Source organism: Janthinobacterium sp. SUN073 (assembly GCF_030397665.1).
Taxonomy (GTDB): Bacteria; Pseudomonadota; Gammaproteobacteria; order Burkholderiales; family Burkholderiaceae_D; genus Janthinobacterium.
This window is the reverse complement of sequence record NZ_JAPUBT010000011.1, coordinates 1-56479: the sequence shown is the minus strand read 5'-3', so window position 1 is coordinate 56479 and position 56479 is coordinate 1. Positions and strand designations below refer to the sequence as shown.

General features: G+C 58.1%; 55 protein-coding genes and 2 pseudogenes (1 of these 57 cut by a window edge). 16 read left to right on the top strand and 41 right to left on the bottom strand.

All coding sequences use genetic code 11. From position 1 onward, the window contains the following. The 22 genes from O0882_RS23640 to O0882_RS23535 all read right to left on the bottom strand — a co-directional run. Positions 1-79, bottom strand: the start of a protein-coding gene (locus O0882_RS23640) for a phage tail protein (RefSeq protein ID WP_289952039.1). Its footprint begins 2792 nt before the window's first position; 79 of the gene's 2871 nt are visible here — the first part of the coding sequence; its start codon is at positions 77-79; its stop codon lies beyond the left edge, outside the window. Continuing rightward, complete coding sequence (locus O0882_RS23635) at positions 80-193, bottom strand: GpE family phage tail protein (RefSeq protein WP_071650284.1); 114 nt, start codon at positions 191-193, stop codon at positions 80-82. Between the two features lie 8 nt (positions 194-201). After that, on the bottom strand, positions 202-510 hold the full coding sequence (locus O0882_RS23630; protein ID WP_289952036.1) for a phage tail assembly protein: 309 nt from the start codon (positions 508-510) through the stop codon (positions 202-204). Between the two features lie 40 nt (positions 511-550). Then, a complete protein-coding gene (locus O0882_RS23625; RefSeq protein ID WP_289952034.1) occupies positions 551-1060 on the bottom strand; it encodes a phage major tail tube protein in 510 nt (169 codons plus the stop codon). Positions 1061-1113: 53 nt separating this feature from the next. Next, positions 1114-2289 carry a phage tail sheath protein gene (locus O0882_RS23620; protein WP_289952033.1) on the bottom strand — a complete coding sequence of 392 codons (1176 nt, stop codon included), beginning with the start codon at positions 2287-2289 and terminating at the stop codon, positions 1114-1116. 34 nt (positions 2290-2323) lie between these two features. Continuing rightward, on the bottom strand, positions 2324-2845 hold the full coding sequence (locus O0882_RS23615; RefSeq protein ID WP_289952031.1) for a hypothetical protein: 522 nt from the start codon (positions 2843-2845) through the stop codon (positions 2324-2326). Position 2846: 1 nt separating this feature from the next. Then, positions 2847-4478: a phage tail protein gene (locus O0882_RS23610; RefSeq protein WP_289952029.1), complete on the bottom strand. Its 1632-nt coding sequence runs from the start codon at positions 4476-4478 to the stop codon at positions 2847-2849. Beyond that, complete coding sequence (locus tag O0882_RS23605; RefSeq protein ID WP_289952027.1) at positions 4475-5095, bottom strand: phage tail protein I; 621 nt, start codon at positions 5093-5095, stop codon at positions 4475-4477. Before O0882_RS23605 ends, O0882_RS23610 begins: the two co-directional genes overlap by 4 nt. Continuing rightward, positions 5088-5999 (bottom strand): baseplate J/gp47 family protein, encoded by a 912-nt coding sequence (locus tag O0882_RS23600; RefSeq protein ID WP_289952025.1) that lies wholly within the window; start codon positions 5997-5999, stop codon positions 5088-5090. Before O0882_RS23600 ends, O0882_RS23605 begins: the two co-directional genes overlap by 8 nt. Then, complete coding sequence (locus O0882_RS23595; protein ID WP_289952023.1) at positions 5996-6340, bottom strand: GPW/gp25 family protein; 345 nt, start codon at positions 6338-6340, stop codon at positions 5996-5998. Before O0882_RS23595 ends, O0882_RS23600 begins: the two co-directional genes overlap by 4 nt. Then, a complete protein-coding gene (locus O0882_RS23590) occupies positions 6337-6999 on the bottom strand; it encodes a phage baseplate assembly protein V (protein ID WP_289952021.1) in 663 nt (220 codons plus the stop codon). The genes O0882_RS23595 and O0882_RS23590 overlap by 4 nt, the downstream gene beginning before the upstream one ends. 174 nt (positions 7000-7173) lie before the next feature. Then, positions 7174-7902 (bottom strand): hypothetical protein, encoded by a 729-nt coding sequence (locus O0882_RS23585; protein ID WP_289952019.1) that lies wholly within the window; start codon positions 7900-7902, stop codon positions 7174-7176. 96 nt (positions 7903-7998) lie between these two features. After that, complete coding sequence (locus tag O0882_RS23580) at positions 7999-8466, bottom strand: phage virion morphogenesis protein (protein WP_289952018.1); 468 nt, start codon at positions 8464-8466, stop codon at positions 7999-8001. Continuing rightward, a complete protein-coding gene (locus tag O0882_RS23575; RefSeq protein WP_289952017.1) occupies positions 8463-8951 on the bottom strand; it encodes a phage tail protein in 489 nt (162 codons plus the stop codon). The genes O0882_RS23580 and O0882_RS23575 overlap by 4 nt, the downstream gene beginning before the upstream one ends. After that, positions 8935-9447 carry a lysis system i-spanin subunit Rz gene (locus O0882_RS23570; RefSeq protein ID WP_289952016.1) on the bottom strand — a complete coding sequence of 171 codons (513 nt, stop codon included), beginning with the start codon at positions 9445-9447 and terminating at the stop codon, positions 8935-8937. Before O0882_RS23570 ends, O0882_RS23575 begins: the two co-directional genes overlap by 17 nt. After that, complete coding sequence (locus O0882_RS23565; protein ID WP_289952013.1) at positions 9444-10004, bottom strand: glycosyl hydrolase 108 family protein; 561 nt, start codon at positions 10002-10004, stop codon at positions 9444-9446. Before O0882_RS23565 ends, O0882_RS23570 begins: the two co-directional genes overlap by 4 nt. After that, the gene (locus O0882_RS23560) at positions 10004-10375 is read right to left on the bottom strand and encodes a hypothetical protein (RefSeq protein WP_070224671.1); all 372 of its coding nucleotides are present in this window, start codon (positions 10373-10375) and stop codon (positions 10004-10006) included. The genes O0882_RS23565 and O0882_RS23560 overlap by 1 nt, the downstream gene beginning before the upstream one ends. 64 nt (positions 10376-10439) lie before the next feature. Next, complete coding sequence (locus O0882_RS23555; RefSeq protein WP_289952011.1) at positions 10440-10655, bottom strand: tail protein X; 216 nt, start codon at positions 10653-10655, stop codon at positions 10440-10442. Next, positions 10655-11161, bottom strand: coding sequence for a head completion/stabilization protein (locus O0882_RS23550; RefSeq protein WP_289952009.1), 507 nt, complete (start codon positions 11159-11161; stop codon positions 10655-10657). The genes O0882_RS23555 and O0882_RS23550 overlap by 1 nt, the downstream gene beginning before the upstream one ends. Before the next feature lie 102 nt (positions 11162-11263). Continuing rightward, the gene (gpM, locus tag O0882_RS23545; RefSeq protein WP_289952005.1) at positions 11264-11980 is read right to left on the bottom strand and encodes a phage terminase small subunit; all 717 of its coding nucleotides are present in this window, start codon (positions 11978-11980) and stop codon (positions 11264-11266) included. A gap of 3 nt (positions 11981-11983) precedes the next feature. After that, complete coding sequence (locus tag O0882_RS23540; protein WP_289952003.1) at positions 11984-13000, bottom strand: phage major capsid protein, P2 family; 1017 nt, start codon at positions 12998-13000, stop codon at positions 11984-11986. A 45-nt stretch (positions 13001-13045) separates the two neighbouring features. Beyond that, entirely contained in the window at positions 13046-13837 is a 792-nt protein-coding gene (locus tag O0882_RS23535; RefSeq protein WP_289952001.1) for a GPO family capsid scaffolding protein, read from the bottom strand. A 136-nt stretch (positions 13838-13973) separates the two neighbouring features. On the opposite strand from O0882_RS23535, the gene O0882_RS23530 reads away from it, so the two are divergent. The 6 genes from O0882_RS23530 (at position 13974) to O0882_RS23505 (ending at position 18774) form a co-directional block, all read left to right on the top strand. Then, entirely contained in the window at positions 13974-15785 is a 1812-nt protein-coding gene (locus O0882_RS23530) for a terminase ATPase subunit family protein (RefSeq protein WP_289952000.1), read from the top strand. Next, positions 15782-16846: a phage portal protein gene (locus tag O0882_RS23525; protein ID WP_289951998.1), complete on the top strand. Its 1065-nt coding sequence runs from the start codon at positions 15782-15784 to the stop codon at positions 16844-16846. Before O0882_RS23530 ends, O0882_RS23525 begins: the two co-directional genes overlap by 4 nt. Then, a complete protein-coding gene (locus O0882_RS23520; protein ID WP_289951995.1) occupies positions 16843-17058 on the top strand; it encodes a hypothetical protein in 216 nt (71 codons plus the stop codon). Before O0882_RS23525 ends, O0882_RS23520 begins: the two co-directional genes overlap by 4 nt. A gap of 504 nt (positions 17059-17562) precedes the next feature. After that, complete coding sequence (locus O0882_RS23515; protein ID WP_289951993.1) at positions 17563-17901, top strand: hypothetical protein; 339 nt, start codon at positions 17563-17565, stop codon at positions 17899-17901. Between the two features lie 10 nt (positions 17902-17911). After that, positions 17912-18550: an SOS response-associated peptidase family protein gene (locus O0882_RS23510; RefSeq protein ID WP_289951991.1), complete on the top strand. Its 639-nt coding sequence runs from the start codon at positions 17912-17914 to the stop codon at positions 18548-18550. Positions 18551-18579: 29 nt separating this feature from the next. Beyond that, entirely contained in the window at positions 18580-18774 is a 195-nt protein-coding gene (locus O0882_RS23505) for a hypothetical protein (RefSeq protein WP_289951989.1), read from the top strand. Between the two features lie 167 nt (positions 18775-18941). On the opposite strand, the gene O0882_RS23500 is transcribed toward O0882_RS23505, so the two are convergent. After that, positions 18942-19223: a hypothetical protein gene (locus O0882_RS23500; protein ID WP_289951986.1), complete on the bottom strand. Its 282-nt coding sequence runs from the start codon at positions 19221-19223 to the stop codon at positions 18942-18944. Positions 19224-19434: 211 nt separating this feature from the next. Here O0882_RS23500 and O0882_RS23495 point away from each other — a divergent pair, with 211 nt between their 5' ends. After that, positions 19435-19719, top strand: a complete 285-nt coding sequence (locus O0882_RS23495) for a hypothetical protein (RefSeq protein WP_289951984.1) — start codon at positions 19435-19437, stop codon at positions 19717-19719. A 1-nt stretch (position 19720) separates the two neighbouring features. Here O0882_RS23495 and O0882_RS23490 read toward each other — a convergent pair whose 3' ends face one another. From O0882_RS23490 to O0882_RS23480, 3 genes are all read right to left on the bottom strand, one after another. Beyond that, positions 19721-19981 carry a hypothetical protein gene (locus O0882_RS23490; RefSeq protein ID WP_289951982.1) on the bottom strand — a complete coding sequence of 87 codons (261 nt, stop codon included), beginning with the start codon at positions 19979-19981 and terminating at the stop codon, positions 19721-19723. 392 nt (positions 19982-20373) lie between these two features. Continuing rightward, positions 20374-20907: an AAA family ATPase gene (locus O0882_RS23485; RefSeq protein ID WP_289951980.1), complete on the bottom strand. Its 534-nt coding sequence runs from the start codon at positions 20905-20907 to the stop codon at positions 20374-20376. Positions 20908-21364: 457 nt separating this feature from the next. After that, positions 21365-23143 carry an ATP-binding protein gene (locus O0882_RS23480; RefSeq protein ID WP_289951979.1) on the bottom strand — a complete coding sequence of 593 codons (1779 nt, stop codon included), beginning with the start codon at positions 23141-23143 and terminating at the stop codon, positions 21365-21367. A 190-nt stretch (positions 23144-23333) separates the two neighbouring features. Between O0882_RS23480 and O0882_RS23475 the strand changes: the two genes are divergently transcribed. The 4 genes from O0882_RS23475 to O0882_RS23460 all read left to right on the top strand — a co-directional run bounded on the left by O0882_RS23475 (position 23334) and on the right by O0882_RS23460 (position 27922). Then, complete coding sequence (locus tag O0882_RS23475) at positions 23334-23747, top strand: hypothetical protein (RefSeq protein WP_289951977.1); 414 nt, start codon at positions 23334-23336, stop codon at positions 23745-23747. 608 nt (positions 23748-24355) lie between these two features. Continuing rightward, positions 24356-24913 (top strand): hypothetical protein, encoded by a 558-nt coding sequence (locus tag O0882_RS23470; RefSeq protein WP_289951975.1) that lies wholly within the window; start codon positions 24356-24358, stop codon positions 24911-24913. A gap of 3 nt (positions 24914-24916) precedes the next feature. Next, positions 24917-26773 (top strand): ParA family protein, encoded by a 1857-nt coding sequence (locus O0882_RS23465; protein ID WP_289951972.1) that lies wholly within the window; start codon positions 24917-24919, stop codon positions 26771-26773. 312 nt (positions 26774-27085) lie between these two features. Continuing rightward, positions 27086-27922, top strand: coding sequence for an IS5 family transposase (locus O0882_RS23460; protein ID WP_289952247.1), 837 nt, complete (start codon positions 27086-27088; stop codon positions 27920-27922). A gap of 253 nt (positions 27923-28175) precedes the next feature. Here O0882_RS23460 and O0882_RS23455 read toward each other — a convergent pair whose 3' ends face one another. Continuing rightward, positions 28176-28445, bottom strand: a complete 270-nt coding sequence (locus O0882_RS23455; protein WP_289951971.1) for a hypothetical protein — start codon at positions 28443-28445, stop codon at positions 28176-28178. Between the two features lie 73 nt (positions 28446-28518). Here O0882_RS23455 and O0882_RS23450 point away from each other — a divergent pair, with 73 nt between their 5' ends. Beyond that, positions 28519-28698 carry a hypothetical protein gene (locus O0882_RS23450; RefSeq protein ID WP_289951970.1) on the top strand — a complete coding sequence of 60 codons (180 nt, stop codon included), beginning with the start codon at positions 28519-28521 and terminating at the stop codon, positions 28696-28698. A 15-nt stretch (positions 28699-28713) separates the two neighbouring features. Here O0882_RS23450 and O0882_RS23445 read toward each other — a convergent pair whose 3' ends face one another. The 14 genes from O0882_RS23445 to O0882_RS23380 are packed head-to-tail and all read right to left on the bottom strand — an operon-like array spanning position 28714 to position 49902. Then, a complete protein-coding gene (locus tag O0882_RS23445) occupies positions 28714-32082 on the bottom strand; it encodes a DNA-binding protein (protein WP_289951969.1) in 3369 nt (1122 codons plus the stop codon). Continuing rightward, the gene (locus O0882_RS23440) at positions 32075-34621 is read right to left on the bottom strand and encodes a chromosome partitioning protein ParA (protein WP_289951968.1); all 2547 of its coding nucleotides are present in this window, start codon (positions 34619-34621) and stop codon (positions 32075-32077) included. Before O0882_RS23440 ends, O0882_RS23445 begins: the two co-directional genes overlap by 8 nt. A gap of 3 nt (positions 34622-34624) precedes the next feature. Then, complete coding sequence (locus O0882_RS23435) at positions 34625-36580, bottom strand: hypothetical protein (protein WP_289951967.1); 1956 nt, start codon at positions 36578-36580, stop codon at positions 34625-34627. After that, a complete protein-coding gene (locus O0882_RS23430; RefSeq protein WP_289951966.1) occupies positions 36574-40017 on the bottom strand; it encodes an ATP-binding protein in 3444 nt (1147 codons plus the stop codon). Before O0882_RS23430 ends, O0882_RS23435 begins: the two co-directional genes overlap by 7 nt. Further along, positions 40014-41360 carry a serine/threonine protein kinase gene (locus tag O0882_RS23425; protein WP_289951965.1) on the bottom strand — a complete coding sequence of 449 codons (1347 nt, stop codon included), beginning with the start codon at positions 41358-41360 and terminating at the stop codon, positions 40014-40016. Before O0882_RS23425 ends, O0882_RS23430 begins: the two co-directional genes overlap by 4 nt. Then, positions 41353-42069 carry a PP2C family serine/threonine-protein phosphatase gene (locus tag O0882_RS23420; protein WP_289951964.1) on the bottom strand — a complete coding sequence of 239 codons (717 nt, stop codon included), beginning with the start codon at positions 42067-42069 and terminating at the stop codon, positions 41353-41355. Before O0882_RS23420 ends, O0882_RS23425 begins: the two co-directional genes overlap by 8 nt. Then, positions 42066-42536, bottom strand: coding sequence for a VWA domain-containing protein (locus tag O0882_RS23415; protein ID WP_289951963.1), 471 nt, complete (start codon positions 42534-42536; stop codon positions 42066-42068). The genes O0882_RS23420 and O0882_RS23415 overlap by 4 nt, the downstream gene beginning before the upstream one ends. Beyond that, the gene (locus O0882_RS23410; RefSeq protein WP_289951961.1) at positions 42533-44296 is read right to left on the bottom strand and encodes a DUF1887 family CARF protein; all 1764 of its coding nucleotides are present in this window, start codon (positions 44294-44296) and stop codon (positions 42533-42535) included. Before O0882_RS23410 ends, O0882_RS23415 begins: the two co-directional genes overlap by 4 nt. Continuing rightward, entirely contained in the window at positions 44293-47016 is a 2724-nt protein-coding gene (locus tag O0882_RS23405; protein WP_289951960.1) for an FtsK/SpoIIIE domain-containing protein, read from the bottom strand. Before O0882_RS23405 ends, O0882_RS23410 begins: the two co-directional genes overlap by 4 nt. Next, positions 47013-47243 (bottom strand): hypothetical protein, encoded by a 231-nt coding sequence (locus tag O0882_RS23400; RefSeq protein WP_289951959.1) that lies wholly within the window; start codon positions 47241-47243, stop codon positions 47013-47015. The genes O0882_RS23405 and O0882_RS23400 overlap by 4 nt, the downstream gene beginning before the upstream one ends. Then, positions 47236-47577: a hypothetical protein gene (locus O0882_RS23395; RefSeq protein WP_289951958.1), complete on the bottom strand. Its 342-nt coding sequence runs from the start codon at positions 47575-47577 to the stop codon at positions 47236-47238. Before O0882_RS23395 ends, O0882_RS23400 begins: the two co-directional genes overlap by 8 nt. Then, a complete protein-coding gene (locus tag O0882_RS23390; RefSeq protein WP_289951957.1) occupies positions 47574-48884 on the bottom strand; it encodes a hypothetical protein in 1311 nt (436 codons plus the stop codon). Before O0882_RS23390 ends, O0882_RS23395 begins: the two co-directional genes overlap by 4 nt. Before the next feature lie 14 nt (positions 48885-48898). Continuing rightward, complete coding sequence (locus O0882_RS23385) at positions 48899-49168, bottom strand: WXG100 family type VII secretion target (protein ID WP_176375033.1); 270 nt, start codon at positions 49166-49168, stop codon at positions 48899-48901. Beyond that, on the bottom strand, positions 49168-49902 hold the full coding sequence (locus tag O0882_RS23380; protein WP_289951951.1) for a VWA domain-containing protein: 735 nt from the start codon (positions 49900-49902) through the stop codon (positions 49168-49170). The genes O0882_RS23385 and O0882_RS23380 overlap by 1 nt, the downstream gene beginning before the upstream one ends. An 829-nt stretch (positions 49903-50731) precedes the next feature. Here O0882_RS23380 and O0882_RS23375 point away from each other — a divergent pair. The 4 genes and pseudogenes from O0882_RS23375 to O0882_RS23360 form a co-directional block, all read left to right on the top strand. Next, positions 50732-52063 (top strand): hypothetical protein, encoded by a 1332-nt coding sequence (locus O0882_RS23375; RefSeq protein ID WP_289951950.1) that lies wholly within the window; start codon positions 50732-50734, stop codon positions 52061-52063. 3 nt (positions 52064-52066) lie between these two features. After that, positions 52067-53866, top strand: a complete 1800-nt coding sequence (locus tag O0882_RS23370; RefSeq protein WP_289951948.1) for a hypothetical protein — start codon at positions 52067-52069, stop codon at positions 53864-53866. After that, a pseudogene (locus O0882_RS23365) lies at positions 53863-55641 on the top strand (SNF2-related protein); the annotation flags it as partial. The gene O0882_RS23370 and the pseudogene O0882_RS23365, both read left to right, overlap by 4 nt. A 247-nt stretch (positions 55642-55888) precedes the next feature. Continuing rightward, positions 55889-56032: pseudogene (locus tag O0882_RS23360) on the top strand (phosphinothricin acetyltransferase); the annotation flags it as partial. Positions 56033-56479: the final 447 nt, after the last annotated feature.

The window sequence follows — 56479 nt, the reverse complement described above, 5'->3', positions numbered from 1 at the left end:
CCATGATTTTTTTGAGCGGGCCGGTGATCTTGTCCAGCGCTGCAAACACTACCTGTAATTTCAGATCCCGACCAGCCATCTATTCCGCTCCGCTTCGCTGCCTGGCGCGTTCGCGCCAGGCCATCAGTTCATCAATCGTAAAGCCGTCCATCGCTGCCGGCGTCCAGTGAAACACGCCGGCAATGTCGGCCATGGCGTCTTCTACTTCGCCGGGGATACCGAAAGGCGATCTACTTTGCTCGCCAAAAAACCGGCAACCTCGACGCCCACGGCCAGCAGGTCGGCCGGGTCCATGTTGGCGATGTCGTGCGCGGTCAAGGTCGGTTCGGTGATGCGTGGCAGCACGATCTGCAGGGCCGACACGTTCAGGTTGGCCAGCTCGATCAGGGAAATGCCGCGCAGGGCGCCCGCCTTGGGCTTGCGTACGGTCAGCGAGGTGATGAGGGTATCGCCGCGCTTGATCGGGTCGTCCAGTTCGATGATGGCGCTGTTTTGGGTATCGTTGTGCATGCTGTGTTCCTTGTGGTGGGGTGGTCAGTAAAAAAGGGGATTACAGGCCGATGGCCTTGCGGATGGCGGCATTCGTGTCGCCGCCGCCGAAGTTCTCGGTGCCGCTCATGAAGTCCAGTTCGATGACGGTGGCGCCGTCGATCATCAGCTTGTAATAGCTACACGCCATGGTGTATTTGTGGGTGGTGTCGTCGCCCATCTTGGCTCCGCCCATATCGATTTCCTTGTAACGGCCGCGCACGACCACTTCCACGGCGGCGACGGTGCCGTCATCGTCTTCCTGGTAGGCGCCTGCAAAGCGCAGTTGCACGGCGCCGTGCGCATGCGCGCCGTACTGTTTCAGGGCTTCGGCGATCAGTCCGCCGCCGCTCCATTCCAGCGACAGCGCCTCGTTGCCGAAGTCCACGGACACGGGGCCGCTCATGCCGCCGGCGCGGTACTCTTCCATCTTGCGGCTGAGCTTGGGCAAGGTGACTTCGGGCACCATGCCCATGAACGAGACGCCATTCTGGAACAGGTTGAAGTTTTTCAGTTTGCGGGGCAGGCCCATAATTTCTCCAGTATTTCAATGCGCCCGCGCAGGCGCGGGCAGGGTGGTGGCGCTTAGGCGGCGATGCGCGAGGCAAAGTCGGCCAGGTAGCGGTCGGTAATGCGCTGCTGGAATTTCAGGTTTTCCAGCGGCGGCACGGGCGTGTAGTCGTAATCGATGGCCAGCTTGCCGTCTTTCAGTGCCGTCTTGTCGTTGTATTGCTCGTCATACCAGGCGCGGCCGTCGATGATGTAGCCCTGCAATTTCAGGTCGCGGAACTTGGCGTTGATGCTTTCCAGCAGGTCGCGCACCAAGGACGGATGCAGGGGCACGTCGACATAGGCGAAGTGGGCCTCGGCAATGGTGTCGGCCAGCACCTGGGCTGTGCGCGTGTAGCTTTCGAAATAGAAGAAGCCGCCCCGTTCCTCGCAGGTGCGCGAACCCCAGAAGCGGTAACCGCCCATGTTGATCAGGGTGGTCACTTCCTTGGCGTTGAGCACGCCGGCGTCGGTGGCGGGGTCTTGCAGGTCGAAAAACACGTCCTTGGTGATGCCGGTCGGGCCGTTGACGACCACGTTGGACAGGGTCTTATGCCAGCCCGTTTCCTCGTCGATCTTGGCGCGCAGGCCCATGGCGTAGGCGACGGCGGAAATGCTGGCCTCCTCGTCGGTGGCGGTATTCCAGTTCACGAAGTCGGGCCAGATCATCATGACTTCACGCTGGCCGAACTGGCCGCGATAGGCGGTGGCCGCCGTGACGGTGGCACAGCCATAGGCTGACGCATACACGAAGCCGCGCAGGCGCTGCGCGACGCTGGCCAGGGCATTGGTGACGGCCTGGGTATCGAGGCCTGGCGCGCCCAGGATGCGCGGTTTCACGCCCAGCTTGCTTTGCGCCGCCAGCAGCGCCTGGGCGCCCAGGTACTTGCCGTCCGGCGACACGCCACCCACGGCGTTGGTGGTGGTTTCCGCTTCCGTTTCGCCTTCGGTCACGCGCACCACGACCGTCAGTGGCTTGGTCTGCGCGGCGATGGCCTGCAGGCTGCGGTACAGGGTGCCCGTCTTGCCGGCCTTGCCCATGGCGGCCAGCACGTTGGTGACGAGCACGGGCGTGTCGAGCGGGAAGGCGGCCGGGTCGGCGTCGTCGGCCGTGGCGATCAGGCCCAGCACGGCCGTGGACACGGTCCGGATGGGGCGCGAACCCTCGTTGATTTCAATGACGCGCACGCCATGGTGGTAGTCGGTGGCCATCTTGTTCTCCTGGTAGGTGGTGAGTATCGGGGTATTACTGGGTGCTGGCGGCCGGCGCCAGCGCCAAGCCTGCGTCATCAAATGCGCGCCGTGCCTCATTCGGCAAGGCCTCGGCGATGCGCTGGAATTCGGCGTTGACGGCCGCCTGCAGGGCCTCGATGTCCTGCGCTGCGGCGACTGTCGGGCAGGTGGTGATGTCCAGCAGGCAGGTGCGCGCCGTGGCGATGGCTTGCGCGGTGGCCGTGTCGCCGCTGGCCATGGCGGCAAAGCCGATACCGGCCAGGCGGTTGAGGATGGCGTCGCGCGTCTGGCGCACGCTGGCCAGTGTCGGGGCGGCCAGCACGGCGAACGGTGGTGGCGGGGGCGCGGTGATTGTCCACTTGCCGCCGGATTTCTTGCGGATGGTCGCGCCGGCGGTGATCGCCTCGCGCAGCATGGCTTCGTCCTCGGGCGTCACTTCGACGGCATCGGCTGCCCAGGTGCCGGCACGTTCGTAGTCGGCACGCATGGCGGCCGGATAAAAACCACGGATGGCATTGGAATAGAAGATCGTCATATTATTTTCCGAAGGCGATGTAGCGGGTGGCTGGCGTGGAATCGGACGAGTACGCGGTAAAGCCCGTCCTGCTTGGCTTGCTGGTTCCCAGGCGATTGACTGCGTCGCTGTTGGCGCCGGTGAGACAAACGCCGAAGCACTCCACAGGGAAGACGATATCGAAAGCAATGAAATTTCCTCCGGGCGTCGCAGTGGCATCACCAAATTGCATGATGAAATTACCTGGCAATTTTTGGTGGCCGTTATTTGCAGCCAGCTTTGACGAAAAATCGGCATTGCGACCCATTTCGGCGGTCGCATCGATGACTTGCCAGACTTGACTGCTTGTCGCCATCACGGTGATGAACTGGCCTTGTTTGATGATGATTTTTTTCACGTCGCCAACGTCATAGCCAATGACCACGCCGGCTCCGGACGCAATCGTGCCTGGCGACTGGTTCAGGCCGAAGAGCTTGAAGTACTTGCCCGAATTGGCGGGAATGCCCAGCGAATCCGGGCTGGGAATGGTGAGGGTCAGTCCAGGGGCGGTAAAGTACAGGGCGGCGCCCATGTCGTCTGTCGTCAAGATGCGGTCGGCATTCACGCCAACGTATTTCACCATGCTCCCTTGCGCCTGCTGTACAAACTCGGCGCTGGCCAGCTGGCGCGACGCGTTGAACTTCGGCAGTGTTGCCACTTCTTTTTTACTGTATTGCGAATGCGGATCGGCAGCAGCCACGTGCTTGGCCAGTTGCTGGTCGCCATAGGCAGCGACGCTGCTGTCCTGCTGATCGACATACGCAGTCTTCGCCAGGAGCGGATGCGGGTCTGTAGCGACCTGGTGCTTGGCCAGTTGCTGATCGCCGTAGGCGCGGGCGCTGGCATCCTGCTGATCGACATAGGCGGCCTTCGCCAGTAGCGGGTGCGGGTCAGCAGTGGCCTGGTGCTTGGCCAGTTGCTCGTCGCCATAGGCGCGCGCGCTGGCATCCTGCTGATCGACATAGGCGGTCTTCGCCAGGAGCGGGTGCGGGTCGGCAGCAGCCTGGTGCTTGGCCAGTTGCTGATCGCCATAGGCGCGTGCGCTGGCGTCCTGCTGATCGACATAGGCGACCTTGGCCAGCAGCGGGTGCGGGTCGGGTGCGGCCAGGTGCTTGGCCAGTTTTTCATCGCTGTAGGCGCGGACAATGATGTCCTGGTCATCGACATATTTACGGGTGGCCAGAATGATGGACGGGTCAATCTTCAGCTCGATGGCGGCCGTGCTGGCGACGATCAGCACGATGCGCACCACTTGCGTGCGCCCGCTGCCTTCCATCATCAGGGGCTTGTAGCTGGGCGGGCAGTTGGCCACCGCGCACAGGTCGCCGGCTTCGTCGTAGATACCGATTTCGCGTATCCACCAGCCGCCCACGTCCTCGGGCAGCACCTGCTCGACGATGATCTGGCTGGTGTTGGCCGGGTCGACCGTCAGCTGATTTAGGCCGGCACGGCGCACTTCATGCACCAGCGCCTTTTGCGTGCGCGATGGCATGGGCAGATTGCCGTTGCCGTCGCCCACTGCCAGGCTTTTCAATTTCAGGGTTTGACCCAGGGCGATGGCGTTGGCCAGCTTGGCCTCGCCCATTTCGGTCAGGATGGCAAAGTATGTGCTCATGGATAGATGGTCAGGGTGTCGATGGTATGGGATGCGCCGGCCTGCAACAGCGTGCCGCGCACTTCGATGGTTTCCGCGATCCAGGGATACACGGTCATGGCGTCGCCGTGGTACGCACAAGCGCCCGCGTAGATGCTGCCGCGACTTTCCAGATAGATGGCCAGGCCCGTCATGTGGCGGCTGACGGGCTTGGCGTCGGCAATCAGGCGCTCCATTTCCTGAAACATGGCGTCCGTGATGCCCGAGTCCAGCACGCCCACGTCGAGGCGGAAAGTGCCCGGCACGCCGGGCGGGGTGGTTTGCCACCATTCGGTGATGCGGATCAAATAGCCCAGCGACTCCACCACGCGGCGCACGGCGGCAATCGTGCCCTTGTGCTTGTGGATGAAATAGGACGCCTTGATGGTGCCGCGCTTGATCGATTCGGGCCAGGCGTCGTCCCAGCGGTCGACGGAACAGGCCCAGGCCAGGAATGGCAGCAGATTGACGGGGCAGCGGTCGGCATTCCACAGCTCGCGCAGCGGCACGGGCACGTTGACCAGCTCGGCGCAAGCCACGGCAATGGCGCGCTCCAGCGCCGTGGTGTTGGGTGGCAGGGTTGGCACGGTCCTATTCATCGAGCACTATCACGTTCAGTTTGATGGCCGTGCAGCGCGCGGCCTGGGTGGCGTTCAGTTCGATGTCCGCCGCCGGACTGGTCAAGACGACCTTGCGCACGCCTTCGACGTGGACGGCGGCGCTGCAGGCGGAACGGTAGATGCTGTGACCCAGCGGGCGGCGCGGCTGCGACACGCGCACGGCGTTGGCGCGCGCGGCGTCCAGCAGAATCGGCACTTCCGGCCCGACGCCGATAAACAGGCTGGCCTCGATCTGGTAGTCGATGACCTGGGCGGCTTGCACCGTCAGGCGGTCGCCCAGGGGGCGCACTTCCTCGGCGTTGAGCGCGCCCGCCACGGTGGCAAGCAGCGCGGCGTCGGCGATGCCGGTGTCGTTGTTGGCCAGCACCGTGACGATGACGTGCGCCGGCGCCGGGCTGGTGGCGCTCGCATCCTTGACGCGGCCGTCGCTGCTGCGCGCGTGGAATTCGTAGGAGGCTTTCGGGCCGGCCACGGACAGGCCATCCGGCGCTTCCTGGATGCGCAGGCGGTAGGCGTCGTTGTCTTCCATGACGGCGGCCACGGGCGGCATGGCGTTGGGATTGGCGGGCGTGATGACCAAGCGCGCCACGTTGACGTTGGCGCCCAGTTGATCGAGGTCGCCATCGAGGGCGAACGCCAGCATGACGGCCTTGCCCGCCTCGTTGACGCGGTTGCGCAGGATGGTTTCCTGATACGCGTTTTCTTCCAGCAGCTTGGTGGCCGGTTCCGATTCCAGTTCCAGCAGGGCCGTGACGGCCGCACGTTCGGCTTCCGGCAGCAGGCTGACAAGGTGAGCTTTGCGTGTGGCCAGGATGGTTTCGAAGTCCAGCACCTCGACCACGCTGGGCGCGGGCAATTGGGTCAGGTCGATGGGCGTGCTCATACGGCACCGCCTTGCTTGACGGGTACGGACAGGGTGATGCCCTGGCCATTCGCCGTGCCATCGAGCAGCAGCGCGATGGCGCCGTCCGTGTCGCGTGTGAGCTGCACGCTGGCGAGCTGCAAACGCGGTTCCCAGCGGCGCAGGGCAAAGGCGGTGGCCGCGTAGATGCGCAACTGCGTCGCGCTGTTCAGGGGCTGGTCGATCAGCTCGGGCACTTCGGAGCCATAGCGGCGGCGCCGGATGCGCGAGCCGATGGGCGTCGTGATGATGTCGGTCACGGACTGGCGCAGGTGGCCCAGGCCCGTCAGGCTGCGCCCGGTGGCGGCGTGCATGCCCATCATGATTGCGGCCCGCCCGACTGGTCGCTGCCGGCTTTGACGCCGCCGTGCGGATGTTTGGCCAGGCTGATGGCGCCGGCCAGCACGTCTTCGCTGGCCTTGATCGTCCCTTGCACGGTCATGGCCACGCCGCCAGCGGCGCCGGCCTTGGCGTTCACACCGCCGTTCAGCGCGATGGCGCCGTTGACCGTTGCCGATTGCTCGACAAGCAGATTGCCCATGACGGTCAGGTCGCCCGTGCAAATGGTGCTGGGCGCGTTAGATGTCACCTTGTCGGCGGTGATGGTGGCCGTGCCGCCGGGCAGCGTGGCCGTCAGCGCATGGGTCGCATGGTCGTACTGCACCACGGCGCCGTCGGGGTAATGCGTGGTGTGGATGGTGTCGCTGGTTTCGGGCGCGTCAAATTCCTGTGAGTACAGCGCCGGTACGATGATGCCGCGCGTCAGGTCGCCGCCAGGGGAAAAGACGATCACCTGTTCGCCGATGGTGGGCGCCGACCAGGTGCGCGTGCTGCCGGCGCGCCGTGTAGCCCATTTCAGCCATTCGGTGGTGAGCGTCGGCCCAAGCCGCACGCGCGCCTTGGCCTCCTTGACCTCGGCGATGGTGCCCAGGCGGATCAGGTTTTGCAGCAAGCGAAGGAGGTCGGACAGGTCGGCGTTCATGCAGTGCATGTTGCCGAAGTCCGCGTGCGGATGCACGCGATGGCGGGTTGATAAAGAGGATAGCGACTACCATTGATATTTATGTCTTGATTTGGCTCAGTGCGTTCCTATCTAGTAAAAAAATAGAATTAATATGTATTTTTATGTTTATTGCGATTTATAATTGCACTGTTATTAACGTAGTGCATAATCGTAGTTTAGCCGTCTTATAAGAATGTCGGGCCCAGCGATAAGCAGGTCGGCAGCAATATCTATAGCGGCTAACTCCGCAAGGAAATTAGGTCTTTCTGGCCATTTTGACCATCCTTTTTCAAGATCGTCAATAAAAATATCTGGAGCGGAAAATCTTTTGAAATCTTCAGCTTGTTGACGCTTTAATCTGGCTGAATAAGGATTTATGTTTGGAATATATACATGTTTGGTGTAATCAAATTCCAAATCTTCCGTCATAATATTTTTCAATACGTTTACCGCTTTTCCTACAATTTGGGATAAAACTGCATCTGGTGAAGAATTGAACCATTCCGATTCGCTCCCAGTTGAGTGGTGCTGGATCGAGGTGGCACCTGTTATTTTTTGAAAGTAATGTTCGATATAACGGATTTCCCTATGTTGTTCGGCTGAAACGTGGAAAGCAGCGAAAAGAGTATAGTAGGGATTGGTTGTAGATTGCTGGACCCTACCCCAAAGAGATTTAGTTGTAAATCCAATTTTTGATTCATCCAAATGCCGGCAGTCGTATGCAATATAAATCCAACCATCTAAGTTGGGATTGGGACCACCATAATGGGAAGGCTTATTTTTATCTATGTATAATGACAATTTTATTCCTTTATTTCGGAAGTTGATATTTGCAAAAGTAAGACGCTTATTAAAATAGACGGATGAGAAAAATTCTAGCATGCTATTTTTTTCGCTAATTTTAGCATCTCGAAGAAGGCTCCACATCCTTTTACTAATTTGCAAATTGATGTCTGCTGAGGTTCTAATCACACACCATTAGGGTTGTCTCAGGTGTTGCAGTAAAGATTCACGGATCAGGGATCGATCCGGTTCACTTAACCCCAGCAGCGGCCTCTCAGGGTATTTGTAGAACGGCCCTTTTTTTGAAAGTCGGTCTTGCCGGCCAAACTGATGCACATGCGCCACGCGCGCCACCCAGCCAAAGAAGCCGACTGCAATCTGGTCGCCGGTCGCCTTTACTTTCAGATGCTTGGCGGTGCGGATCTTGGCGAACATGGCAGCCTTCTGCCTCTTGATGCGCCCATTCTTGCCCTTGAATTCCTTGCGCCGCTTGCGCGCTGGATACGCGGCGCCATCCGGCCCCTGCTGCGCCTTGATGCGCTGCGCCTGGCTGCGGCGCAGGTCGATGGCCACCTTGTGATTGATGGCGCGGCGCTGGGCCGGTTGCAGCTTGGCCAGCAGGGCGCCGGCCCAGGCTTCCAGCGCGTGCAGACCGTCGCTCATGCTGTCGCCTCGGGCGTGCGCCATTCGGCCAGCAGGGTGTCGCCGTCATACAGTTTCCAAAACTCGTCCGCATAGGCCGGCGTGTGCTGTATCTCGGCCAGGTGCTTGATGTCGAGGCGGCCCGTTTCGCCGGTCTTGACGGCCACGCGCTCGGTCAGGTCCAGCTTGATGGAAATGTCGACCGTTTCATGGTTATTAAAATCCACCTCGAAGGCGATGCCGTGCTTGCGGGTTTCCTCGTTGGCCATCAGGTCGAGCTGGTGGACTTTCAGCCAGGCGATCAGGGCCACCATGATGGCGTCGGCATCGCCCGCATAATCTGTGACGATCAGGTTGAGCTTGAAGCGGTATTCGAAGGAGAGGGAGGCGGTGGCCGACGCCACGACGTTGCCTTCGTCGGCGAAGACCAGCAGGCGGTCGGGGTCGCGCTGCAGGTCGGGGATGGCGGCGGCCAAGTGCTGGCGCAGGCTATTCGGTTTGTACATGGTAGGTATCTCGTACTAGGTTGTAGGCGTCGATGCAGGCGTTCAGCTGGCGGGTGGCGTCGTCGCCGTCGCCGGCAATGGCGTCAAGAGCTGCCGCAGTCGATGGGTCAAGTTCGGCGCGCGCTTCAATCCGATGGCCTGCGGCAGCGGCGGTATCTGCAGTTGCGGCGCACTGGCCGCTGGCGACGGGGACTGACAGGCGCACAGCGCCGCTGCGCACGTCAGCATTGAAACGGTCACGTTCGGTTTTCGCATGGGTTTGCTCCTGGGTGAGGTGGTCGGCGCGCTGCGCCAGGGCGGCGCCGGCGGCGCGCTCCAGCGTGAGCACGCGGGCGGTGGCCTGGCGCAGCGCGCTGGCGGCGGTGATTTTGTCGCTGGCCGCTGCCCGCTGCAGTTCGGCGATGGCGACATCCTTGCGCCAGCCCTGCGTCGTCCAGCCCGCGATGGTGCCGCACAGGAGAACGACGGCCAGCGGGCGCCAGGTGGTCGTGCTCACATGGCCACCCGTTCCTTGATCCAGCCGAACAGAAAACGGCGCTGGGTCTTGTTGGCTTCGGTGATTTCCAGGTAACGCGCCGCCTGCAGGCCGTTCAAGGCGCGCAGCAGCACGGCGGCGCCATCCTGGCCGCGCCATTTGAGAAAAGCGGCCAGCGCACCCAGCGACTGCGCGCCCAAGCGGCCGTCGACGAACAGGGCGGGATAGCGGGCGCCCGTGTCGTTGAAACCGTTCAGCCAGCGCTGCAGGAACTCGGTCGCGCGGTGCGGCCCCATGTTCACGCCCGTGTCCATCACTTCGGCGCCGATGCCGGTATGGATAGCCAGCACCTGGTCGAACTTCGGTTCCGTGATGTAGCGGGCCGTGTAGATGGCGCGCGCCACAGCCACGGGCAGCTCGCGCATCGGCCCCGTGTAGCCGTTGGCGCGCGCCACGGCCACCGTGATGCCGTAATTGGTTTCGCCGCCCTTGTCTTGCGGGTCGTTCACGTAGCCGCCTTCGGCGCGCAGGATGGCGTCGATGACGCGCGCAATCAGGGGATTGTCGGTGGTGGCCATCAATGCTCCTTCGCGTCTTTGACTAGCTCGGCGATGTCCTTGTCGCTGCGGCGTTGGAACCACAGGGCCACGGCGCGCGATACCCACCAGCCGGGTGCGCCGACGATCAGGTCGATGGCGGAGGCGTTGACCATGGCGCCGATGGCAGGGAGCTGGGCGCACAGCAGCTGGTACACGGTGCCGCCCAGCAGGCACGAGAACACGCCCGCGCAGGCCAGGCGGGCGACGAACTCGCCCTTGTTGAAGGTGCCGTCGGCATTCAGCGGCGGCAGCACGATATACAGCATGGCGGCGCCGACCATGCCCAGCGCCGCCTTGAAGCCGTACAGTTTGACCAGGGTGGCGAAACCACCAAACGATTCTGCAGACATTGCTTGATACTCCGAGGTGAGGGGTGAGAGATTTTTCATGATGGATAAAGGGTGGATTGCTGCGTTAATCCCATAGCTGCACAAGATCGGCTGCCGCCGCCTGGCCCGTGCTGGGCGCCAGCTCGGGCAGGGTGACGACCAGGCCTGCCGGCAGCACGGCGCCGTGGCGCGCCAGCGCGGGATTCAGCTCCAGGGTATGCTCGACGTATCCCGCGCCGTCGCCCAGGTAGCGCCACACCAGGGCGTCCACCGTGTCGTGCTGCTGCGTGCGTACCTGCATCAGATCAGCTCCACGGTCAGGTGCGTGCGGCCGACGATATCGGCGATGGCCCATTGCGCATTGCGCCGCTGCGCGCCGGGCGCTTCGTCCAGCCATTCCATGCTTTTCTTGTCGCTGACGGACGTGGCCGTGCTGTCGTAGTCGCGGTAACGCTCGATCAGATCCGCTTTCGCCGTGCTGTAGACGGCACGCCGGTACTGCGCCAGCAGGCGGGATTCGCGGTTGATGCGCGTGGCCGGCACATCGACCAGGGCGGTGATACCGGCGGCGGCATGCTTGCCCTGCCAGTCGGCCAGCTCGCGGTTGACCTGCAGGATGGCATCGACCACGGCCTGCACCAGGCGCGCGTCGGTGACGGTGCCATCCAGGCGCATGGCGTCGCGCATATCGGTGAGCAGGATGTCGGGAAACCAGCCGTCGTTTTCCACGATTCCGGGAACGGGGAGCGGTGCCGGCGGCGTGCCGGCGACGGGTTGCGCACGGGGAGGGAGGGCGATAAAGGACATGGTGTTTGCGGTGGGATTGAATGGGAGGCGGTGGACGGGGTTCATCGGATCGATGGATTGATCGGAATCCCCCCGTGCCGCCTGTGCGCCGGGGGCTGCTCTTTAGCTGGAATCGGCCGCGCGCTTGATGCGCCGTTCCAGCCGTTCCATTTCTTTCTTGACGCCGACGGACTCGGACAAGGCCCGCGCCCGCTGCAACTGGGCCATGGCCACGCCGGCTTGTTCCAGCAGGGCCGGGGCGATGTCCGCCTCGTCGTGCTGGTCCAGCACGGCCACCATGGCCAGGCCGATGGCCTTGTGCAGCTTGGCGCGCGCCTGGTCGGGCGCGTCGCAGAGGACCGTCATGGCTTCGACGGCGCCTAGCACGGCCACGGCGTGCTGCGGATCGTCGCCCAGCTTGCCCTGCAGGTAAGCGGCGGCAAATTCGTCCAGCATCATGGTCGGAATGTCACGGCTGTAGCCGTCCGGCAGGGTGAACTTGTGTTCCATGCAGTAGGCGGCAATCACCAGGGCGCGGTCATACGCGCCGGTATCGATGTGCCACACCAGCAGCGCGGCCACGACATCGTCCTGGGCGCCCTTGCCGCCGGCCAGCACGCCGTCGATCCACTGGTCGTAATCGGGCAGCAAGGTAGTCTTGACTTCGATCTTGCGTTCCACCGACTGGATGGATTTCAGGCGCCGCCGGTCGTCGGCCAGCTTATACAGCATCAGGTCGTAAGCGTTGCCAGTGGTCACGCCCAGCGGTTCGGCGGCGCCGGCCGTGCGCTCGGCCAGCATGCGCGCGCGGTGGCGCAGGGCAGGAGACAGATTGCTCATGGCTTAGGCTTTCAGCTCGATGTGCTCCACCAGTGCGGCCAGGCCCAGGTCTTCGATCACGTAGGCGTCATTCGACGATTCGTAGTTCTCGATGCGGTCGCGCGAGGGCTTGTCCTCGACGCGGCGGCGGCGCGCGCCGTCCTGGAAGTAGATCGACAGATTGTCGAAGCGGGTAATCAGGATGGCGTTGTCCGGGAAGTAGGGAACGCGCGCCGCCGGCAAGCCGCCGATGCGTTTCTGGCTCAGGATAATGTCGGCCGCCAGGGTTTCCGTGGGCGCCTGCTTGGTGTTCACCAGCGGGAAGTATTTATCGCTCAAAAGCTTGCGCCCGACGATGGCCACCAGGCCCGTGTCCTCCTGATACCACGGGTCCAGCAAGTTGACGGCATCGACCACGGCCGCATCCAGATTGGCATAGTCGGCGTCCGTGCCGTCGCCGATGATGACCTTGCCCGGCAAGCCGGCGCCGGCCAGGCCCAGCACGCGCTCGGGCGCCTGTTCGCGCAGGTGCTGCAGCCAGCCCTTGTTCACGTCCTGCAGCAGCGGATTGGCGGCCAGGTCGGTGGTGGCCATGACTTTCACGCCGTTGAAGCCGATGACGATGCGGTCCAGCGCCTGGCGAATCACGATGGCGTTGGCCACGCGCGACTGGAAGTCGGAAAACTTGGCCCAGGCGTCCAGCTTGGCATAGGTCAGGTGCGTGTCGAAGTTGGTTTGCTCGCAGCGGTATTTCGTGCTGTCCAGGGTGGACAGGTCGCGCGTTTCGCGTTCCTTGGCCTTGGTGTCGGTGCGGCCTGCAATCGGGCCGGACACGCCCAGGCCCAGCTTTTCGCCTTCCTGCTCGGCCACGCCCATGATGTTGATCTTCGACAGGAATTCGCTCGATTCCTGCATCTTCGTTTCCAGCTTTTGCTGCACGCTGGGCGCCACGCTGAAGGTCTTGGCCACGCTGTCCGTGTCGTTCAGTTGGCCCAGGCGGTTTTCATACTGGCTGTAGACCTGGCGGGTATTCTTTTTCATTGATCGGTGCTCCGTTGTTGGTGGGGTGTTGGGGATGGCGTGTGCTTAAAACTCGGTTTGCACGGCGCCTTCGTTGCCGGTGGCGGACGGGCGGCGCGGGCCGTTGCCGGGCGCCTCGTCCATCTGCGCCTTGAAGGTGGCCAGCTCGTCTTGCGTTGCTTTCTGCGCCTTTTCCGCCGCGTCGAGGCGCTTGAGGGTGTCGGCATAGTTGTTGTTGACGGTGACGACGTGGCCGGCCAGTTCCTGCACGGCTTCGCTGATGTCGGCGAACTGCGCCGCGTTGCTGCCTGTGGTGGTGGAAAAGCGCGACAGCAAGTTTTTCATGGCATCGGCCAGCTTGACGCCCGCCGGTTCATCGAACACCAGCTCGACTTCGACGGCAGCGCTAAACAGATTGGTGCTTTGCTGCTTGCGGTTCGCTGAGAATTTCAGTGCATCGGTGCCCAGGCTGGCGGGGCTGTCGGTGACGCCCAGGCCAACCAGGTAGGGCATGCCCGTATCGGCAAAGTCAGGGGCGATTTCCAGGCTGGAATACAGCTTCTGTTTCGCCTTGTTGATGGCGACCAGTTCCGGCGTCGGCTCGATCTGCGCGAACAGCGCCAGTTTCTTGCCATTGTCGGTGTCTACCTCTTCGGCCTTGACGGCAATCACGTCGCCGTAGGCCTTGAACTGGCTGTCGGGCAGGATGCCGCGAATGTGCTCGAGCCAGATGCGCGCGCCGTAGGTTTTCGGGTTGTAGCTGGCGGCCAGCTGCTCGATGGTTGCGCGGTCGATGTTGCGGCCGTCCGTGGTGGCGCCTTCGGTGGCGACGCGGAAGAATTGGGATTTGGTTGCCATGGTGGTCAGTCTCGGTTGATCGGATAACGCCATGGTCAACGTCTTGGCGTTGCGATTCAATGCGGGGCGGGTTGCTATCGGGCATAGCGACTTTTGCCTTTCCCCGTTCCGCGCGCGCGCGGCCTACGCTGGCGGCATGCTGACAATCGAGAAAACAAGCGAACAAACCACCGACCAAATCATCGGTGAACTGGCCGTGCCCGAATCCGAGCCGCGCCGCGCCGCGCGCGCCCTGTACTGGAAGGGCTGGCGCATTTCGTCCATCGCCCGCCACCTGGGAATCAAGCGCAGCACCATCAATAGCTGGAAGCTGCGCGATGAGTGGGACAAGGCGCAGGCCATTGAGCATGTCGAGGCAGCGGCCGAGCTGCGCCTGGTGAAACTGATCGAAAAAGAGGTCAAGAGCGGCAGCGACTACAAAGAAATCGATCTGCTGATGCGCGCCATCGTGCAGGCGGCGCGCGTGCGCCGCTACGAGCAGCCGGGCGGCAACGAAGTGGATCTCAACCCGAAGCTGGCGAACCGCAATGCCGGCCCGAAGAGGAAGCCGACGCGCAACGATTTCAGCGAAGAACAGAAAATCCAGCTGCTCGACGCCTTCCAGGATTCGCTCTTCGACTATCAAAAGGTCTGGTTTCGCAACGGCGACCAGCGCACACGCGCCATCCTCAAGTCCCGCCAGATCGGCGCCACCTGGTATTTCGCCCGCGAGGCGGTTGCCGATGCGATGGAAACAGGCCGCAACCAGATTTTTCTGTCCGCGTCGAAGTCGCAAGCCCACGTCTTCAAGCAATACATCGTGCAATTCGCGCGCGAAGCGGCCGGCATCGACCTGACGGGCGACCCTATCGTGCTGCCGAACGGCGCCCACCTGTATTTCCTGGGCACCAATGCGCGCACGGCGCAGGGCTACCACGGCAATTTTTATTTCGATGAATTTTTCTGGACGCAGAATTTCCAGGAGTTGAACAAGGTGGCCTCGGGCATGGCCATCCACAAAAAATGGCGCAAGACGTATTTCTCCACGCCATCATCGACCACGCACCAAGCCTACCCATTCTGGACGGGCGAGCTGTTCAACAAGCGCCGCGCCAAGGCCGAGCAATTCAACATCGATGTCAGCCACCAGCGCCTGGCGTCCGGCTACACGGGCGAAGACAAGATATGGCGCCAGATCGTCACCATCCTCGACGCCGAGCGCGGCGGCTGCAACCTATTCGACATCGACGAACTGCGCAACTTCGAATATAGCCCGGACCAGTTTGAAAACCTGTTGATGTGCAATTTCATCGACGATTCCGCCAGCGTCTTCCCCTTGAACGAGCTGCAGCGCTGCATGGTCGATTCCTGGGTCGAATGGGACGACTACAAGCCCCTGCTGGGCCTGCGCCCCTTCGGCAACCGCGCCGTGTGGATCGGCTATGACCCGGCCTTGAATGGCGACAGCGCCGGCTGCGTGGTGCTGGCGCCGCCCATGACGGCCGGCGGCAAGTTCCGCGTGCTGGAGCGCCACCAGTGGCGCGGCCAGAGCTTTGAGGACCACGCCGAATCCATCCGCCAGATGACGCAGCGCTACAACGTGGAATACATCGGCATCGACACGACCGGCATGGGCATCGGCGTGCTGCCCATCGTGCGCGGCTTCTTCCCAGCCGTCACGGCCCTGAATTACTCGCCGGAAGTCAAGACGCGCATGGTCTTGAAGGCGAAAAACATCATCAGCAAGGGCCGGCTGGAATTCGACGCCGGCTGGATCGACATCGCGCAATCGTTCATGGCGATCCGCAAGACCCTCACGCCCAGCGGGCGGCACGTCACCTATGTGGCTGGGCGCAGCGACGAGACGGGTCACGCCGACCTGGCATGGGCCTGCATGCACGCGCTCGATCACGAACCCTTCGAAGGCAGTACCGACAACAACCAATCCATCATGGAGATTTACTCTTGAGCAAACGACATCAGCGCGCCCGCGCGCGTTCCGCGCCTGGCGCCAACATAGCAGCATCGTCGGTCCCGGCGCCGGACGCTGCCGGCATCCAGGCGTTTTCCTTCGGCGACCCGACGCCCGTGCTCGAGCACGGTGACATTCTCGATTGCTTCGAATGCTGGAAGAACGGCCACTGGTATGAACCGCCCGTCAACCTGGCCGGCCTGGCCAAGTCATTCAATGCCGGCGTGCATCACTCAAGCGCGATCCACTTCAAGGCCAACGTGCTGGCGTCCACCCTGGTGCCCAGCAAATATCTGACGCGCGATGCCTTCAAGCGCATGGCGCTCGACTTTCTCACCTTCGGCAACTGCTACCTGGAAGACCGGCCCAGCCGCAGCGGGCGCCCGTTGAGCTATGCGCATGCGCTGGCCAAGTACATGCGCCGTGGCGTCGATTGGGATACCTATTTCTTCGTCACCAATCACGGCACGGCGCACCAGTTCGACAAGGGCCGCATCTTCCACCTGATGGAACCGGACGTGAACCAAGAGCTGTACGGCGTGCCGCAATACCTGAGCGCGCTGCAATCGGCCTGGCTCAACGAGGCGGCCACCTTGTTCCGCCGCAAGTACTACAAGAACGGCTCGCACGCCGGCTTCGTGTTCTACATGACGGATGCCGCCGCCAACACCCAGGACGTGGACAACCTGCGCCAGGCCATGCGCGACAGCAAGGGGCCGGGCAACTTCCGCAACCTGTTCATGTACGCGCCGAACGGCAAGAAGGACGGCATCCAGATTCTGCCCGTCTCGGACGTGGCCGCCAAGGATGAGTTTTTTAACATCAAGAGCGTCACGCGCGACGACCAGCTGGCCGCGCACCGCGTGCCGCCGCAGCTGATGGGCATCCTGCCGAACAATGCCGGCGGCTTCGGCGCCGTCGAGCCGGCCGCGCGCGTCTTTGCCCGCAACGAGCTGGTGCCGCTGCAGTCGCAGTTCATGGCGATCAACGAATGGGCGGGCGTGGAAGTGGTGCGCTTCGCCCCGTATGAGCTGGCCACAGGGGAGAGCGCAGCATGAGCGACCACGTGGACAACACTGACAAGATCATCTTCGCCGAGGTGGCGCGCGGCCTGGCCGCTGTCCGCGGACGGCCCGCCCTGGTGGCGCACGGCTGCTGCCACTACTGCGACGAGCCGCTGGCGCCTGGCCTGCCGTTCTGCAACGTGGACTGCCGCGACGATTACGAGAAGGAGCAAGCGGCGAAGGCCCGCGCCGGCCGCCCAGGATGACCGGCACGCCGCGCTAGCCGGTAGAGCCGGGCCGTGACGGCCCAGCCGCACCGAAGCGCCCCAGCCACCGTACAAGCCGCCCATGAGGCGGCTTTTTCACGTCCCGACGATTGATGTTGCTCTGGAGGCAAGGAAAAAGCCCATTTCGGCCCGGCGCGCGCAGTTGTCCCCCCTCCACACCTGCCCGCTAGTTAGGGGTCTTTTGACTCAAATGTGCGCCATGGCCGAAGGAGCATGAGGACTGGCGCGGCGGGGCGAAGAGGGGGCATGCGATTTGACGCATTTTGACGCACTTTGAGCGGTTTTTTCTGCGGCTGGTGTTGCGACGTGGGAACGGTGTTGTTTTCGCGCTGTGCCGCGTCCTGGCGCGGTTCTAGCCCATGCATTGGTGTCTGTATTCTGCGCATCGTTCATCTTCACGCTCTCGCATCATTGTCAGGTATTGCGGCCTCAAGAACTCTTGATATACTGTATGTATGTACAGTATTTTATTCAGGTGTCACAATGATTGTTAAAATGTTAAAGATGCGCCTTGCTGGGGTAGAGGTGCCCAAGCGACGGCTGCATGACCGCTATAACTCGGCACGGCCCGGAACGTTGGAAGTCGTTGAAACCACAGACCAAGGCTTGCACCGCTTGGTCAAGCTGGCCCGCTTCACTTACGGCGAAAGCGGAAACCACGTTGAGACACTTTTCGATGTGAATTTGCTCTGGTATCGGGATGGGCGCATGGTGTTGTCAGGGTTTGAGCGCAGCAAAAAAGACATGCAATTTTGCGACTATGCGCAGTCCTGGCTGTGTTTTGTCGGGACGGAGCCGCCGCCAATGCCAGAAGGCAGGTAGAATAAATTGCATGTGCGCCGACTATACCCCCAGCCGTAGCGATCAAATCGAACAGCATTTCGCTGTCCGCACCCCTCAATTTGAGCTGCCGCCGGAAGCCTGGCCCGGCTACATGGCGCCGATCATTCGCGCTTCGCACGACGTGCCCGGCGAGTTGGAAGTCGCGCCGGCATGTTTCGGCATGGTTCCGCATTGGGCCGATATGAAGCTGGCGCGCCAGACCTACAACGCCCGCACCGAAACCGTGGCGCAGAAGCCGTCCTTCCGCAATGCCTGGAAGCGCAAACAATTCTGCATTATTCCTGCGGATAATTTCTTCGAACCTTGCTATGAGACTGGAAAGCCGGTGCGCTGGCGCATCGAGCGCGCCGATGGCATGCCAGCTGCCATCGCCGGTATTTGGGAATTCCGCCCGCAAGATTTGCTGTTGTCGTTCTCGATGCTGACGATAAACGCCGATGGCCACCCGCTCATGCAGCGTTTCCACAAGCCGGATGACGAAAAACGGATGGTGATGATCCTCGACCCGGACCAGTATCACGGCTGGCTCGATGGTTCCCTTGTGAGCGAAGAGGATTTGTTCCAGCAGTATCCAGCAGAACGCCTAGTGGCTGTAGCTGATCCGCTTCCGCCGCGTGTGAAAAAATGAATACGAGCCCGGGTTGCGTTGAGAGTGCCATGGATGAAAGGACCTGCCATAACAAAGCTGTTTCAACCGTTCTTCGGGCACTCAACATTTATGGGGAGTGCCCGCACACTCCAGTCGAATGGGCTGCCAACTGGACTATCAAAACGGTGCTGGGCGATGAGAACACCGTTGCACAGCAACGTGACCTGATATGGCTGGTGGCTAAGAAATCTGTAGTTGATTAATTCTTGAAACGCGGCCTTTGCGATGGCTATATCGCACGTCTTGGTTTTGGCCCATTCATAAATATGCTTATCGGCAACTGATAAATATATTTCATACATTTTGCAAGCTCGCAGAGTAGTAAGACATTAGATGCCTGCGATCATGCAGAGTTCCTTACAGCCTGGTTTCACAGCGGCAATCGTGCCAGCGACATGGTTTCAGGTTGGAAAAAATCATCAATCGCTTTGCTTACGACTAGTTCATGAGCATATGCGGACGCTTCAATTTCAGCAGCTCTCACCGACTTGAAAGCGCTGGGTGTGTTGATAGTTACAGATTGATTCAGCTGGCCACTAGGCACCCCAGCTTTCATAAACACGATGACTCCTCGATGTAATTCGTTCACGCAGAGTTCTGTTGTCAAATAGAACTCATAGTCGCCCATGCAATGTTTGTGCGAGAACCGCATGAGATTTTCTTCCGTAAAGAGATCGTAGCAGTATGTTCTGTCGAGCTTGCAAGGCGACATAAATCACTTCTAGACTTGATTTAAATCAATACTTTTATGGAGCTGCTGCTTATGGAGTAGCGGGCTCATGCAGTGTAATTGCGTTATTATTATGATATCGCAGTCGATATTTGTTGCTGCTGTTGCAATTTTTCTGACGTGGGAGGTAGAGATGAATTCAGATACCCTTGTGTCTGACGGACATTCGGAATTGTTTGACCGGGAGAGGGAGCTGTACAACATGCTTGGCCTCGAGCTTGGTGACCTCATTGTTGCAAACGTGGCAAGTATTGACTTGGTAGAGGTGCAAAGCCGACTACATTTGATTGGCAGTAAATTTCAAAGAGAAAACGCGTCTCCGCACATCGGCGCCATGCTGACAGTTTTACAGAGGGTCATCTTAGAGCGACAGCGAATGAATTTTATGCGGCGATCCGTTCACATTGATAGCGAGTAGATCATTCGGGTTTCGCCCTTTGCGGCAAAAGGGCGATCATCGCGCCAGTTTCGATTAGCCGAGAGGCCAGTGCAGAAGCCTCGATCTTCGCGGCATGTTGAGTTTGGAAGGTAAGGGATGTAGGTATCTCCACAATTGGCTTTTGCTGGATGCCAGCATAAGCGGTAACCAAGACAACGCCCTGGAACATGCCGTTTACCTTTTTGTAGGTGGCTATTTGGTACTCGCAGTCAGTGTTTTGTGGTTTCTCGCTACTATCCATGGGCTTCTCCATACGCTCATACGGCAAGGAGCGATTTTGCAGAGCCATATTTTAGGCTTGAGCTTGGGGGATAGAAAGTGCTTTTTTGTGTGTATTTATGCAATAAACTTAATGGGTAAGCGACTGGCTGCGCCTATTCTGGACCAGCCAGTTGTCAACAATGAACTTCTCTTGCGTGGGAGCATAAAAAAGGTCGTCATTTTGTTGTCACTCCTAGGCTAAAACAACCCAAATAATGACAGCCTTTTTCTTGCTAACTACTTGATTTTAAAGAATTCAGTGGTGGAGAGGGCGGCAATCGAAACCGAGTCGTGGTTTTCAATAGGTGCAAGATTTTTAGAATACTATGAAATCTGGATGCAAGGAGAGGCTACTGTACAAGTTGGCTGAACTTACAGGACTAAGTTCGTTGTCCATCCTAGAACCGCAAAAACCTTTTTTGCGATTTCATCGGGCGATTTTTCAGCGCTATCAATCACCACGTCATCCACGTTTGCAGCGTGGAGAATTGAATCGAGCTCTATGCTTCGGTGCAGATGCCACTGAAGTCCTTCCGCATCGTTGACATGCCTGGACCGTAACCGTTGTTCAACTGTTCCGGCCGGAGCGGTAAGGCGACAGATTGAGAGCTGCCCGTCGCGCAAGGCAGCGCGGTAACGTGCCGCGGTACTTACGTTTTCGATGACGCCGGCAATCACGAGGCATTGTGCTCCGGCACGCTCAAAGTTTGCGGCAACGGCTGCGAGGTTTAAGAGTTCAATCTCTAGGTTGAATGGATCGCCTTCAGGCGCTGGCCAGAGCTGCCTAATGCTGTCCAGATCGATAACAGCGTGCGGAATTTTGTGTGCGATGAGGTGCGCCCCCAGGTGTTCGGCGGTGGTTGACTTTCCAACACCAACGGTGCCGTTGAGGAAGACTGATTTCATTGCTTAACTTTCAAGAGGGCTGATTGGTATCTTTACCACAAAATAAATGGGAGCTAACCTAATTTTACCCAAGATTTCCCTTGTTTTTGAGTGCACATCTCTATGTTAATTGGCGTAGTTTTTGGTGTAACTTTTCGAGTTTCCAATAAGTTTTCATAGGAGAAATACGCTATTGCATCATCAATGTATCGGCGCGGAGCCACGATCAAAGTGCAGTGTTCCGCTCTATGGTGTACGGGGCGCACATAAAAAAAGGCTGTCATTTTGTTGTCATTCCTAGGCTAAAACAGCCCAAAAACAACCCAAATAATGACAGCCTTCTTCTTGCTAACTACTTGATTCTAAACAATTCAGTGGTGGAGACGGCGGGAATCGAACCCGCACTGGCCTCCGAATCCGCATTTTTGACGCATCAGCACATAAGCTTTTCCAGGAGATGGGCGAGTGCTTGCGGCGCTCAACCACCTTGCACAAGTGAGCTATCTCTTACACGCATCATTTCTTGTAAAAGACTGAAATTTGTCGGCTTTGGTAAGTGATAATTGAACCCGGCTTCGCGTGCTTTGAGCTGGTCGGCCTCGGAACCGTATCCTGTCACTGCTATGAGTGTCACGTCGTCAAACACCGCTTGTTGACGGATCAGACGCGCGATTTCATAGCCATTGAGTCCTGGCAATCCAATATCGAGCAATACTACATGAGGGCGGTAAGCCATCATTTCCTTAAGTATGGCAATCCCGTCGTAAATTACGCGCACCTCATACTCGTATGCTTCAAGAAGTTCAGCTTGGGTATCTGCCGCATCCTTGTTGTCATCGACGACCATCACGCGGCGTGACGTATTTCGTCGATGTTGGATTTCGCTCAGATCCGTCGTCATGTGCTTGATCGGCGCCGGGCTGGTCGGCAAGCTAACGATAAATTCGCTACCGATGCCCAGCACGCTCGTGGCGGACACACTGCCACCATGCAGTTCGACCAGGCGTTTGACGAGGCAGAGTCCAATTCCCAACCCTCCGCGGGAAAGATCCAAAGAGCGATATGCCTGCGTAAATAAATCAAATACATGGGGAAGTAACTCGGGAGGAATCCCGATGCCGGAGTCCCGAACCCGCAGTTGAGCTATGCTGCCCCACTCTTCTACTGTAATCGAAATATTTCCTCCAGGAGCAGTATATTTTGCGGCATTTGAGATGAGGTTGATCAGCACTTGCTCGATGCGGTCTGCATCCGCATGCAGCCAAAGCGCCTCCTGCGGCAAAATGATCTTAAGCTCATGCAGTCGTTCCGTTACCAATGGCTGCGTTGTCTCTACCGCCCTGGTCACTACTTCATTTATGAGGATGTCTCGTTTCTCAAGACGGATCTTTCCGCTATTGATGCGTGAAATCTCCATCAGCTCATTGACGAGATGAACCAGCTGCCCAGTTTGGCGTTCGATCACATCGTATGCCTTGCGCTGTACGGGTGTTTCATCCTGATTGAAACGCAACAGTTGCATTGCACTCGTAATTGGGGCAAGAGGATTACGCAACTCATGGCTGAGCATGGCTAGAAATTCATCTTTTCGGTGGTGAAGTTCGGCCAATTCCTGTGTTTGGGTGCGAATCTCGGCTTCCATTCGGCTGCGCTCAGTGATGTCATAAAAGCAATTTATTGCACCAATCGTATGGCCATCAGCGCTTCTTAACGGCACGATGTTAACGATTACGGTGATACGAGACCCATCAGGACGCTCGATAATCACTTCAGTGTCGCGTACCTCATCAAGTTTTCCTTCAATGATCGCCGCCATTGGTGTGCGGTCGTGCGGCATGAAACTACCGTCCGCACGGAATAATTTATGTGCGCCACAGAAAAGTTGATCGGTATCGCCCCGGACAGGCACCTTGCCCCACAGCTCGGCCGCATGCATATTGAAATCCCGGATGATGCCGGCATCATCAACGACATACACGGCGACTGGGCTCAAATCGAACAGAGTCCGATAGCGTTTTTCACTCTCGGCTAGTAAAGAGGCGCTAGTAGTGGCGGCGCCTGGCCCAAGGAGGGCGGACTGCTCATAGCTTCCAGGCTTAATAGTCCCTGTCGTGTAAACAGGATAGCGTGCAGGCTTACCCAACTGCAGGCATAAAGCATTGACCTCTTCATGCAAGAGCTCGATCTCTACATTTCCCGTATGGTTTTTTTCAAGTGGCGTGACTTCTGCTGGGGTGCTATTTACGGCGAGCGTCATCGATGACAAGCTTCTGAAACTCTTCGGATATAACATGGTATCTGGTTCCATTTGTGCAACATAATAGAAGCCCAGAAATGGATGGACGCAGGGTCCTGGGGGAGTAAGTGATAGTTTAGCCGGCCAGCGCGTTTGCTGATGGCAGAGGGTGCAGCCAGTATAGTTCATTACAGGGCCACCCTACCGGCTTATGAGTGTTTCCTTTGCCTATTTCGCTGCCGTGGCGGGCGTTGCAGCTTTGAAGTTTCTTTTCACCATGTTTTTGGCTAGTTTTTCAGGTGGAACTTGCCTCGTCGAGCGCGTTTCCACAGTCAAACATTTCTGCTTTGTTGGTTGTAGGCAGTTCGGTAGGTACGATATTTTTATAGCCGATGAAAGCCGCATGAAACCTATTTATTCGTATGACACCGCTTCCGCCAGAAATAAAGAAACCGCCTTCGGGCGGTTTTTTATTGCCTGGCGGAAGCGAGCAGGGCGCCTTCGCGCCCTGCGTGTGAGATTCGAAGGGCTGGGCCTACCGGCCCAGCCCGCCCCGAATCCTCCACCTGCTGCCGCTGCGCGGCAGCTCCGCGCGCCGCAGGCGCGCGTTCGTGGTTCTAATTAGGTTTTCGGCTGAGCAAGCTTTCACAGCACCCGACGCATCAGTCCGTGTCCGAATGGCGGACCTGACCCTCGCGTCCTCGCGTCGCAAGAAGTGTTCTCGTATCTTTTTTTGCTAGGATTCATCCATATTTCAGGTAGATGATGGCATTGAATGACATCTTTTGATGTATCATTTAGTCTTCGACCTTGAAAAAAAGCATAGAACGCATATCATATGAGTAGCGAGGATATCCCTAACAGTATTCGTTTCGATCTGGCTCGTTTGTGTCGGGCTACTAAGCAACGCAGTTCGGAATTCTCGCGTGCGAAACCTACTCATTGGAGTCCGGGTAGCGTAGTGGATCCAGATGATGAAAATGGACGGTGTTTTACGCCCTTCAGAGCTTGGGAGTATGTGGCAGAGTGCCTTGAGGCAAATCATCCTGTGGAAGTAATTATTTTAGATATACCCCCTGGTAAGAAGGGTTACGTGTTGATTGTAAAGCAACCAAATGGAGAAAATTTGTACATTAAGCTTCAACTGTGTCCTCCTGGAGTTTTTGGTCGAAGTTTTCATTACAGCACATGTGCTAAGTGAAATTGGCTTTGATAAATTAGAAGGGATGTGGAATGAATGAAATTGGGAAAAAAATCGAGGATGGAATTACTTGTTGCCCAATGTGTGAGGCTCATGATGTAGTGACTCAAAGAGAACTTGAAAAATTTGAGTATGGTCGTGGGAAGGATTTAGCTGTACTAAATATATATATACCTGTTAGCAGTTGTAGAAATTGTGGATTTGAATTTGTGGGTGAGAAGGCAGACGAGATACGATATGATGCAATATGTAATCATCTGAGATTGCTTACCCCGGGGCGAATTCAAGAAATGAGAGTGCGGTTGAGTGGTTCGCAGAAGTTGTTTGCTGAGTTGACTCATTTGGGACAGGCCAGTATTCAGCGCTGGGAGAATAGGCAAGTTCTTCAAAGTGAAAGTAATGATTTATATCTTAGGCTGTTAGAGTTTCCAGAGAATGTAGAAAGGTTGCAGCGTTGGAATAGAGGGGGCGGAATGGATGATGTGAAAATTTCTAAAGAAAATAAGTTCAATGGCTTAGGTTTGGATGCGAATGCTATAAATAATCTTGCGCCGGCAAGTCAAACGTTTTTTCTTAGAAGAGCTGGGTGAAAAATGTATGTAGTGACGTTTTATTCGTTTAAGGGGGGCGTTGGGAGAACTATGTCTCTCGTTAACGTGGCTGCTGAGTTGGCGAAGCAGGGGCGGCGTATCTTAATGGTCGACTTTGATTTGGAAGCGCCAGGTCTATCCGACTTTGAGCTCATTGCTCCTATTGCTAAAACTCCTGGATTAGTCGAGTTCATCACTGACTATATTTCAAGCGATAATGTTCCTGATGTATCTAATTACGTTTATAAGTCATCGAAATATCAAGAGACAGAAGATCGCTTATGGGTAATGCCTGCTGGTTGTCAAAATGGTGATTATCAAGCACTTTTTTCATCAATTAATTGGCAAGATTTATATGAGTCTCATAACGGCTATCTTTTGATGGAGGATTTGCGTGCACAGTGGGATTCATTTTTGAAGCCAGATTATGTTTTTATCGATTCTAGAACTGGATATACTGATATCGCAGGAATATGTACTCGCCAGCTTCCTGATGCTGTTTGTTTGCTTTTTACTCCTAATAAGCAAAATTTAACGGGCTTGACAAAAATTACATCTGAGATTAAAGCCCAAAAAGGTATGCCAGGTTTGCGACAGCCTAAGCTTCACTTCATAGCTTCTAATATTCCAAGCTTAGAAGATGATGAGGACGTTCTAAAAAAAGCGCTGGGAAATTTTAGTAGGCAGCTTGAGTACGTGAGGCCTTCTGCCATTATACATCATTATAATTCATTTGCATTGATTAATGAGGCGGTATTCACTATCGAATATCCAAAAAATCCTTTGTCAGGTGAATATAAATTGTTGGCAGATGAAATTACTAGTGGGAATTTTCAAGATCGTGCCACCGCGATAGAATTTTTGCGATCAGTTGTTAAGATGTCATTCGATCATTCTAACGAACTTTCTGTTAAGGAAGTAGATCAAAGATTGACTCAGTTCGAAAGTGATTTTTCTAATGATGCCGAAGTTTTATTCTTTATGTCTAGAGCGCGGCGGGCATTAGGTAGTTTGGATGAAAGCGAAATTCTTCTTGATGCAGCCATTCAAAATGGCTTCCGTACCTCACGAGCATTTCTTGATCGTGCAATTATTCGTTTTAATCAAAGTGTAGATAGGGATAATGATGCTATCTGGTCGGATTTAAAGAATATATTAGATATGAGGGATGGTGTTCTCCCAAGTGAGCTTCTTTGGACGTTGAAGCTGGCGAGTCGTCTTGGGTATAGTTCTACGCCAGAGGTTTTGTCTGCGCCTGCTATATTATCTCTTAAAAGTGATGAATTGATTTATTTGGCAGGAAAATTGCATGATAGTAAGTTAAGTGCAGCATTAACTGTTGAGTTGCTTTCGAAAGCAATCTCTGAGGGGAAAATTGAGAAAAGCTCTTGGAATGATTCTTGTAACGCCCTTGCAATTGCGCTGATTGCAATTGGTAAATTAGATTTGGCAGCTGATTTTATTTCAAAAACAACAATGTTTGATACTGATGTCGTAGAGGTAAGTTCGACATTTAATTATGCTATGGCAAAGTATTGGAGTCGTGATCCAATTGCAGAACGGTATTTTAAAAGTGTTGTTCATGCGTTAAGTTTTGAAACCGCTTCTAATAGTTCAAATTACCTTCAGTGTTTGTCGTTTTCATATTATGCAGTAGGCGATACGGAGCAGGCTTTTAAGCTAATTGAAATGGCTTCGGAAAAAGTTGCTGAGGAGTCTGGTCCATCTTTTAGTTGCTGGAGATATTTGGAGGTGAGTCCAAGTAGATTTAAGGATGATCTATTAGAGATGAAGAAGTTGTATCAGGGGGAGGAAATTCTTCCAATTTTCTGTCGTTCTATTTCATCAATTTTGTTATGAGCGTTATGATGGTAAGGACGTATGCCTCTTTTTCTTGATCTTGATTGAATGAGGATATGAGGTGGTTCCTCCATCGTACGCGGCTGCTGCCTTTGCCACCCGTGTGAAGGAAGTTACACTTTGCCAATATCAATGCCGATTGAATTTTTTGCTTTAAGCATTCAATTTTTATACGACAAATGTGGCAATGAATTATGAACAGTAAAACTTATGGTAGAAGCTCAAGCTGAGCGAGAGTTTCTAAGTGACGGTTTAAAAACTTCATAGCAACTTTCGGGTCAAAGCATCTTTGATGTTTTGGAGCGATTGATGATGTGGACGCAAGAGAATCGAAACCGGCATCAGCAGGTGAGGACGGGACTCAAACGTGGCTATCCCACGGATGTGAAAGATGAAGAGTGGCGCTTGATCGCACCGCTGCTGCCAAAGCAAGCGAAGACGGGAAGGCCTCGCAAGACGGATTTGCGCACGGTGATCAATGCGTTGCGTTACATGGTGCGGTCTGGATGCGAGTGGCGCATGCTGCCGAATGATTTCCCTCCGTATCAGACGGTCTATTACTGGTTTCGGCGGCTGATGCGGCGCATGCTGTTTCGTACCATCCATGACTTGGCGCTGATGCTTGATCGCTTGTGCAATGAGCGGGAGGTGCTGCCGAGTGCCGGTGTTGTCGATAGCCAGAGCGTGAAAGCGCCCCGCGCGCGAACGCGAGGTTATGACGCCAACAAGAAACTCAGCGGGCGCAAACGCCATATCGCGGTCGACACGGATGGTCGCTTGCTGGCGATGCACCTGACGCCAGCCGACATTGCCGACTCCACTGGCGCGCAGATGGTGCTCGATGGCTTGATCAAACGCTGGCCGTGGGTGAAGCATCTGTTTGGAGATGCGGCATACGACCGCAGACAGTTGATGGACAAGGCCGCGTTTCTCGACTTTACTGTGGAAGTCGTGCGGCGTTTGCAGGGGCAGCAAGGTTTCGCTGTTCAGCCAAGGCGCTGGGTGGTCGAGCGAACGTTCGCATGGCTGATGCGTTACCGGCGCCTGGTGCGCGACTACGAACAGCGCATTGACGTGTCGGAAAACATGGTCTACCTTGCCATGGGATCGCTGCTGCTGCATCGACTAAATTTTCCGCTATGTTATTAAACCGTCTCTGAGCTATATTCTAGCCCTTATATTGGTAATTTAAGTTCGTCTGGGCAACTTTTCGCGTCCCAAGGGTTTTGTTGCACAAATAAACTCAGAGGCTGCCGTCTCTATCTATAGAGGATTTTATTGTTATTGCAAACTTGGTATTTCTTTGTAATTTATCTTGCCGGCAATACCTTTTGGCCAATACGTCGATAGACTTTTTCGGTGATGACTTTTTCACTATGCTCCAGCAAGGAGGTGGCGGCGCTCAGGTCGGCAATGTCGCTGGCGGGGCGCGCCCGAATATCGCGGAACTGGAAGGCCTTGTGCGACTAGCCTGCTCCTCGTCGCCAGCCTTTAGCGCCAGTTCCGCTGCAGCTTTTCGGGCGCCATCGAAACGCAGGCGCAAAAGCAACTTCTTGACCTGGTAGCCGTTTGGCAGCGCGACGATGAAGGTAGTGCGCGGCCGGTGCGGACGCGCGTGGATGCGTTCGATGACCTTCGCCAGTTCGGATTTGACGCCGTCATGTTCAAGCACGCTACCTCTGTCAAAATAGTTGTCGCCTCCAGCAATTGGAGTTCTAATCTGCTATGGGGCGATGGATTTGACGATGACAAAATACACAAACGAGAAGAAAGTGCACGCGCTCAGCCAAATGGGCGCGCCACATAACAAGCCTGTGGCCGAAGCGGTGACACAGCACAGTTGCCGCCAAATAACATGCAAATTTTTAAATGTTGATTTGATGAAAGTTTTTCTTAGTTCAGCACAGGCGGCGGATACCATTTGAGCCGCCTGTACTGACTCACTCATTCTCACTATCGGAGACGCTGGAAATGTGGATTGCATTCGCGCCATCGTCGCCGGTGAGATACAGGCGCAGAGCATAGAGCAGATCGGGGGTAAGGTCCCATTCAGGTTTCTGGAGCCGGATCTGCACCCGCGAGAAAAGGGGAAAATTCGACTTCGCGACAATCTCCGTCACCCGTTCGACCTGCTTGGCCAGTTCTCTGGTGATTTTCTGGTGCGGCTGAAGGAGTGTCCTGATTTCGGGGTCGGACGAGTTGCGCGTGCGCAGCAGGCCGAGCAGGAGTTCGAGCGGCTCTGTCGTTGCGCGAATCCAGTTGGGGATGGACCACCTGTCGTTCGCTGGGGGGCACAGTCTAATTGAGCCCAGCAGTACCTGCAGCCTACTCAAAACAGATTTCAATTCGTGGTTGCTGAACCTTTCAATGAAGTGCTGCTCGCGCCAGACGGCATAGGCGAACACGCGAAGTACGTCGCTCGCCGGGTTTGCCACGAGCCTCGACAGCAGATCCCTTTGCCATTGCTCCGAAACATCCCCAAGCGCGAAGCCAACTGCCTGCTTGTGACGAATACCTTCATTGCCGACCTGCCCATTGATCCATTCGACGCATTCCACCGCGGCGTCCCTGTGCATGCACGACAAGAGAAACCGGATTGTATTCCGTACCGTCTCAGGAAGCTTTTCTTCCTTTAATAATGCTACGAGAAAGGCGATATTCTGCTTCATTGCAGCGGCGAAGTCTCCGGGACATTCGGGGTCGCCAATCGAGCGTCCGTCGCGCCAGACTTGAACGATCGGAAAGTAAAGACGCTTGCGGATACCGTCCGCTATGCTTTTGCCCAAAGCGTCGTCGAAATCCTTTAGGCGCACCGTCTCCGTGTATTCTGGAGCGGCCACTTTCGAGCCCGCATATTTTCCTTCGCGCTCCTGAAGTTCGAATGAAATGCTCTGCCCTGGTGTGTAGGCGGTGTAGTCGGATCCATCAACAAGGCTCCTCTGGTGAATGAATACCGCTTCCGACGTGGCGTCACATGTGGCGAAGGTATAGCGGGCGCCCTTCTTGTCAGTACGCCAGTCCCGACTTACAACGCCAATGGTTCTGGGCTTGGGCCGGATAACAATATCCCCGTCCAGGCGGAATATCGCCTTCTGCACCCATTCCAGCAGGTCTGAGGTGTCATCGCTGTTGGGTTTGGGCACGCGCTGCAAATCTGCCCAGCTCATCCGCGCCGGGTATTCCGGTGCTGGGGTATCGGTGATGATACTTTGTTCCGCACGCCTCCATATGGCGCGGATTGGCGGAAATGACTGGCATAGCGGAATGAAGACGAGCTTGTACGGATCGTCCGCACCATATTCGAAAGTAAGGTGGAGCCTGCATACTACGCTTTCACTTAGCGGGAATGCGGATGAGTCAAGGCTGGCCGAAAAGCCAAGATCGTCGGCGCTCTCGCCCAGAAACAGCGGAAATCGATAGGACGGCCTGCCGGCCGGGAGCGTGAAGTCCTCTTCGACCTTGATCGTAACCGGCGTGCCGCGGATCGGTTTGACGGTCATGCCGCGCGAAACGAGATGAAAGCGCTGGGGGCGGCCATCCTTCATGACCTTGATCGACAGCTCAGGAACTTGGTCGCGCCAGAGCGGAATACGACCGGCGCGCTGCTGCAGTTCATGAAGGCGGGTACCGCCGGAAACAGGACTTCCGGTCAAGTTGATGGCAAACGAGAATTGCCCGATGTGGGGATTGGCTTTGAGGGACGAGGCGTCGATGAACTCCGGTCTTGCCGGCCGAACCGCGTCGTGCCACTGTTCTTTGCCGTCGACCGTCGGGATGTCGTAGGCATGCGCCTTGGCCTCGTCCGTGGCTGCGCTTGAGAGGATGACCGGTGGATGCCGCTCCCAGTAAAAGCCATTTGTCTCGGGGACCTGTTTTTTCAGTTCCCGGTCGAATCTGGCGAGGAGTTTCGTGGCGCACGTGACGCCTCCGATGGCATCGAGGACCACGATCGCGGAGCCATCCCTGATCTTGGCATAGTCGACCCTTTCGAACACCGTGGCCACGCTGCGCGGGAGCGGCTCCGCATCCGGGAAGCGGGCGTTCAGGTTGCGCCGGATGACCTCAAGCGAGAAGTCGTTGAGGAAGTCGGGAACAAGCCAGATGAACGTGTCGTGCCCGAAAACGCCGCGCAATCGGGAGGCGAATGCGCGAGCGGCGCCATCGAACTGCTCGGACGCATTGTCCTTGGCGAAGAACAGGTCCGATGAGGACACTGCGCTCGCTTCCGGATGAAGATAGGCGGCATCGGAATCGAAGAGTTCAATTTCCAACACTTCATTGTCCCGCTTCCAGCGCTGCCACAGAAGGGTAGTGCGGAGCGGCTGTCCCGTTTTGCCGAGGGCCGTGGCGTAATACGGGCGCAGGAGGGTGAGATCAATGCAGACCGGCTCCGGGATCTCCTCAACCCGAGGCTGCCGTGACATGCTTTGCTTTGTCTCCCTGAACAGGGGCGGGTGCGAAGACCACGGCACTATCTCGAACTTCTCGTAATCGAACAGCAAAGGAATCTCCGCGAAGAGAGACTTGCCGCCCGCCCACATCTGCGCGCACTGCTTCCAGAGACGCATCATCTTGTGGCGCAGTTCGCGTTGCGAAAGATCGCGCGCTACGTCGTCATCGAGCGATTGCAGCCAGCTCCATGCATCCCAGACGCGTCGGTAATCGCGATGGGACAGCAGTGTGTTGTTAGGGGGGAGATTGTCCCACCGGGCAATACCATGGGCATCGCCGGATACAAGCCACGATTGTATTTTGGGGAGAAGTTCGTCTTCGTGACCCAGGTAGTCCCTACGTAGTTCAAGCAGTTCCGCAATGCGAATGACGAACGCTTTCAGGAGGCGGTTCTCGGGCAGGTCGACGGATTGAAACCGACGAACCGCCTGCATATACGGATTGCCGGCCAGTTTTTCGCGTATGTTGCGTCCCGGGCGATTGCTGAGCTTGATGAAGCTCGTGGCATCCAGTTCGCGCACCGCGTGAATAGGCAGTAATGCCTGCTCCCGACGGGGACTCTCGTTAAGTGCGCGAAAGAGTCGCTCCAGTGAAGCTCGACTGTGTTCAGCGATACGCCACAGGCGGTCGCGAACCGGGTTGTCGGGACCTGGTGGCGCGTACCTGGCGATCTTTGCCAGTACCGATGACAGCGGCTGGGGCATCGCATCCCCTGTTTTCGGGTCAAACTCGGCGACATGGCAAAACCAGTCCGATTGATCGAGCACTGTGCGGGCCAGCGCGCGAGCCTCCGGGAGGCCGCGATAGTCGGTGTAGAGTTGGGTCAGCGTGACGTTCGCTGCTGCAGAATCAGGCATTGTTGGCGACAATTCGTCCGGTCCTTTCGTTTTCTTCCAGTTGCCTGCGCAGTTCGCTCCGCTTCTCCGAGGGCTTCGCGTTCCATGCGCGGCGGCGCTTCTCCTGGTCAGGCTCGGCCTTCTGGAATAGTGACGGCGGCTCTTCGTGATGACCGGCATGACCGTTCACGGAGGCTTCGGCGGTTGGGGCGCCGACTTCCGTGGCGGCATCGTTCAGGTAATTGGCCGATTGCCACATGAACTGGCCGTAGCCCAGTTCGCAGGCAAGGTCGAAATCTTCGGACAGGTTGAAGCTGTTTCCGCCGATACCAGCCACGATCTGCCCCCTGATCCTGTCGAGGCATTCGGTCTTGCTCTTGCCGCGCGTGTCGATGCCCCGCAGTTTCGGCATGACCTTCTGGACCAGCTGATCCTCGAAGGCCGTGTGCATTGCCCTGGCGCGTTGGACCGGGTTCTCGGCCGAGCGGACATCCGGGTAATTCGCCATGTAATATTCCACGGATTGCCACACACGGTGACCAAGCGCCCGTCCGGAAACAGCGAGCGCCGCATTCATCTTCTCGATGAACGTCTTGAATGGCGTGATTTCCTCTTCCGTGAAGTCGCTGCCCTGGGCCAGCCATCCCTGCCATGCCTTCTTGTGCAATGCAGCGCCACGATTCCTGTCGTCGAGTGGCTTCAGGTTCAGGCGACGCTTGAGTTCGGTCGGGCGCGGGAAATTGATGATGATCGAGCGATCAATGACTTTGTCGGAAAGCGACTTGGTCGTCTCATCCTGGTTCATGGTTCCGGCCCATAGGACATTGCGGCCAAGCTGGAGCTTGTAGGGTGCCATCCCGGCACCGATCTTGACGGGCAGGAACGGCACATCGTCGCCTTTCCTGCCGCGCCGCAGTTCGAGCTTGCTCAGGAATTCGGCGAAGTAAAGCTCGGGGTGCGCGAGGTTCATCTCGTCGAGAAGGATGAGGCAGACTGCGTCGGCCAGGCCCGGATAGTCATCGCTCCACGGCTTCTGGCTTTGCGCCAGAAAGCGCAGCACCGCCTGGGCGTCGAACTTGTTGTCGATGGAATTGAAGAAGCCCAGCAGGGATTCCTGCGAATCCCAGTTTGGCTGGACGGAAAGTGGCTCAAAGTAAATGCCACCGAAGTGAGAGTAGAGACGGGGTAGTTCGGATTTTCCGGTGCCGGAGACGCCGGCGAGAACGGTCAGTGGTGACCATTCGGCTGTTTTCAGCGACGTGTGGAAGGCTTTCAGTATACGGGTGTTGAAGTGCAATCCGTAGGCATCGCAGGCATTGCTGATCCCTGTGAGCCATGTCATTTCGTCGACAGCGGTTTTAGCGGGGGGAACGACCTTGTCCGCGCTGAAATGCGGAATCTCTATTTCCTTGTGACGCGCCTCGACTTCTGCGGGGCGTTCGTAAGCGGCGCGCAAGCGGTTGAGTTCAGCTTGTGCTTCGTTCGCTGCACCTTCGAAGATGGAAGCCCTTTGCGCCAGCGACTTGCTCTCCGCGTTGAGTTCGGAGTTCTTGCGGCGCAGGTCGCCCACTTCCGCAATCGCGACGTCGTTGCCGGCGAGTTGGCGATCAAGGTCATCTGCGCGTGCCTTTTGTTTCCTTGCTTCCAATTCGAGCACGTGGTTGCGCTCGCGCATCTCTTCGGTCGGACGGGTGGCAAGTTCTTCACGAAGGCGCTTGAGTTCATCGGTATGGCTGTTCAGATCGCGCAGGATCTCGGCCGGGTCTTTCCCCCCGAGTTGCCGCTTCAGTTGCTCGAAGGCCCCCACAAGACCGGACTGCACAGCAAGGCTTTCGCGCAGGCGGCTGTTTTCCTCGGTGAGTGACTGTCGTTGTGACGCCAGTGACATCCGCGCCTGCTCCAGACGGGAGTCGAGTTCTTCATCGAGCTTGTCGCTGCGCCTCTGCCATTGTTGCTCCAGCCTTTGTTCCTTGCGCTCCAGGAGTCGCTCGGCTTGTTCAAGCTCAGCCGATCGTTCCTGGATTTCGCCCTGCAGGGCGGACAGGGCACCCTTTTGCTTTCCCTGCTCCGCGTATTCCGCATCGAGCAGCTTGCGCGCGTCATCCTGCGCTTTCGTCCATGCGTCTCGCTCCCTGGTGATGCCGGCACGGATGCGATCGCGCTCGCTGCTTTCAGCGCTGGAAATGTCTTCCAGGCGTTTGGCGCGCAGGCCAGTGATTTCCTCCTCGAGGGCGGAAAGCTTCTGCTCCCGGTTCTGCGCAATGGCTCTGTCGGCATCTGCGCGCTTGTCGCGCAACTCGGCCTGCAAGGCGGCGCGCTCGTCGGCGAAGTCCGCGTCGCGCGCCTGTTCGGCAGCGACAACGGCTTGCTCACGGCGGGCCAGTTCGGCCTTTTTTTCTTCGAGTACCTGATGGTGGGTGACAATTGCCTGCTCGCGTACGCTCATGGCAAGTTCATGCTTGGCGAGATCGTCTTCCCGGCGTTTCAGGGCGGCCTCGCGTTCCCCCAAGTCATGGGCAATAAGCTTCAATTCCTCTTGTAACGTACCAGATTGTTCCATTGCCTATACCTCAATGAGTGTTTTGATTGTTTTGTAGGATGCTTTGCGAAGCTCAGCTGTGGCCGCTTTCGACAGCGGCAGTGGCTCGTTGCCATGTCCGCGTTTGGCAATTATGTTCGCCACATCGTTCACGAACGACGGCTGCGCGTCGGCGAGCGAATGCAGGCTGTCGTCATCGGACATGAGCAGAAATGCGAGAACACATGCGCCGAGCGACTGTCCGCTACCCTGCAGGGTCTGACGGACGGCCAAAGCCCTGACGGTGCGCAGGCTGTCCGGGAGTTCACTGCAGAGCTTGGCGGAAGTGGCCTTCCTGCCAGCCGATTCGATGAGCAGGTCATCGTCCGTATCGGGCGGCAGCCTGCCCGCCAGCGACATCTCGAACGCCGACTGGAGCGCGGCGTAGAGTTCGCGAACGAAGCCGATTCCATCGTCACCGTCTTTGCACGACAGGAAGAAGCGTTCCGCATGCACCAGACGTTCTTTCAGGTTCGTCCCCATGCGATTGAACGTCTTGAACTCGAATTCGCTCTGGATGCTGGTGCGGGCATCCAGAAGTGCATCGGAGCGAGAATTCCTGTCCGCTTCGATAACCGGCATGCCGGAAAACACCATGTCGGGCAGGAGTGCATGGATCATGTCACGCATGAACGGGGCATCGGGCAATTCTTTGTCCGGAGCATCGGCGCCGCCTTTTCCATGGCTTTTTTCGTCGCGCTTTCTCTTGATGCCAAAAAGACGAATGATGAATTCCGGATGCGAAGACGCGATACGGTGCAGTGGATGCGAATCGTCGCCTTGTGCCTGGAGAACGGCGATCGAAAGGACCGTAGCCAACTCCGCCTTCCCGTCTTCGAAATCCCTGAGCTTTCCTTCTCTGACCGGCTTGAACCCGAATGGGGGCAATGTCAGGCCGATTTGTGTCGCGGCGTCGGCGAGCAGGGCAGGGTGCTCTGCCTGGGCCGTAAACTTGAGCGTGGCGACGGGTTTCTCGAATGGACGACGGCTGCTGGCGTAAAACAATGCCCACTCGCTGGACGCGTAAATTTGGGCAATGGAGTGAAACGATGCGCTTCGTTGCAGGTGCAGGTTGTCGAGGAGCTTCGGATAGCGTTGCCGGTTGGCCTTGTTGTCGAACGCCTCCTTCATTCTTGCGTCGGATTCCCCGTTGCGAGGATTGCTCAGCGAATGTTTCCACTTCCGCAGCCACTGAGCAAGTTTTTCATCCTGTTCAAGCAGGCGCTCCAGCGCCCCTTCGAGAAACAGGGAAAATCCGTTACCAAAAGGATCTGCGATGCGAAACTCGCCGTCGCTTTTCTGGATGGCGATGGGGCAGTCGAGATAATGCAGTTCAGGTTGTTGAACGATCCTGATCTGCTGGACCGGCGGAATCCTGTCATCTTTGCCAAACGCTGCGGATCGCCTCTGCGCTGCCCGCAGGACCTTGATGACGTCTCGCTGGGTGAGGGGGGGGCGCTTGTGCTCGTCATCCATACGGATAGACCAGAATTGATCCTCTTCACGCTCCTTTTTCTGTAGCGGATTGGTGTCGTCCAGCCAGTGCACGAACGGCAGGTGCTTCCCGGTGACGAGTTCACGAAACACGAGCGCAGTGACGAACAGCGGCGCTTTCGCATGTTGACTGCCCTCGTAATCGCGCTCCTGTTCGATCACGGCATTGGATCCGTCGATCAATTCCTTGTCCTGCAAACGCAGGAGGATGCTGCGTACGAGATCCAGCGGAATGCGGGTTTCATCCGCCAGTTCGTGATCCTTGACCGCGCCAAGTACATCGAGGAGTTTTAAGATCACACGCTCGAACGGATTCAAGTCCTCGCCATCACCGGAGCGCCTCGGCAGGGTCACGCGATAGGCGCTGACTGGCCATGCAAGATTGCGCGGCCTGCCGATGGTCTCGCCAAAGGGGTTCGGTTTGCCATAGTCCAGGAGCTTCAGCATTGCAGCACCACGCCCTGTTCACGGCAGAGTTTGTGGAAATCGACCAGCCCCGGAACAAACTCCGCGGCAAGCCGGCCTTGCAGCAAGTCCAGATCGCCCACAACGACCAGCAACTTTTTTTGGCGGCTCATGGAGACATTCAGGCGGTTGTACAGGCAGAGGTGGCCAAAAAGCGTTCGCGCCTGTGCCTCCCGATCGTCATTGTCCGGTTTAGGGTTGTGCGGCAAGGTCCTGACCATCGACAAAAAGACGACGTCGAACTCCATTCCCTGGAACGAGTCCACCGTGCCGACGCGAAGCCGCTTGTCATCGTGCCGGAGCATGCCGAGTTGTTTTTTTATGAGCTCGGCCTGTGCCTTGTAGAACGAGATCACGCCGAACGAAAGCGACGTGCCCGCATTCGAGTTCATCCATGCTTGCAACTGGCGGACGATGACTGTGGCCTCGGCCGGGCGCGTCCAGCTCGTTCCGCTGCGTTGGTGCTTGCCTTTCCTGGCAGGCACGTTCAGCCAGACCGCCGGTCTGCCGTTCGTATCGGGCAGGTCATGGACAAAATCACTGTCGGGCCGCCCGGAACCGAATCGCTCCACCGGGTCGAAACGTTCGTAGAAATTGCGGCTGATGAAGTCGCCCAGCAGCGGGTGCATTCTGTATTGCTTGTCGAGCGTGACACGGCGAAGGACGCCATCCTTCTCTTCGAGGGTTTTCAAACGTTCAGAAAAAAGATACTGGAACATGGATTTTTTGAGCCACTCAGACTCCTGCTGGCCGGTTTCGCCCGCCTCCATCTGGCGGGCTACCTCGTCGTCGATGATGTGGGGTAGTTGTCGGTGGTCGCCGACCAGGATGATGCGTTTGCCTTGCGCCATCGGGACCATCAGATCGCGGGGCGACACGCGGGCGGCCTCATCGACGATGACGTATTCATACTCGATCGATTTCTGGCTCTGGCTGACGCCGCCTCCAGTGATGCCTTTCTGGATCTGCATCCGCTTGTTCACACTTTGCTGGCAGGTGGCGGCAAACGCAAAACTGTACTCGGACACTGCATCAATCATCCCGTAAGCGTTGCTTTCGAGCTCGGCCAGGAACTCGGCCAGGGCGGCGGATTTCCTGTCCCTTACCGAATGTCCGGCGGCCTGGATTCGCTTGGTTGCAATTTCCGCCAACGCAAGGATTTCATCGTTTTGCTTCTCCACACGGAACAGAGGCGGGGCGGTAAAGCGGGCAAGCAGCGTATTCTTGAGGGTCGCGAGCTTATCCAGGAAAGTCGGAAGACCGTCTTCGCTGCGCCACATGCTGGCTTTTTCCAGCAAGTCGAGATCGCTCGCGTCGAGTACGCCGCGCAGCTCTTCCAGTGCGTCGTCAGCCCTCTCCGGTCCATCGTCCGCGAAGCTTCCCGGATGAATTCGCAGGCGACGCACGGTGTTGAGCCACTCGCTGGCATCTCCGTTGAGCTTTTCTTCGTTCGAAAGTTTTTTTGCAAGATTTGCGGCTTGTCGCGCAGCACCCTCGCCAAGAATGGCGATGCCGAGCTCTGCAATCTTGCCGGCCAGACGCGCCGCCAGCGCTTGCGTCGGCGCCTGGATGTATTGCAGGCACAGATTCTTGATGTCCGCTTCCTGCTCGATGTCCGCGATCCGCGGATTGCGCTGGCGAAGTTCGGCAGCGAGTTTTTCGCACCATTCGTCCATCCTCGCTTCGAAGAGGCTGGCGTTATCTTCCTCTGCGTTGGAACGCTTCCCGAATTTCGGAACCGGAATGCCGTTGAGCGTGAGCCGTTCGATCATGTTTTCAACGGCATCGTGTTGAAAGCCGGTCAATAGCACCTGGCCCCTGATGTTTGCGCCGCGCCTGTCCGACAGCTCGTTGAGCCGTTCTAGAATCGCTGCGATGACAGTGGTTTTGCCGGTGCCGGGCGGTCCCTGAACCAGCGCGATGTCAGGAGTGTTCAGTGCCGTCTCGATGGCTTTCTCCTGCATGGCGGTCGGTGGATTGCGAAACACCTTGTTGCGAACGAATGCGGTCAAGGGGGCAACCTTGTGCGAAGCACGGATCGGCGTGATTTGCCCCCGTTCTTCGATCAGGAGCCCGAGCTGAGGATTGGCCGCACGGCCTTCGACGATCGCACTGCGGGCGGCCATCCGCCGCTTGATCTGGGCAATCTCACCGGCAAGCGAGAGGATCAGCATGCCGGTTTGCTTCGGCAGGGTTTCCGCCTTGAGGGTGAGTGTCATCGACTCCCTGTCGAAATCGGCGACGCCGAAATTGGTCTTTTCCTCGCGCTGCACACTCTTTCGGGCCGAGGTGCCACTTTCCTCCGCTTGTTTCATTCGGATCGCAAAGTCGACAAAGCGCAGCGATTCATTGCTCAGGTAGTCCGGTAGCTCGTCGATAATCTCGATTTCCGGCACGCGTCCGTCCGCCAATGCGTCCAGGGCGGAATCGGCGGCCCCGGATATGCAAACGGAAACCGTGCCGTTGCGCTGCTGCACCATATCGGAAAACTTCAGCGACCCGACTTCACGTGCTTGTCTGAGCAGCAGTTCACCTTCCAGATCGCCAAACTCGTCCCACTTCTTCAGATAACTCCCGTTGTCCTGGGTGAGCGCGGTCATTTGCGCCCTGGCCAGGGTCTGGATCTGTCCCGCCTGGGTCCAGTCAACGAAGCGGAGGGTTCCCCTGGCCAGGCGCAGGGCGCGGTCGGATCCTTTCCTGGCCTTGGTCAGGCGGGTCGTGAGGAAAATGGATGTGTTGTTTGGCTGGGAGGTTGCGGTGGCGACAAAGCGGATGCCGTCGCCGGTGACGCAGAAGGAGTTCTTGCGGTTCGGCGTCGCCTTCTGCGCACGGGCTGCATCGCCAGGAACCGGGTTCGGCTCGTCCGCATTTTCCATGTCGTCGGACCCGGTCGCATCGTTATCGTCGTCCGATGCCGTTTCGGAGCCTTCCGGCTGCAAGGCTTCGTCGATCGCCGGGCCGGCAGTCAGGAAAAAATAGGCGCTGTCGCCGTGGCGCAGGCAGCAGCGCTTGTCGAGCATGCCGTAAAGGCGCTCGCCCTTGAATTCGCTTTTTCGATGCCACAGCCTGGCGACCGCGTCCTCCACATACTCGTCCACGCCGATATCAATGCCGCCCATTTCGAGACACTCGCCCGTGAAGAAGGCGATGCGCAGGTCCGTGCTGCCGTCGGCCGCGGGATTGTCAAGTTGCGCGAGCAGTGCCCGACCGCTTGCGAGCTCGGCATTGAGACGGCGGACGTCGTTGTCGGCGACAGGCCGCACGGACACCAGGGCATCCCTGAGGCGGATGTCGAATTGATCCGGACGGGATGGATCTGCTTCCACCGAAAGGACAGGTTGCTCGCGCAGGGCGACCGCATTGCCAGTCGGCTTGACGCGCAGAGTGAGGATGTCGGCCGGGATATCCTGGAATTTCATTGTCCCGCTCCTACGAACTCGACAGTCAGATTGTCAGGAAATGGCCTCGTGCCCCGCACCGGCGTGATGGTCTTGGTCGAGAAATTCAGGACTGCCTCATATTCGGTATTGTCGTTGTGCTCGAACGAAAACGGGTGGAACAGACGGTGCGGAAGCGCCGCTTCGGTGGCGTCGGCGGGAATCGAGATTTCCCAGCGCGGGGTTCTGGCACGGATGAAAGCTGGACGCGGCGCGCGGCAGTAAGGACAGTTCTCGTGCTGGTGCGCTAAATAGCTCATTTTGCATGCCGTGCATTCCAGCGATTGGTCGAATGCCCTGGCCAGCTCCAGTGCCCAGAACGCCATTGCCGGACGACGGTGCGGGTGATGTCTTCCCGCGTTGAAGGTTTCCTGGAACAGGCGACGCAGTCCCGCCGTGGCGACCAGGTCGCGAGGGAGGCCGCCAATGCTCTCGTTCGAATCGTCGTCCTCGTCATCCACGAACGGCAGGTAACCGGCATAGGCCCGCTCATCCAAGTCGGCAGGCGCACCGTCCTCTGCCGGTTTGTCATCCCATCCGCCTTCGTCGTCCTCGGGTTCCAGCACTTTCTTGCCGATGAAGGGGTGGCACAGCGCCAGCATCTTGAACGCCATGACCGCGAACGCCCAGCAATCTGTCCGCGGACGCGAGTCGCCGGTGCCACGCACGACTTCGGGGGCGCCATAACCCGGCGTGTAGACAGCACTGCCCGCGCTCGACTGTTCAAAGCGCATGTTGTCCGCGTCGATCAGCCAGACATCGCGGGAAGCTCCCTCGCCCAGGAACGCATTGTTGGTCGAGATGTCGCCATAGACCAGTCCCGCACTGTGGAGACGGGCGAGGATAGCGGCGCACTTCGCGAGCGCGAACAGGCGGCGGCGCGTCGAGCCCGTACCGGCATAATGCAGGAGGCGCAATGCCATGTCTCTGTCCTGAATCCTTGCCAGCCATTCGGGGAGGGCGACGTTCCCGTCCTCCTGCGCCTTCTTTGCCCTGCCGTCCAGATCGAAGGCATTGAACGGTTTCATCCCGTTCAACAGGCGCATCACGTAGCCGGGTTGGTCGCGCAGGATGGCCAGAGGCAGTGAGACTGGAACACGGGCAGGCATCGGCAGCAGGCGAATGTGCCGGAAACGGTCGCGCATATTGGCGCGCCTGTCGGGTTGCCCGGATGGGTCGAGCGGTTGCTTGATTGCCAGATCTGCATCCCTGGTGCGGAACACGACGCCCTGACCACCCCTGGCAAGTTCGTCAGCGATCTGGTGGACATTGCCATATTCGTCGGCAAGCGGCGCCTGGGTTCGGTGCTTGTCGAACTCACTCATACGTGGCCTCCTCGCGGTACAGACAGGCGATGGTCTTGTCGTCGGTGTGCCTCGGCGTTGGCCAGTTTCCGAGCATGTAGCGCATGTGGCGGCTGGCACTTGCGGCAGCGAGGGGACGACAGGCATCGACAAGACCGCTGACGAACCCGTCGGGATTGTCCAGGTCGTCCGACACACCGTCGGTGCAGAGCAGGACCGCGGTGCATTCCGCGACCGGCAGCGATACATAGCGCCAGTCTTGTGGAGAAACGCTCGGAGAAAGCGCCATTGTGATGTTCGAAAAGCCCTGCGACTTGTCCTCCACGAGCGACAGTACGGAGCCATCCGACCGGATCGCGGCAGCAAGGCCATCGCCGAGCATGCCCATGTGAAGCCGGTCCCGGAGCCGGAATGCGAACAGGCAGGTGGCCGCGCAATCGCTGGGTGCGAGCGGGGCGACACTCGACAGCCAAAGGCTTCGGATGTGCCCGAGCAGCACGTGGGGCGCCGAGTCGGGATCGTCGCGCCATGCGCAAGCGGCCTGCTTCACCGCGAAGCAGGCCGCGTCGCTCCCCACATTCGAGAAGGGCTTCGAACCGACGCCATCGGAAACGACGATGCCATCGCCCCAGACACGGTGAAACGATGCCCACGCATCCTGGTTGGGTACGCCCGTGGCCATATGGCCGGGGCCGCGCACGCTGGCGCCATAACTCTTCCAGAGGCTCATGCCGGGCCGCCTTCCCGCCAGTCATCGAGCGCGGCAAACAAGTCTTCGGTGCTGAATACATCCGCGCCTTTGAGCTGGGGGCTGGCATCCGGGCCGGTCCTGACGATGCGCAGCGTGTCGGGCGGGAGGCGATCTTTCCATTGCTTGAATATCCGCGCCTCGTCACGTGACCAGAACCCGTCGGACAGAAGAAGGATTCTGCCGCCCGGGTTGTCCCCGAACATCTGGACCAGGGCATTCCAGTTCGAAGCGCCCTTGCAGGCCAGCAGTTGCGCAGGGTATTCCTGTTGGACATTCCAGTCGGACAGCAGCGTTGCTTGCGATGCCCAGGCGCACAATTTGATCTGTGCGAGCCCGTATCCGAGCCGCGCCCACTGCGCGATGGTCATCACCGCAGTCCTCACGATGAACGGCCTGCCGTCGTCGCCCATGCTGCCGGAGATATCGCACACCAGATAGAGCGTCATGGGGCTTCCCGGATTGATCTGGCGCGTGCCGCGATGCCGTCCATCAGGGCATCGAGCTGTTCCGAGAACCATTTTCCACTGCAAAGCGATAATCTTGCATCCTTGATCTTCTTCCGCACTGCCTCGGTGGCGGGCGGGAAGCACGAAGCAAGGATGCCTCGACCTTCCACCCCGCCATAGAATCGGACGAGGTTCTGCAATTTCATCACCTGCTCCTGTGTCACATCGCCTGCCTTGCACTCCACGATGTAGAGCGAATAGCCATCGGTGAACACGACATCGAGTTCGTTGTACAGGGCGCTGTCCGGACGCAGCGCCCCGGGGGCGTTTTCACGATCGAGCTGTAACTTGACGTTGATTCTCAGATCCTTGATGATGCCCTTGTCTTCGTAGGGCTTGAACTGCGAATACACGTATTCCTCGAACCAGCCGCCCGACAGATATTTCGCAAAATCGGGCCAGTTTTGGAAATGCATGTCCAACCCGCCACCTCTTGCTGTGGCAGAGGCATCCTTGCCAAGCGAAAAATAGAAATGCTCATTTTCGAAGACGAACGGTTTACATCCATCGTTAAACTCGCGCAACTTCCTGTAGCAGCGCGCGATCTTCGTATGATTTCTCCACAACATGTCGGTCAGGCGACGGCGATCTGCCGGCATCTCGGTTGGCAAACCCTTTTCCGATACCTTCAATCCGTTCCCGTTCAGGATCAGGAAGTCTTCGATTGAATCGATCGGCCTGATAACTTCCTGGAAATGACTGTCGACAAAGGTCACGCGATGATTGCGGCTGTCAAAATAGAACGGGACAGCGCCAAGCGCCCGGGCGGCCGAGAGGGCGCCGGTGAACATCATTTTTGTTCCGCCAGTGAGGTTGATGCCGATACGCGTATTCGCCGGCAGCGGCTTGGCATGATGGATGATCTTATCGTGGACGGATCTGGCATCCCAGGGCGAGACGGCAAGCTCCTCGAACGGATTGCCGTCGAGGAACGATTCCACGCACGATGCGGGATATTCCTTCGAATTGACGAAGACATGTTTTTTTGACGCGAATTGCCGAATTCCGAGCAGGGACGGCATGCGCTGCTCGCCGAACAGGTGGAATGTCACGTCGAACCCGTCGACGACGCTGCCTGAGCCTGTCTGGCTTGCGTCATGCCGATCAAGCCATTCGGCAGGCAAAGAAATGACCTCGGGGGGCTTGCCGACGACCGGCGAGACGATGAGCCGTTTTTTCAGGTCCGGATGCCGCAGTGCCGCCAGTGCCCAGACAAAGGCCATGACCGGCGTGCCCGGGCTCAGGTAGAGCGTGACGAGCTTCTCACCATCTGCCTTGGCAGCGAAGTCCAGTGCGTCCATGGCACAGGCGTAGATTCCCTCCGTATCATTGAGTTCGCGCAGCTTTTCGCTCTTGAAACAGACTTTCGTATTCGTCCCCGCAGCATGCACGCGCTCTTCCAGCCAGCGGGCGAAATGCGCGTGCGCGGCGGGGGTGTTGGCGAATCTGGAAACGAATTCGCCAGTCACCTTCCAGTCCCTGTGCTGGCCCGCGTCATGGACCGCTGCCAGCGCTGCCTCGAAGGCCGCCTGGGCATCCGTCCCGCCGGACGTGTCGTCCATCCGCGTGTAGCACAGCACGACGACATCAGAATACTCCTCGGCCACCAGTGCCCCGGCGATAGGACCGTCCGTGTTTTCAAACCCCAGCGATGCGCGGAAGTCGGTGATGCCATACCAGGTGAGCAGGAACTTCTTCATTGAGGGTTCTTTCGAATATAGGGTCTGAACCATGCGATCTCGTTGGTCATCCTGTTGACAAAAACGGCGCGGTTGGGCTTTTCGATACCCTTGAACTTGCCGATGCCACCACTGACAAGCGATCCTGCGTCGTCTTCGTTCATGCAATAGGCTGCCCGCAGCTCGAAGAATGCCAGGAGGTCCTTGCAGGCACTGGCACAGCGCTGCCATCGGTCCACGAACACGAACACGAATGTGCCTTTGCGCGGACCTTCTTCCGCGAGGCGCTTCAGCAGGTCCGCCGCAGACGGTGGTTCACCAGGCTTGGCGGGCCTGAACGACGGCGCCGGATGCAGCGCCTTCTCGGCATCGAGACCATCGATGATGAGCGCGACACGGCGGGTACCGATGCCGTCCGCTATCGCTTGCAGTGGTAGCGCGGCAATGTCGTCGTACGCCTTGAAACGCGCGCCCAGCGCCGCGGCGGCGGCAGGCACGCCACCGCCGGGAACAACGCCTCGCCCGTTGAAATACACGACCTCGTCGAAGTCGCCGGCGAACCTGATGCTTGAGAGCGTGGCGGCCAGCAGCCCGTCGTGAATCTGGTCGTCGTAACCACTGAACAGGACGTTGAATGCGGCGCGCCGGGCGAGCGGGATGATCAGCGCGTCGGCCTCGAATGTCAGGCGCTCGCCCAGGGCAATCGCGTTTGGCGCGCACAGCGCTGACAATGCTTCGGGGGATGGCAGTTCCGGCAAGTACGCTCCGCTGAATATCCGTGTCTTGGCGCGCGCGCCAGGCGAAGCTGCATATGCCGCGAGCCTGCCCACATGCTCGCGGCACATTGCACCTTCCGCCAAAGGAATCAGGAACTTCACATTGCCCGATTTCGCACCGTTGGCATTGTTGATGATGCCCTCGGGCGGGCTGCGAAGCTCGGCTGCCGCCCAGTTATTTCCTCCCAGGATCATCGCCGAATCTTCCTGGCCGCAGGCCAGCGCGATGCGACTTCCCAGCTGGGTGATGAGACTGCTTATCGATTGGGCATTGATGCCCTTCAGTGTCTGCGTTGCCAGCAGAATGTGGATGCCGAAGGAGCGGCCCTGCTTCAGGAGTTGCGAGAGAAGTTGCTCAGCCGCCTCTGCAACCTGGCGCTTTTCCGAAAACAGGACCTGGAACTCGTCAATGACGAGAAGGATACGCGGCAGCCGCGCAAGGCCGGTAAGGCGGTATTCGGCAAAATCGCGCACGCCCGTGTTCTTGAACATGCGCGCGCGCCCTTCGAGCTCTTCCACGAGATGACGCAACACCGTCACGCCGTATTCCGGGTCGCTTTCCGTGGCCACCAGACGGGCGTGCGGCAAGGGCGGAGCGGCATAAATATTGAATTCCGTCGATTCCTTGTAGTCCAGCAGATAAAGGTCAAGTTCTGCGGGATCGTATTTTTCGCACAGCGTATGAATCAACACATGCAGCAGGTTGGATTTTCCGGAGCCGGTTTTCCCAGCAAGTAATGCGTGGTGCTCGGACGCGGTCGCACCCAGGATCAGTGACACGGGCTCCCCTGCGGGTGTCCAGCCGATAGGAATATCGAAACCACCGCCGGTACTGGCGCCCTTGCTGAAAGGCGTCCAGAGGTCGGGCAGCGTCCTGCTGAAACGCGACTTGTCGGCGCAAGCCTGGGCAAGTGCGGAGAAAAATCCCTCCAACACCTCCTGATGGGGCCACTGCTCCGGTTGGTAGGCGAACGACAGCCCATCGCAACCGTCTGCCGCGTCCGCCGTGCCCGCCAGCAGCGCGTCGAAGTCCATGGCCGAGGCGTCCAGCGTGGCGCGCAGTTTCGCGTAGCGCCCGTCCTCCATGCGCTCTGCATCAAGCGTGATGATGGGCAGGACACCACAACGCGGACCATTCTCGCAAAGCCGTTCCAGGAACCACAGGCTCTTGTCCGAGAGTTGCTCCGGGACATCGGACAGCAGCACGACCTTGTAGGACAGGGCACTGGAGGGATGCGTGGCGTTGTATGCCGACCAAGTGGCCGCCTTGTCGTTGAGCCGATGCTGAATCAGCTCCTCGACCTCGTCCGTCAGTGTGCCGAGGGCGGCTTCGATCTCGTCCGAGCGAGTCAGCACACGTTGTTGCGGCACTAATTGCGTCACTTTCAGCAGCGACAGGAAGGGCCTGAGCGATTGTCCCAGTTGCAGCGGGTCGACGAGCGTCAGTTCCAGTTGTCCCGGCGGCAAAGCCGATAGCAGGCGAAGAAGGAGGGCATGCGCAAGGCGCTGGTGCGCCGCGTTGTCTTCCGACAGAGCGATGGGCCGGGCAAGCGGAAATGGCACGGTGCATGGCACCAGGCAGGAAAGCTTTTCGAAAAAAAATTGATGCGAGCCGAGCGCGATGTGTGCGGGAATGCGCGAAGCCATCGGCGGGTGATCGCGTCGGAAATCGATTAAAGAGGGCTGAGTCCGAAGAAGCTCGGCGCTCGAACGCGCATTCGCAGCAGCGACCTTTTCCCATTCTTTGGCAAACACCGATTGCCAGTTCAATATTCTTTTCGCGCGGCCGCTATCGGCCTGCTGCGTGTCGTCCGCGAGTCCATGCGCGCCGCGACGGGAGTGATCAATCCGAACGTAGACGGCCTCGTATTCCCGTGTGATGCGCAGGAGACCTTCGCGATAATCCGCGATCGCCTTGTTCATCCGGGAGATCGTCTCTTTGTAATGGTAGTGAACGCCGCTCATCTGTCCCACCCGTGATCGTGACCCTGAATGCCGCGTGCATCCGCCAGGCTTGTGTCAATGCTGAGCACTTGCCGCTGAAACTCTGTATTGAAAATGCGTAGCGAGTCGATTTCTTTCAGAATTGGGTCAAGCACCTCGGTGGCCAGGGATGCGCCAAACGCATCGGGCACACCGTCGCGGAAGTGTTCCGAGCACAGTGTTGCCATTCCCAAAACATCGTCAAACATCGATCTCGTCCTCACCAATCTCTCCATCGATCGGCAGTTCAAGAACCTGGTCGCTGGCGCTGATGGTCGGGAAGAGGGAAGCGCACACCTCGCCCGGCAACAGATAGCTCGATTCGAACGCAGGGTTCCCGCGCCTGACGTCGTTCATGAACGCGCGCCAGTCCTCTTCCGACAAGTCGATCGATCGGCAAGCGGCCGTCAGCTCCAGAAGACGCGCGGTTGCCTCATCCGTCCGGTCCAGGTCGCCGGCATCGACTGCGCGGCGCAGAATGCCGACCTCAACTCGGACCTGCTCGGCAATGCTAGGACTGACGATGGTCATGCGTAACATCATGGCTGCCCCTCTCTCTGTTCCTGAATGAATGCCAGGCAAGATTGGTCTATTTCATTTTTCGTTGGCAGCATTCCCACCATTGGCGAACCCGCTTCCCGTAATGCATCGCGCAGTTCCTTCTCCTTTTCAGGAGGGAGGTCGTGGATGTCCCGCGAGCAGAGCGTGCATTGCGCATCTGCCTGCTTGTGCCCTTCGGCCTGGAAGACCATGTGATCCTTCTGTGAATAGAGGTAGGCCGCCTTGCCACATTTCACCTCGAATGCCATCGAGCCGCCCACCGGCGCAGCCATGCCTGCGCCACGTCCCAGCACGATCGGTGCCCGCAGGCCGGTCACCAGGAGATCCGTCTTCGTGTAGCGGCCGTTGTCGCCAACGAAGGTTCGGCCCTGCGTTTCGATCCGCCCGCCCAGCGGGGCAAGTGCGTGCCGCGCGATCTGCTCGCCGAACTCGCCGCTCAGGTGGATGCGAGCACGGCGCGCAACGATGTTGCGTTCCGCATCGCCCTTGGCCGCGGCCCATTGGCCGCGATACTTGTCCACCTGGTTGCGATACGCGGGGTTGCGTTCGTACAGGTAATGCTGAAGCATGCGCCGATGCTCTGACGACAGGTTCATCCGGTCTCGCAGTATGTCTGGCGTGATCAGGGCACCCGGTCCTGCAGGATTCCACTTGAGCCAGGCATGGAATGCTGCCGCCGGTGCATCGGTCGCTAGATAGGCATCTAGGGCCTGTTGCGCGGCATGGATCCGCGCAGCGCCGATCTCGACAGCCTGATCGACCGCCGCGAGCCGCGCATTGCATTCCTGCCGCGCCTGCTCCGCAGCCTGCTCCGCCATTGATTGCGCCTGTTTTACGTGATCCGTGCGCTGTTCCATCGACTGGCGAAGTTGCGTCGCGAGCTCGAACTTTGCCTTTGCGTTCTCCAGAACGGATTCGGCCTGTGCGACAGCAGCTTCGGCTCTGGAGACCGAAGCGTACTCGCTGGAGCAGTCCGCGCCGGTACCATCCCCCGCATTTGTGTGAGCAAGACAGGTCGACAAGGAAGATTCTGTAGAACCGAGCGTGCGGTGACTTCGATCGCACGCATCCCAGGCGTCGTCAACAACCTGTCCGGCGGCCTGCTCCTGCTGGATAGCACTGTCAAGCATGCCCTCGCTGCGCTGGGTTTCTTCGCGAACCTCTTGGGATTTCTGTTCGGCTACACCAACCTGTTCGTGGCATGCGGTCGTTAGTACCTCGCGCACAGTATGCAGCCCGCGCAACAGGTCTTCCAGATTCTCTACTTGTCCGATTGAGACTTGTGCCATTCCAGCTCCGTGCCCTAGCTCTGCAGGTAATGCCGCAAGCGCGATGCAAGTGCGCCTAGATACGGTACCTGCTCTGATGCGTTCGCATCGAATTGCTGCAGTTGCTGGACGAGCGCGTTGTAATCCTCTTCGAAACGCGCCCGTTTCTCATCTTGCCAGGTGTCGCCAAGCACTGCGAAAGCGCTGTTGAGGTTGCCCACGGCATCGTTGAGTGTATCGATAAACTGCTGCAACGAATATGCAAATCGCTCCAGTTCATCCGGGTCTCCGATGGCCTGTGCCATTACCAATAGCCTCCATCTTGATCCGCAGATGGCTGCGCTACGGATTTGGCACTGTGCTGCCGGGCCTCGATCGTGGTCGGCCGGAGATCGATGGCGTCCGGTGTGGGCACGGTATTCGGGGTCTGCGACCTTGTCCGAATGGTGACGGACATCGTGATGAACTTGAAGCAATCGCGAAGTTGCTTTGCGTTTTCGGCATAGAGAAGAGAGTGCGGGGAGTTTTCCAGAAATTTGCCGAGTACAGCTTCGTCTGCATCGGCGCCGATGGCCATCGCCATGCGGTCGCATTTTGCGGAACGTCCATCGCCGATGAACTGACTCAGCGGCTTTTCCCATGCATCATTAGGCCCGCCGTCGGAGACGAGCACCACGGTCGGACGATAGGCGCGCGATGGCACGGTATCCTTGTCTTCGATCATCGCCTTCGCCATCTGGAGTGCCGTTCCGAGTGGCGTCATGCCGCTGGCGGAAAGGTCCTGCCACTGGAGAGCACTGGCACTGGTCAGCGCTTGGTGCAGTCGCACCTCCGTACCGAAGGTAATGATGGCCACATGGATTTCGATTTCGCTGGTTTCCGTGTCACGAAAATCCTCCAGCATATCCCGGACAGCAAGATTCAAGTTGCGGATTTTGTCCCCACTCATGCTACCGCTGACATCTAGCAAAAGAATTACCGGCAAAGGTTTGGCTTTCGGCGCCGTGAATTTCGACGGATCGAACGGAGTGTTGCTCATATAAGAATCCTTGAGAATGAAAGAAATTCGTGCCTGTTCCAGTTTAGTAATGCTCTAGCACATGGCTGCATGGCGGAGAGTATATGGGACCTGAATCCTGCCAAACCAGCTCTATTTCGCAGTTCAAATTGAGCAAGAACGGAATAATAACCTGTGCTTGGAAAACGGGCCTGCAATTCCAAAATTATTCCTTAGCGAGGCTGCACTTGGCAATGCCATCATCGGACTACAGTCGTATGCAGGACGACGGCAAATATAAAGATACATGGCTTGGGTGAATTCTTTCTTCAAAAAAGCCAGAAAAACGGCTCCCATTGTGGTTGTTGTATCGCGGAGCGACGAGCAAAGCGCCGATCCGGCGCTCTAGAAAGTCTACGCCAATAACTCTAGCATATATCGAGGGGATTGCGAAGGAGCAACAGGCTGCCAATTTTAAAAAAAAACGACGCGGACAATCAAACCGGAATAAGATCTCAAAAAAGTGATCTGGTACATCAACGGCGACAACTTTTCTGATAACTTCAGCACAGCTCCGATAAAATGGGAGGAAAGATAGTAAATACTTTTGCTCTGAGAAGTTAAGTAGAACGTTCCTTCTATAAGCGTCATTACAGCACAGCTTGAGCATTGGCACGGATCAGTAGATAATGGGTGCCACACCGCTAGGAAGCGGAGTTTAGACGCCGGTCGGTTTTTCGGCGCAGTTCCTAAGTAAGAAATCATCTACTCGTTTTTAACAAAATTTGTTATTAATTTAATACTTCACCGGCGCCATAATAAATCGCTGGAAGTCAAATTCATATCCTTGCCTTCCGTGCGGCGCGCTGTCTTGAACAACACTAACGCGTCGATGCCATCAAAACCCGTCCTATTTCAAACCGTCCCACTAGTCCGGGAGCCCCAACGCCGCCGCGATCCATTCGGCTTTGCGGAAGTCGCCACGTTCTATGCTGACCTGCTTGCTCCCGATCTGACCAACCGCCAGCGTGACGCTCGTTGGCTGACGATCCTCTGCTGGAGCCTGCAGCAAGTACAAGCCACCGTTGTCGCGCCAAGCGGTGTCGCCGGTGACTACGACCGTTTGCGCGGTCTGGAACTGCGCTGGGTAATGGAGGCCTGCCAGTTGCCCGATCAGGGCAAAGGCCGGCAGCTGCCCGGTAGCCGCACCGTCCGAAGGCTTAACCTGGAACAGTACCTGAATCTGCAGTTGGAAATGGGGCAGGGCCAGTGGCGGCGCTATCGCTATGTTGGTCCTTACGCCGCCTACCGAAGCCTGTTACGACACCTGGCGCTGCTCGAGGTGGACGGATGGACCCTATCGCCAGAGGGGCGCAAGCTTGCTCGCGTCGCTGCCGGGCAGGTGCCCAATCCCAAGCCAGGAAACATCCTGAAGGGTGACCCCGATAACGGCTGGCTCGCCTACTGGCTGCGACGCTGGCCTATTGCCAGCTCACCCCCGAGTTCAAGCGATTTTTTGCCTGGGTATGTCAAGGCATTGCTTCCAGCCGAGCGCGCGTTGATCACGCCAAAGCTGTTCCCGGACGGAAGTCGGCGTCGCGCGGTCGCCGATGGGCTGGCGGCCAGTACTGCGCGCACGCATGCGGAACTTTGCGGCGAGCTCCAGCGGCTCCTATTAGTGCGTAACGGCTGGGAAAGTCGGGATCGGGCTAGGCTAAGCAAGCTGGAGCAGTTTGCATACTTGGCGGATGCGGCAATCGATGCCCTGGATGCGACCTACAGGCTCACAGCCCAAAATCAAAACGCGCAACCGGACGTTGCCGAGGTCGCGGCCGGCATGGCGCCGGAACTGGACCAGTTGGCCAGGGCTTGCGCGCAATGGGGGACCGGCAATGTCTGGCCTCAGGTGGAGCGTTTCGCTGCTGCTTTGCGACAGAAGGGCAGTCCTGCAGCGCGGTTGCAGCGTCTTCTACGGTTGCACGAGCAGTCTGCTGGAGGACTGCTGTGGCTGAGAGAGCGGGATGGCAAGGTCGATCGCGTCGCCCAATATGCTCAGCCACCAGGCGGCTACTATCGCTTTCGCCTGGCGGCGCTAGCCCATCTTGCCAAGGGGTGCAAGGTGATCTCCACGCTACCCATCGCCCTGCAGGGCGACAGGGAGCGCCAGACCGATGAGGAACCGGATACAGAGAATGAGAACTAGGTGATGAATAGGAAATCCCTCGAGCAGCGGTCGCCAATGCCGCTCCCACCGGAGAAAGCCATCCTGCTGGACGCGTTTCTCACCTCGTATCAGCCCGTATCACCACACTTTCTGCTGCGCGATGTGCTGCCGGTGCTGCTTCAGCTCGACCAAGGTGAATCGTCCGATTCGGACAATGATCGCCTGTTCGTGGGGGCGGCCGTGGCAGCTCTGCAGAAAGTGCCAGGGAAAATCACGATCGTGACTTCGTGCGCACTGCCTGAAGAGAACATGGCTAGTTTGCCGTGGCTGGGCAGCTATGTCGACTGCCGCATGGTCGGCAGCGATCGCGACAGCGTTCAGCACGCGAAGCTGTGGCTGTGCCACTGGTGGCGGCAGGACGGCGAATATTTGCAGATAACCATCTCGTCCACTAACCTCACATCGGATGCGTTCCATGGTCAGCTGCAGGCAGGCTGGAGTATTTGTCTACCGCTTGAGAAAGCTGGCCGCAGCGGTAAACCTCATGCCGCGCTGTGCGACTTTATGGATGCACTTGGCGTCGCAGCCGATTGCTCCGGTGCCACCAGCAGGTTCATCCAGTTACTGCAGCGCTGCCCGGAGATACAGGGCAGCCATTTCATCACCAGCATTCCGGGCCGACACATGGACCGCCAGCAAACCGGCCTACTGGCAGGAAAGACGGCTGCGGGCAAGGTGGGTGTCCGCATCCTCACACCCTCCATTGGCGAGTGGAATGACAAGGAAATCAGGGCCTGGTGTGCCATGCTCGGCGTCCGGCCGGACAAGGTAGAACTGTTCTGGCCAGATCGATCGCATCCCTGGGTGGGAGCGGCAGAGTCTCTTGATCCGGGCTTGTGGAAAATGCCCGTCGCCGCACAGGGCGCACTGGACACGGCGGGAGTTCGGTTGTTGGCGGTCGCTGATCCGCGCGTCAAGCCCGTGCTGGCGGAAGGCCATCCGAACGACAGGCGCTGGTGCCATGCCAAATTCTATGGGTTCCGGCATGGCTTGATGCTTGGCTCGCACAATTGGTCGAAAGCCGCTTGGGGTGTGCCTGATGGGATGCCGCCGAAGAATTTTGAGCTATCGGTCTTTGTGGAGAGACAGTCGCTGCCCTTGCACGGTCCGTTCCAGCGATTCACCGGCGACGTCGCGCTAATGGAGCGCCTACCGGTTAACGACGAGATTCATTGGCTCCGGTGGGCACAGGTCACGCGTAGCGAAAGCACGCTGACCTGCGCTTATCGCCTGCGCCCCGGTTGCGCGGTAATGGCTGAGTGGCAAGACGGCCAGGACTGGTACCCGTTCCCGCCTGCCGTGAAACAGGGGAAACGATGGATCGCAACCCAATCGCTGGATGGCCTGCAGCCCGAGAAAGTCAGGCTGGTTTCCCCTGACGCGAATGGCGAACAGATCGTGCTCCCGATCACCGACATCCGGCCCGGAAGGCCATTGCCGGCCGGCCTTGGGTACGATGTGATGCACCTGGCGGAAGACATCGAGCTGGAGCAATATGGCGGCCTACCTGTTCCCTCCGGCCCACCCCGCTCTCGCGGCAAAAAGGGTGAGGAGCGTGCAGCCAGCAGTGCCGACTACAGCCTGTCCTGGCTGCTGGCGGCCCGTCGCTGGCGGCAGGTCGTCGATACATGGCGGGAGGAGATCGAATTCCAGCCTGTCAACGTCCATCTGCCTCTAGGATTGCGTCTCGCTGCCGCGCTTGAGCGCCGCGCCGGCAATGACCCGGGGGCTGCCATTGCGGCTGAAGAGCTGCGCCTGCTGGTCGAGGAAGCACAACGATGATGAACACAACTTTATTAAATGCCGCAGCGCTGCTCGACCCGCAGCAAAGCGGGGGCGCCACTGACCTGGCGTCATTGCTTCGTCAGCTGGCCAGCGCCCGCGAGATACTGAAACGACTTGCAAGCCAGAGAGGCGTGGTGTTGGCCGATGACGCAGGGCTTGGCAAGACATGGGTCGCGGCATTGGCAGCGCTCATCGTAGCCAGGAATGGCGGCTCTGTGCTCATCATTGTTCCGGGAAAAACGCTACAGTCGAAATGGGAAACGGATATCGGCAAGGTACTGGGGGCCATGCCATCGCTCTCTGGGGTCCGCTCGCCTCGTCTGCAGCACAGGATGAGCGACGGCAGTTGGGCGGTCAGCCGCTCCAGCGCCGGCGGTATCGTGCTCACCACGCATGCGCTTTATGCTAACGAAGATTTTCCGGGACTTCGCCCGGAGCTGGTCATTGTGGACGAGGCGCACCGTTCCAAGAATGACACCAGTAATTTCAAGACCCGTCTGAAAACGCGCTCGAAACGCTGCCGATGGATGCTCTTCCTCACCGCGACACCGTTTTCGATTCACATTGCCGAACTGGTGTCGATGCTACGCCAAGTATCTGCAGGCGATGCGGCAACGAATGACATTACTGCGTTTTCAAAGTTCATCGGCGAAGCAAGTAAGGCGGCAACGCAGGAGCCATCATTGCCAGTAGACGCTGCCGTTGGGCTTTGGCGTGCCGCAGTCGCGCAACTGAAGCCTTGGGTGATGCGGACGACTATTGATCAGTTGCCACCAGCGCAGCGAACGAAAATTTTCGGCGACCGCGCCGCGTGGGACATCGTGGTTCCCGCCGCGAGTGGCGAGGTGATTACGGCACTGGTTCGCGCGGATCGGCTAATCAGCCTGGCCGGTGAAGCGACCGGCCTGCGCGGTAATGACCCGCGCTTCCACGTGGGTTGGGAATACTTGCGTGACCTGGTCTCGAAAGAAACCGGGGAGCATGTCAGCGAGGAATTTAATGCCAGGCGCGATGCACTGCGTGGCAATATCAGCCGTATCGGCTTGCTCGCGCGACGACATGCGGATGAGTTACGCGCTTTTCTCGCGGGCAGGGAGCACGAAAAAATCGCTGCTGTGACACGAGCAATTGCCGGTAAGGTGGCGCAGGGCGAGAAGGTGGTGGTGTTCTGCCACCATATCGCCACCGCGAAGGAGCTGCGCGACGCGTTGCGGCACGAGAAATCGCTTCAGTCCCGGGGACAGTACGCGGTATTGAAGAAAGCGGTACGCAGCACGTGGAAAGAGGCGTGGACAGAGATCCTGGCGCCGGTTGTCGAAGACGCCGAGTTGCATAATGCCGCGCTTGCCTTCGTCACTGAACCTGGCTTCCATATCCAGGTGCGGGGATGGCTGATGCCTGGTGTGGACGAACTTGATCGTGCTGCGCTCATCAAGGCTCTTCGCAGGACGCGCGTGCGCAAGGTAGCCGGTAGCAATCGGGCTGTACCAACCATCGCTGAGGCCGTTATGGACATCGCTCAACGAGAAGAGCACGACGGTAACGCAAACTTGCCAAGCGCGCTGCGCAGGCATGCAGCGGACAAGGTCATTTTTCCTCAGTCCGAAAATATCGTTGAAAGCCTGGCGCTGTTTAACACACCGTTCGGGCCGGATGTGCTGGTCGCTACCGACAAGCTATCGGAGGGCATTGACCTGCATCGCTATTGCCGCATCCTGGTGCACTACGAACTCGATCCTAGCCCCGTGCGCGTGCGCCAGCGGGAAGGCCGCGTGCGTCGCGTCGCAAGCTGGGCGGCACGGGTTGGCGCGCCCGTCGAATATGCATATCCAGCCTACCCCAACACGCGAGACGAAGCGCTTGTGCGCATCATCCGCGAGCGCCTCGCGCGCTTCGATGTACTCCTTGGTGGTGCTCCAGTAGTGACTGCAGAAGAGATCGATATGCCGGCCACCGCACACTCGCAGCTGCTAACTGCTATGCGCTTCAAGCTTGCAAAAGAAATTCACACCTGCCTGAATGATTATTGGATGACTGCCTAACGACGCCAGTGTCGCTTTGCATGAACGCCTGGGATTCGAGAAGGTGGCCATGTTCAAGCGGGTCGGCCGTAAATTTGATCAGTGGATTGATGTGGGATATTGGGAGCTGCAGCTTGCGTAGTCATTTATTTATGATTATTGGATTTCCGCATCGTCCGTGTAGGGCGGTGAAAACAGCCCGTTGTTAGACGGTAGAAAAACACTGATTGCGGGACGAAATCGCGCGTAAGCATCTGAAATGTATGAAGTATTTTGAAGGCTTAAAAACTAGCGACGGGTTACACTGTTCGTGAGATTCGAAGGGCTGGGCCTATCGGCCCAGCCCGCCCCGAATCCTCTCCTTGCAGCCACTGCGCGGCAACTCCGCGCACCGAGGGCGCGCACTGCACTCAACGCATCACTTCGTGTGCCAAATGGCAGACCTGAACCTCGCGCCCTGAGTCCCTCGGTGAATGTCAAGGTAGTTGTCGCCCGACTCATGCAGCTTTTTGACTTATTCCTTCCACGGTGGCGGCCAGATCCACAACGCTGTCTCGTTCAGGGTTGAGAGTCACCGGGCCTACAGGTG

Excerpts from the sequence above, each read along its gene's own strand:
- O0882_RS23635 (WP_071650284.1), bottom strand. The coding sequence starts at position 193 with ATGGCCGACATTGCCGGCGTGTTTCACTGGACGCCGGCAGCGATGGAC.
- O0882_RS23630 (WP_289952036.1), bottom strand. The coding sequence starts at position 510 with ATGCACAACGATACCCAAAACAGCGCCATCATCGAACTGGACGACCCG.
- O0882_RS23625 (WP_289952034.1), bottom strand. The coding sequence starts at position 1,060 with ATGGGCCTGCCCCGCAAACTGAAAAACTTCAACCTGTTCCAGAATGGC.
- O0882_RS23620 (WP_289952033.1), bottom strand. The coding sequence starts at position 2,289 with ATGGCCACCGACTACCACCATGGCGTGCGCGTCATTGAAATCAACGAG.
- O0882_RS23615 (WP_289952031.1), bottom strand. The coding sequence starts at position 2,845 with ATGACGATCTTCTATTCCAATGCCATCCGTGGTTTTTATCCGGCCGCC.
- O0882_RS23610 (WP_289952029.1), bottom strand. The coding sequence starts at position 4,478 with ATGAGCACATACTTTGCCATCCTGACCGAAATGGGCGAGGCCAAGCTG.
- O0882_RS23605 (WP_289952027.1), bottom strand. The coding sequence starts at position 5,095 with ATGAATAGGACCGTGCCAACCCTGCCACCCAACACCACGGCGCTGGAG.
- O0882_RS23600 (WP_289952025.1), bottom strand. The coding sequence starts at position 5,999 with ATGAGCACGCCCATCGACCTGACCCAATTGCCCGCGCCCAGCGTGGTC.
- O0882_RS23595 (WP_289952023.1), bottom strand. The coding sequence starts at position 6,340 with ATGATGGGCATGCACGCCGCCACCGGGCGCAGCCTGACGGGCCTGGGC.
- O0882_RS23590 (WP_289952021.1), bottom strand. The coding sequence starts at position 6,999 with ATGAACGCCGACCTGTCCGACCTCCTTCGCTTGCTGCAAAACCTGATC.
- O0882_RS23585 (WP_289952019.1), bottom strand. The coding sequence starts at position 7,902 with ATGCTAGAATTTTTCTCATCCGTCTATTTTAATAAGCGTCTTACTTTT.
- O0882_RS23580 (WP_289952018.1), bottom strand. The coding sequence starts at position 8,466 with ATGAGCGACGGTCTGCACGCGCTGGAAGCCTGGGCCGGCGCCCTGCTG.
- O0882_RS23575 (WP_289952017.1), bottom strand. The coding sequence starts at position 8,951 with ATGTACAAACCGAATAGCCTGCGCCAGCACTTGGCCGCCGCCATCCCC.
- O0882_RS23565 (WP_289952013.1), bottom strand. The coding sequence starts at position 10,004 with ATGGCCACCACCGACAATCCCCTGATTGCGCGCGTCATCGACGCCATC.
- O0882_RS23560 (WP_070224671.1), bottom strand. The coding sequence starts at position 10,375 with ATGTCTGCAGAATCGTTTGGTGGTTTCGCCACCCTGGTCAAACTGTAC.
- O0882_RS23555 (WP_289952011.1), bottom strand. The coding sequence starts at position 10,655 with ATGCAGGTACGCACGCAGCAGCACGACACGGTGGACGCCCTGGTGTGG.
- O0882_RS23550 (WP_289952009.1), bottom strand. The coding sequence starts at position 11,161 with ATGTCCTTTATCGCCCTCCCTCCCCGTGCGCAACCCGTCGCCGGCACG.
- gpM (WP_289952005.1), bottom strand. The coding sequence starts at position 11,980 with ATGAGCAATCTGTCTCCTGCCCTGCGCCACCGCGCGCGCATGCTGGCC.
- O0882_RS23540 (WP_289952003.1), bottom strand. The coding sequence starts at position 13,000 with ATGAAAAAGAATACCCGCCAGGTCTACAGCCAGTATGAAAACCGCCTG.
- O0882_RS23535 (WP_289952001.1), bottom strand. The coding sequence starts at position 13,837 with ATGGCAACCAAATCCCAATTCTTCCGCGTCGCCACCGAAGGCGCCACC.
- O0882_RS23530 (WP_289952000.1), top strand. The coding sequence starts at position 13,974 with ATGCTGACAATCGAGAAAACAAGCGAACAAACCACCGACCAAATCATC.
- O0882_RS23520 (WP_289951995.1), top strand. The coding sequence starts at position 16,843 with ATGAGCGACCACGTGGACAACACTGACAAGATCATCTTCGCCGAGGTG.
- O0882_RS23515 (WP_289951993.1), top strand. The coding sequence starts at position 17,563 with ATGATTGTTAAAATGTTAAAGATGCGCCTTGCTGGGGTAGAGGTGCCC.
- O0882_RS23510 (WP_289951991.1), top strand. The coding sequence starts at position 17,912 with ATGTGCGCCGACTATACCCCCAGCCGTAGCGATCAAATCGAACAGCAT.
- O0882_RS23505 (WP_289951989.1), top strand. The coding sequence starts at position 18,580 with ATGGATGAAAGGACCTGCCATAACAAAGCTGTTTCAACCGTTCTTCGG.
- O0882_RS23500 (WP_289951986.1), bottom strand. The coding sequence starts at position 19,223 with ATGCGGTTCTCGCACAAACATTGCATGGGCGACTATGAGTTCTATTTG.
- O0882_RS23495 (WP_289951984.1), top strand. The coding sequence starts at position 19,435 with ATGAATTCAGATACCCTTGTGTCTGACGGACATTCGGAATTGTTTGAC.
- O0882_RS23490 (WP_289951982.1), bottom strand. The coding sequence starts at position 19,981 with ATGGATAGTAGCGAGAAACCACAAAACACTGACTGCGAGTACCAAATA.
- O0882_RS23485 (WP_289951980.1), bottom strand. The coding sequence starts at position 20,907 with ATGAAATCAGTCTTCCTCAACGGCACCGTTGGTGTTGGAAAGTCAACC.
- O0882_RS23480 (WP_289951979.1), bottom strand. The coding sequence starts at position 23,143 with ATGACGCTCGCCGTAAATAGCACCCCAGCAGAAGTCACGCCACTTGAA.
- O0882_RS23475 (WP_289951977.1), top strand. The coding sequence starts at position 23,334 with ATGAGTGTTTCCTTTGCCTATTTCGCTGCCGTGGCGGGCGTTGCAGCT.
- O0882_RS23470 (WP_289951975.1), top strand. The coding sequence starts at position 24,356 with ATGAATGAAATTGGGAAAAAAATCGAGGATGGAATTACTTGTTGCCCA.
- O0882_RS23465 (WP_289951972.1), top strand. The coding sequence starts at position 24,917 with ATGTATGTAGTGACGTTTTATTCGTTTAAGGGGGGCGTTGGGAGAACT.
- O0882_RS23460 (WP_289952247.1), top strand. The coding sequence starts at position 27,086 with ATGTGGACGCAAGAGAATCGAAACCGGCATCAGCAGGTGAGGACGGGA.
- O0882_RS23450 (WP_289951970.1), top strand. The coding sequence starts at position 28,519 with ATGACAAAATACACAAACGAGAAGAAAGTGCACGCGCTCAGCCAAATG.
- O0882_RS23445 (WP_289951969.1), bottom strand. The coding sequence starts at position 32,082 with ATGCCTGATTCTGCAGCAGCGAACGTCACGCTGACCCAACTCTACACC.
- O0882_RS23440 (WP_289951968.1), bottom strand. The coding sequence starts at position 34,621 with ATGGAACAATCTGGTACGTTACAAGAGGAATTGAAGCTTATTGCCCAT.
- O0882_RS23435 (WP_289951967.1), bottom strand. The coding sequence starts at position 36,580 with ATGCTGAAGCTCCTGGACTATGGCAAACCGAACCCCTTTGGCGAGACC.
- O0882_RS23430 (WP_289951966.1), bottom strand. The coding sequence starts at position 40,017 with ATGAAATTCCAGGATATCCCGGCCGACATCCTCACTCTGCGCGTCAAG.
- O0882_RS23425 (WP_289951965.1), bottom strand. The coding sequence starts at position 41,360 with ATGAGTGAGTTCGACAAGCACCGAACCCAGGCGCCGCTTGCCGACGAA.
- O0882_RS23420 (WP_289951964.1), bottom strand. The coding sequence starts at position 42,069 with ATGAGCCTCTGGAAGAGTTATGGCGCCAGCGTGCGCGGCCCCGGCCAT.
- O0882_RS23415 (WP_289951963.1), bottom strand. The coding sequence starts at position 42,536 with ATGACGCTCTATCTGGTGTGCGATATCTCCGGCAGCATGGGCGACGAC.
- O0882_RS23410 (WP_289951961.1), bottom strand. The coding sequence starts at position 44,296 with ATGAAGAAGTTCCTGCTCACCTGGTATGGCATCACCGACTTCCGCGCA.
- O0882_RS23405 (WP_289951960.1), bottom strand. The coding sequence starts at position 47,016 with ATGAGCGGCGTTCACTACCATTACAAAGAGACGATCTCCCGGATGAAC.
- O0882_RS23400 (WP_289951959.1), bottom strand. The coding sequence starts at position 47,243 with ATGTTTGACGATGTTTTGGGAATGGCAACACTGTGCTCGGAACACTTC.
- O0882_RS23395 (WP_289951958.1), bottom strand. The coding sequence starts at position 47,577 with ATGATGTTACGCATGACCATCGTCAGTCCTAGCATTGCCGAGCAGGTC.
- O0882_RS23390 (WP_289951957.1), bottom strand. The coding sequence starts at position 48,884 with ATGGCACAAGTCTCAATCGGACAAGTAGAGAATCTGGAAGACCTGTTG.
- O0882_RS23385 (WP_176375033.1), bottom strand. The coding sequence starts at position 49,168 with ATGGCACAGGCCATCGGAGACCCGGATGAACTGGAGCGATTTGCATAT.
- O0882_RS23380 (WP_289951951.1), bottom strand. The coding sequence starts at position 49,902 with ATGAGCAACACTCCGTTCGATCCGTCGAAATTCACGGCGCCGAAAGCC.
- O0882_RS23370 (WP_289951948.1), top strand. The coding sequence starts at position 52,067 with ATGAATAGGAAATCCCTCGAGCAGCGGTCGCCAATGCCGCTCCCACCG.